Annotated in this window: 55 protein-coding genes and 5 pseudogenes; 30 read left to right on the forward strand and 30 right to left on the reverse strand. The window is 59.3% G+C overall.

Translation table 11 applies throughout. The annotated features are described in order from the left end of the window. The 4 genes from C6558_RS27090 to C6558_RS27105 form a co-directional block, all read right to left on the reverse strand. The coding region (locus tag C6558_RS27090) for an IS110 family transposase (RefSeq protein ID WP_107027983.1) at nucleotides 1-683 on the reverse strand (683 nt) is incomplete at its 3' end. A 217-nt stretch (nucleotides 684-900) separates the two neighbouring features. Further along, nucleotides 901-1956 (reverse strand): LacI family DNA-binding transcriptional regulator, encoded by a 1056-nt coding sequence (locus C6558_RS27095; protein WP_245449223.1) that lies wholly within the window; start codon nucleotides 1954-1956, stop codon nucleotides 901-903. Further along, a complete protein-coding gene (locus C6558_RS27100; RefSeq protein WP_107027984.1) occupies nucleotides 1953-2177 on the reverse strand; it encodes a tautomerase family protein in 225 nt (74 codons plus the stop codon). Before C6558_RS27100 ends, C6558_RS27095 begins: the two co-directional genes overlap by 4 nt. Nucleotides 2178-2192: 15 nt before the next feature. Next, entirely contained in the window at nucleotides 2193-3104 is a 912-nt protein-coding gene (locus tag C6558_RS27105; RefSeq protein WP_107027985.1) for an SMP-30/gluconolactonase/LRE family protein, read from the reverse strand. Nucleotides 3105-3450: 346 nt separating this feature from the next. Between C6558_RS27105 and C6558_RS27110 the strand changes: the two genes are divergently transcribed. The 9 genes from C6558_RS27110 to C6558_RS27150 all read left to right on the forward strand — a co-directional run bounded on the left by C6558_RS27110 (nucleotide 3451) and on the right by C6558_RS27150 (nucleotide 13568). Next, a complete protein-coding gene (locus C6558_RS27110) occupies nucleotides 3451-4575 on the forward strand; it encodes a sugar ABC transporter substrate-binding protein (protein ID WP_057210211.1) in 1125 nt (374 codons plus the stop codon). Nucleotides 4576-4648: 73 nt separating this feature from the next. After that, the gene (locus C6558_RS27115) at nucleotides 4649-6190 is read left to right on the forward strand and encodes a sugar ABC transporter ATP-binding protein (protein ID WP_107027986.1); all 1542 of its coding nucleotides are present in this window, start codon (nucleotides 4649-4651) and stop codon (nucleotides 6188-6190) included. Continuing rightward, nucleotides 6187-7167, forward strand: coding sequence for an ABC transporter permease (locus C6558_RS27120; RefSeq protein ID WP_107027987.1), 981 nt, complete (start codon nucleotides 6187-6189; stop codon nucleotides 7165-7167). The genes C6558_RS27115 and C6558_RS27120 overlap by 4 nt, the downstream gene beginning before the upstream one ends. Before the next feature lie 11 nt (nucleotides 7168-7178). After that, nucleotides 7179-8150 (forward strand): ABC transporter permease, encoded by a 972-nt coding sequence (locus C6558_RS27125; protein ID WP_371412308.1) that lies wholly within the window; start codon nucleotides 7179-7181, stop codon nucleotides 8148-8150. 358 nt (nucleotides 8151-8508) lie between these two features. Continuing rightward, complete coding sequence (locus C6558_RS27130) at nucleotides 8509-9492, forward strand: PLP-dependent aspartate aminotransferase family protein (protein WP_107028021.1); 984 nt, start codon at nucleotides 8509-8511, stop codon at nucleotides 9490-9492. A 44-nt stretch (nucleotides 9493-9536) separates the two neighbouring features. Beyond that, nucleotides 9537-10562: an amino acid ABC transporter substrate-binding protein gene (locus C6558_RS27135; protein WP_057210138.1), complete on the forward strand. Its 1026-nt coding sequence runs from the start codon at nucleotides 9537-9539 to the stop codon at nucleotides 10560-10562. Between the two features lie 14 nt (nucleotides 10563-10576). Further along, nucleotides 10577-11701, forward strand: coding sequence for an amino acid ABC transporter permease (locus C6558_RS27140; protein ID WP_057225170.1), 1125 nt, complete (start codon nucleotides 10577-10579; stop codon nucleotides 11699-11701). Continuing rightward, nucleotides 11698-12807 carry an amino acid ABC transporter permease gene (locus C6558_RS27145; protein ID WP_371412309.1) on the forward strand — a complete coding sequence of 370 codons (1110 nt, stop codon included), beginning with the start codon at nucleotides 11698-11700 and terminating at the stop codon, nucleotides 12805-12807. Before C6558_RS27140 ends, C6558_RS27145 begins: the two co-directional genes overlap by 4 nt. Further along, entirely contained in the window at nucleotides 12807-13568 is a 762-nt protein-coding gene (locus C6558_RS27150; RefSeq protein ID WP_107027989.1) for an amino acid ABC transporter ATP-binding protein, read from the forward strand. Before C6558_RS27145 ends, C6558_RS27150 begins: the two co-directional genes overlap by 1 nt. A 473-nt stretch (nucleotides 13569-14041) precedes the next feature. Here C6558_RS27150 and C6558_RS27155 read toward each other — a convergent pair whose 3' ends face one another. Then, nucleotides 14042-14614 carry a pyridoxamine 5'-phosphate oxidase family protein gene (locus tag C6558_RS27155; protein WP_107027990.1) on the reverse strand — a complete coding sequence of 191 codons (573 nt, stop codon included), beginning with the start codon at nucleotides 14612-14614 and terminating at the stop codon, nucleotides 14042-14044. A gap of 35 nt (nucleotides 14615-14649) precedes the next feature. Beyond that, the gene (locus C6558_RS27160) at nucleotides 14650-15621 is read right to left on the reverse strand and encodes an MBL fold metallo-hydrolase (protein WP_057213386.1); all 972 of its coding nucleotides are present in this window, start codon (nucleotides 15619-15621) and stop codon (nucleotides 14650-14652) included. Between the two features lie 137 nt (nucleotides 15622-15758). Here C6558_RS27160 and C6558_RS27165 point away from each other — a divergent pair, with 137 nt between their 5' ends. After that, entirely contained in the window at nucleotides 15759-16655 is an 897-nt protein-coding gene (locus C6558_RS27165; protein WP_199197058.1) for a LysR family transcriptional regulator, read from the forward strand. Between the two features lie 308 nt (nucleotides 16656-16963). Then, nucleotides 16964-17698 (forward strand): phosphotransferase, encoded by a 735-nt coding sequence (locus C6558_RS27170; protein WP_057213704.1) that lies wholly within the window; start codon nucleotides 16964-16966, stop codon nucleotides 17696-17698. 189 nt (nucleotides 17699-17887) lie between these two features. Here the strand turns inward: C6558_RS27170 and C6558_RS27175 are convergent. After that, nucleotides 17888-18330: pseudogene (locus C6558_RS27175) on the reverse strand (tyrosine-type recombinase/integrase). Nucleotides 18331-18617: 287 nt separating this feature from the next. On the opposite strand from C6558_RS27175, the gene C6558_RS27180 reads away from it, so the two are divergent. The 3 genes and pseudogenes from C6558_RS27180 (at nucleotide 18618) to C6558_RS27190 (ending at nucleotide 21328) form a co-directional block, all read left to right on the forward strand. Continuing rightward, nucleotides 18618-20324: an adenylate/guanylate cyclase domain-containing protein gene (locus C6558_RS27180; RefSeq protein ID WP_107027992.1), complete on the forward strand. Its 1707-nt coding sequence runs from the start codon at nucleotides 18618-18620 to the stop codon at nucleotides 20322-20324. A gap of 116 nt (nucleotides 20325-20440) precedes the next feature. Further along, nucleotides 20441-20757, forward strand: a pseudogene (locus tag C6558_RS41030) (restriction endonuclease); the annotation flags it as partial. Nucleotides 20758-21091: 334 nt separating this feature from the next. Continuing rightward, nucleotides 21092-21328: a hypothetical protein gene (locus C6558_RS27190; RefSeq protein ID WP_107027993.1), complete on the forward strand. Its 237-nt coding sequence runs from the start codon at nucleotides 21092-21094 to the stop codon at nucleotides 21326-21328. A 513-nt stretch (nucleotides 21329-21841) separates the two neighbouring features. Here C6558_RS27190 and C6558_RS41035 read toward each other — a convergent pair. Both C6558_RS41035 and C6558_RS27200 read right to left on the reverse strand, forming a co-directional pair. Then, nucleotides 21842-22361: pseudogene (locus C6558_RS41035) on the reverse strand (alpha/beta fold hydrolase); the annotation flags it as partial. Nucleotides 22362-22365: 4 nt separating this feature from the next. Then, entirely contained in the window at nucleotides 22366-23016 is a 651-nt protein-coding gene (locus C6558_RS27200; RefSeq protein ID WP_057210146.1) for a hydrolase, read from the reverse strand. 154 nt (nucleotides 23017-23170) lie between these two features. Here C6558_RS27200 and C6558_RS27205 point away from each other — a divergent pair, with 154 nt between their 5' ends. Continuing rightward, nucleotides 23171-24064: a LysR family transcriptional regulator gene (locus C6558_RS27205; protein WP_107027994.1), complete on the forward strand. Its 894-nt coding sequence runs from the start codon at nucleotides 23171-23173 to the stop codon at nucleotides 24062-24064. Nucleotides 24065-24497: 433 nt separating this feature from the next. Here C6558_RS27205 and C6558_RS27210 read toward each other — a convergent pair whose 3' ends face one another. Further along, nucleotides 24498-24797, reverse strand: coding sequence for a hypothetical protein (locus C6558_RS27210; protein WP_107027995.1), 300 nt, complete (start codon nucleotides 24795-24797; stop codon nucleotides 24498-24500). 693 nt (nucleotides 24798-25490) lie between these two features. Here C6558_RS27210 and C6558_RS41745 point away from each other — a divergent pair. Next, nucleotides 25491-25685 carry a HAMP domain-containing sensor histidine kinase gene (locus C6558_RS41745; RefSeq protein WP_082555650.1) on the forward strand — a complete coding sequence of 65 codons (195 nt, stop codon included), beginning with the start codon at nucleotides 25491-25493 and terminating at the stop codon, nucleotides 25683-25685. A 422-nt stretch (nucleotides 25686-26107) separates the two neighbouring features. Next, nucleotides 26108-26263 carry a CsbD family protein gene (locus C6558_RS27225; protein WP_082555651.1) on the forward strand — a complete coding sequence of 52 codons (156 nt, stop codon included), beginning with the start codon at nucleotides 26108-26110 and terminating at the stop codon, nucleotides 26261-26263. A 158-nt stretch (nucleotides 26264-26421) separates the two neighbouring features. Here the strand turns inward: C6558_RS27225 and C6558_RS27230 are convergent, their stop codons facing one another. The 3 genes from C6558_RS27230 to C6558_RS27240 are packed head-to-tail and all read right to left on the reverse strand — an operon-like array spanning nucleotide 26422 to nucleotide 29965. Further along, nucleotides 26422-27681, reverse strand: coding sequence for a PHB depolymerase family esterase (locus C6558_RS27230; protein WP_057213406.1), 1260 nt, complete (start codon nucleotides 27679-27681; stop codon nucleotides 26422-26424). Between the two features lie 30 nt (nucleotides 27682-27711). Next, entirely contained in the window at nucleotides 27712-28125 is a 414-nt protein-coding gene (locus tag C6558_RS27235) for a hypothetical protein (protein ID WP_057213409.1), read from the reverse strand. Further along, complete coding sequence (locus tag C6558_RS27240) at nucleotides 28091-29965, reverse strand: TonB-dependent siderophore receptor (RefSeq protein ID WP_347376840.1); 1875 nt, start codon at nucleotides 29963-29965, stop codon at nucleotides 28091-28093. The genes C6558_RS27235 and C6558_RS27240 overlap by 35 nt, the downstream gene beginning before the upstream one ends. Between C6558_RS27240 and C6558_RS27245 the strand changes: the two genes are divergently transcribed. After that, nucleotides 29880-30545, forward strand: coding sequence for an AraC family transcriptional regulator (locus C6558_RS27245; RefSeq protein WP_245449225.1), 666 nt, complete (start codon nucleotides 29880-29882; stop codon nucleotides 30543-30545). The two genes, C6558_RS27240 and C6558_RS27245, sit on opposite strands and share 86 nt — an antisense overlap. A gap of 763 nt (nucleotides 30546-31308) precedes the next feature. On the opposite strand, the gene C6558_RS27255 is transcribed toward C6558_RS27245, so the two are convergent. Both C6558_RS27255 and C6558_RS27260 read right to left on the reverse strand, forming a co-directional pair. Further along, entirely contained in the window at nucleotides 31309-31953 is a 645-nt protein-coding gene (locus C6558_RS27255; protein ID WP_057210159.1) for a TetR family transcriptional regulator, read from the reverse strand. A gap of 22 nt (nucleotides 31954-31975) precedes the next feature. Continuing rightward, on the reverse strand, nucleotides 31976-32608 hold the full coding sequence (locus tag C6558_RS27260; RefSeq protein ID WP_371412310.1) for a GntR family transcriptional regulator: 633 nt from the start codon (nucleotides 32606-32608) through the stop codon (nucleotides 31976-31978). A 263-nt stretch (nucleotides 32609-32871) separates the two neighbouring features. On the opposite strand from C6558_RS27260, the gene dctP reads away from it, so the two are divergent. The 7 genes from dctP to C6558_RS27295 all read left to right on the forward strand — a co-directional run bounded on the left by dctP (nucleotide 32872) and on the right by C6558_RS27295 (nucleotide 37311). After that, a complete protein-coding gene (gene dctP, locus C6558_RS27265; RefSeq protein ID WP_057210162.1) occupies nucleotides 32872-33858 on the forward strand; it encodes a TRAP transporter substrate-binding protein DctP in 987 nt (328 codons plus the stop codon). A gap of 69 nt (nucleotides 33859-33927) precedes the next feature. Further along, nucleotides 33928-34446, forward strand: coding sequence for a TRAP transporter small permease (locus tag C6558_RS27270; RefSeq protein ID WP_057213422.1), 519 nt, complete (start codon nucleotides 33928-33930; stop codon nucleotides 34444-34446). Beyond that, nucleotides 34443-35744: a TRAP transporter large permease gene (locus tag C6558_RS27275; RefSeq protein WP_057213425.1), complete on the forward strand. Its 1302-nt coding sequence runs from the start codon at nucleotides 34443-34445 to the stop codon at nucleotides 35742-35744. Before C6558_RS27270 ends, C6558_RS27275 begins: the two co-directional genes overlap by 4 nt. A 14-nt stretch (nucleotides 35745-35758) precedes the next feature. Then, the gene (locus C6558_RS27280) at nucleotides 35759-36211 is read left to right on the forward strand and encodes a type II 3-dehydroquinate dehydratase (protein WP_057213428.1); all 453 of its coding nucleotides are present in this window, start codon (nucleotides 35759-35761) and stop codon (nucleotides 36209-36211) included. 99 nt (nucleotides 36212-36310) lie between these two features. After that, nucleotides 36311-36529, forward strand: a complete 219-nt coding sequence (locus C6558_RS27285) for a hypothetical protein (protein WP_199197059.1) — start codon at nucleotides 36311-36313, stop codon at nucleotides 36527-36529. Between the two features lie 239 nt (nucleotides 36530-36768). Then, nucleotides 36769-37008, forward strand: a complete 240-nt coding sequence (locus C6558_RS27290) for a hypothetical protein (protein ID WP_082557299.1) — start codon at nucleotides 36769-36771, stop codon at nucleotides 37006-37008. A gap of 99 nt (nucleotides 37009-37107) precedes the next feature. Beyond that, on the forward strand, nucleotides 37108-37311 hold the full coding sequence (locus C6558_RS27295; protein ID WP_057213437.1) for a hypothetical protein: 204 nt from the start codon (nucleotides 37108-37110) through the stop codon (nucleotides 37309-37311). Nucleotides 37312-37373: 62 nt separating this feature from the next. Here the strand turns inward: C6558_RS27295 and C6558_RS41040 are convergent. From C6558_RS41040 to C6558_RS41045, 6 genes and pseudogenes are all read right to left on the reverse strand, one after another. Beyond that, nucleotides 37374-37593, reverse strand: a pseudogene (locus C6558_RS41040) (IS1595 family transposase); the annotation flags it as partial. A 54-nt stretch (nucleotides 37594-37647) separates the two neighbouring features. Then, complete coding sequence (locus C6558_RS27300) at nucleotides 37648-38085, reverse strand: hypothetical protein (protein WP_107028023.1); 438 nt, start codon at nucleotides 38083-38085, stop codon at nucleotides 37648-37650. Nucleotides 38086-38664: 579 nt separating this feature from the next. Continuing rightward, complete coding sequence (locus C6558_RS27310; protein ID WP_057213440.1) at nucleotides 38665-39168, reverse strand: ferritin-like domain-containing protein; 504 nt, start codon at nucleotides 39166-39168, stop codon at nucleotides 38665-38667. 535 nt (nucleotides 39169-39703) lie between these two features. Then, entirely contained in the window at nucleotides 39704-40021 is a 318-nt protein-coding gene (locus C6558_RS27315; RefSeq protein ID WP_057213445.1) for a hypothetical protein, read from the reverse strand. Nucleotides 40022-40139: 118 nt separating this feature from the next. Further along, the gene (locus tag C6558_RS27320; RefSeq protein WP_057213447.1) at nucleotides 40140-40361 is read right to left on the reverse strand and encodes a hypothetical protein; all 222 of its coding nucleotides are present in this window, start codon (nucleotides 40359-40361) and stop codon (nucleotides 40140-40142) included. A gap of 216 nt (nucleotides 40362-40577) precedes the next feature. Then, entirely contained in the window at nucleotides 40578-40736 is a 159-nt protein-coding gene (locus tag C6558_RS41045; protein WP_347376841.1) for a DUF4411 family protein, read from the reverse strand. A 597-nt stretch (nucleotides 40737-41333) separates the two neighbouring features. Here C6558_RS41045 and C6558_RS27330 point away from each other — a divergent pair. After that, on the forward strand, nucleotides 41334-42962 hold the full coding sequence (locus tag C6558_RS27330; RefSeq protein ID WP_057213450.1) for a DUF1254 domain-containing protein: 1629 nt from the start codon (nucleotides 41334-41336) through the stop codon (nucleotides 42960-42962). Between the two features lie 92 nt (nucleotides 42963-43054). Beyond that, complete coding sequence (locus C6558_RS27335; RefSeq protein ID WP_057213453.1) at nucleotides 43055-43810, forward strand: hypothetical protein; 756 nt, start codon at nucleotides 43055-43057, stop codon at nucleotides 43808-43810. A 319-nt stretch (nucleotides 43811-44129) separates the two neighbouring features. Here the strand turns inward: C6558_RS27335 and rsgA are convergent, their stop codons facing one another. Genes rsgA through C6558_RS41050 form a run of 3 tightly spaced genes read right to left on the reverse strand, consistent with a single transcriptional unit; the run spans nucleotide 44130 to nucleotide 45652 of the window. Then, nucleotides 44130-45152 carry a ribosome small subunit-dependent GTPase A gene (gene rsgA, locus C6558_RS27340; RefSeq protein ID WP_057213456.1) on the reverse strand — a complete coding sequence of 341 codons (1023 nt, stop codon included), beginning with the start codon at nucleotides 45150-45152 and terminating at the stop codon, nucleotides 44130-44132. A gap of 18 nt (nucleotides 45153-45170) precedes the next feature. After that, complete coding sequence (locus C6558_RS27345) at nucleotides 45171-45356, reverse strand: hypothetical protein (RefSeq protein ID WP_057210199.1); 186 nt, start codon at nucleotides 45354-45356, stop codon at nucleotides 45171-45173. A gap of 56 nt (nucleotides 45357-45412) precedes the next feature. Beyond that, nucleotides 45413-45652, reverse strand: coding sequence for a hypothetical protein (locus tag C6558_RS41050; RefSeq protein ID WP_244494624.1), 240 nt, complete (start codon nucleotides 45650-45652; stop codon nucleotides 45413-45415). Between the two features lie 213 nt (nucleotides 45653-45865). On the opposite strand from C6558_RS41050, the gene C6558_RS27355 reads away from it, so the two are divergent. After that, on the forward strand, nucleotides 45866-46450 hold the full coding sequence (locus tag C6558_RS27355; RefSeq protein ID WP_057213459.1) for a helix-turn-helix domain-containing protein: 585 nt from the start codon (nucleotides 45866-45868) through the stop codon (nucleotides 46448-46450). Beyond that, a complete protein-coding gene (locus tag C6558_RS27360) occupies nucleotides 46443-47672 on the forward strand; it encodes a type II toxin-antitoxin system HipA family toxin (RefSeq protein ID WP_057213462.1) in 1230 nt (409 codons plus the stop codon). Before C6558_RS27355 ends, C6558_RS27360 begins: the two co-directional genes overlap by 8 nt. Before the next feature lie 271 nt (nucleotides 47673-47943). Here C6558_RS27360 and C6558_RS27365 read toward each other — a convergent pair whose 3' ends face one another. Next, nucleotides 47944-50025: a mechanosensitive ion channel family protein gene (locus C6558_RS27365; RefSeq protein WP_057213465.1), complete on the reverse strand. Its 2082-nt coding sequence runs from the start codon at nucleotides 50023-50025 to the stop codon at nucleotides 47944-47946. A 197-nt stretch (nucleotides 50026-50222) separates the two neighbouring features. Next, on the reverse strand, nucleotides 50223-50570 hold the full coding sequence (locus C6558_RS27375) for a hypothetical protein (protein ID WP_057213468.1): 348 nt from the start codon (nucleotides 50568-50570) through the stop codon (nucleotides 50223-50225). A 547-nt stretch (nucleotides 50571-51117) separates the two neighbouring features. Here C6558_RS27375 and C6558_RS41055 point away from each other — a divergent pair. Then, nucleotides 51118-51884 (forward strand): annotated as a pseudogene (locus C6558_RS41055) (pyridine nucleotide-disulfide oxidoreductase); the annotation flags it as partial. 161 nt (nucleotides 51885-52045) lie between these two features. On the opposite strand, the gene C6558_RS27385 reads toward C6558_RS41055, so the two are convergent. The 4 genes from C6558_RS27385 to C6558_RS27405 all read right to left on the reverse strand — a co-directional run bounded on the left by C6558_RS27385 (nucleotide 52046) and on the right by C6558_RS27405 (nucleotide 56218). Next, a complete protein-coding gene (locus C6558_RS27385) occupies nucleotides 52046-52345 on the reverse strand; it encodes a hypothetical protein (RefSeq protein WP_057210204.1) in 300 nt (99 codons plus the stop codon). 184 nt (nucleotides 52346-52529) lie between these two features. Continuing rightward, nucleotides 52530-53615, reverse strand: a complete 1086-nt coding sequence (locus C6558_RS27390; protein ID WP_057213474.1) for a nucleotidyltransferase family protein — start codon at nucleotides 53613-53615, stop codon at nucleotides 52530-52532. After that, entirely contained in the window at nucleotides 53602-54708 is a 1107-nt protein-coding gene (locus C6558_RS27395) for a hypothetical protein (protein WP_057213477.1), read from the reverse strand. The genes C6558_RS27390 and C6558_RS27395 overlap by 14 nt, the downstream gene beginning before the upstream one ends. A gap of 766 nt (nucleotides 54709-55474) precedes the next feature. Continuing rightward, nucleotides 55475-56218: an NYN domain-containing protein gene (locus C6558_RS27405; protein WP_057213483.1), complete on the reverse strand. Its 744-nt coding sequence runs from the start codon at nucleotides 56216-56218 to the stop codon at nucleotides 55475-55477. Nucleotides 56219-56524 lie beyond the last annotated feature (306 nt).

A 56524-nucleotide genomic window follows, 5' to 3' on the forward strand; every position in this document is an offset into this window, starting at 1 on the left:
TGGTAGGCGGCCACAACCGGGGCCATCGACCAGGATGCCGCGGTCTCCACCACCAGCTGGGTCAGCCTGTCCAGACGCACGCCGGCATCCTCGATGGCCTGGCAATATTCTGCCAACAGGATTTGGTGGGCCGGGTGATCGAAGGCCTGGCGTGTTAGCCATCTTGTATGGGCACGCGTCCAAGGCGTGCGGCCGGTATAGATCCGGCCATGACGCAACAAGAAAGACTGAAGTTGCTGACGTGCCTGCTTCAACGCGTCGTTGGCAGCCTCGCGAGCCCGTACCAGGTCGCGGATCGCCTCATGAGCTTCGTCCGGAACCCAGACCGCGGTCAGCTCGCCCGCGCGATGCAGGCGCGCCAGGCTTACGGCATCCCGGCGGTTTGTCTTCACTCGGTCGCCCGCACGCTTGGGAACCAGCGACGGTGCCACCACCACGCAGTCATGCCCCAGTTCGACAATCTGGCGATAAAGACCGTAACCCGTGGGACCGGCCTCGTAGCAAAAGTGAAGCTTGGCTCCGCGCTTTGAAAGTTTGTTGACCATCGATGCCACCGACGCCGGATCCGAGGGGATGTCGCCGAAAAACCGCACCTCGCCGTTGCGCAATCCATCCGCAACCGCCACCGAAATCTTCAGCTTGGACGTATCCAAGCCGATGAAAATTACGCTATCTTCTTTCATGGTTCGCCCTCGCTAAGCGTGGGGCTCGGCTCCGGCCTATCCAGAGCAACCCCCGAATTCAGCTTACCGCGGGGGCGGCCACCTTCACCCCACGAACATACGGTCTAGTGGCAGCGAGAGGTCTCCGCGCAGCCGATGTTGCCGCTATGCGCCTCGAAAATCGCATAATGTATCATCTGGATTGTGCGCTGCGGCCGATCCTTGAGAATGTGCCGTTTCATCGCGCCGTACTTTCGCGAACCTGAAGCTCGAAGCCCAAGTCGACGATCGGCGATTCAATTGGCCGGCCGGCAAGTCGATCCAGCACCATCTGCACCGAGCGCCGGCCGATTTCATAGCGCGGCGTGCGTACGCTGGTGAGCGACGGATAGGCGACGTGCATCATGTCGAGATCGTTGAAGCCGCAGATTGCCATGCTGTGCGGCACGGCGATACCCGCCCGCTGGCATTCGAACAGCACGCCCATGGCAAGGTCATCATTGTTGCAGAAGACCGCATCAAGATCGGCGACCTTGGCAAGCGCATCGGCCAGGAGCGGCGCACCGAGCGATACGCGTGAAGGCGTCAGCGTGGTGGTTACCAGCTTGGGATCAAAGAGCTGAGCGGTCTCCAGAGCCGCGCGGTAACCGGCGAGGCGACGCTGCGAGCGAGGATCCATTCGCGCTCCGATGAAGCCTATTCGGCGATATCCAGCCTCGATCAGATGGTTGGTCGCCGCCTTACCGCCATCGAAGTGGGAGAACCCGACCAGCATATCGACCGGATCGTCGCCATACTCCATGATCTGCACGATAGGGCAATCCGCGCTCTCGAGGAGTTTGCGGGTCGTTTCGGTCTGGTCGATGCCGGACACGATCAGCGCCGATGGCCGCTGGCTCAAAAACATCCGCATCAGCCGTTCCTCTTCCCGGGGCGAATAGTGGGTATTGCCCATCTGTATCTGCAACGGACCGTCGCCGAGCTCGTCATAGATGCCTCTCACCGTGTCGGCGAAGACGATGTTTGTCAGTGACGGCACGAGAACACCGATCACATCGGCTCGGGAGGAGGCAAGCGCGCGCGCATTGGGGTCGGGCGCATAGCCGAGCTGGACCACCGCCGTATCGATCTCCGCGCGCAGTTCGGCCGAAACCAGCGACGGATCGCGTAGCGCGCGCGACACGGTAATCGCGGCAACCCCTGCCAGCTTTGCGACGTCGGCTATGGTTGGCCTCCCACTGCCGCGTCGGCTTGCCTTCCGGCTCTGGTCTTTGGAAGTGATGTCGTCCTTCACGTCGACTCCTGCTGGCTGCGTGAGCGCAGGGTCCCGACATCGATGCGGCCGACATACCAGTTCCCTGCGCCCACCTCATCGAAGACGACGGAGATTTCGCGCTCGGATAATCCGGTTGCCTCGGCAATCGCCACAATGACCTGGCTGCTGATTGCCGCCTTCTTGGCCGCAGGATCGTCGGCGAGGGTCTCGCGCACGATGGTGATCCGCACGAACGGCATGGCTGGCCTCCTGCCTCAGTCGAGTCTTGCGCCGTTGACCATCAGTCGAACGGCATAAAGCGAGCTGGTCGCGCAGATGTAGAGGATATTTCGCTTAGGCCCGCCGAACACGCAATTGGCGGTGTTTTCCGGCACTCTCACCTTGCCGAGCAAGGTGCTGTCCGGGTGGTAGCAATGGATGCCGTCGCGGGCGCTTGTCCAGATCCGCCCTTCGTCGTCCAGGCGGAACCCGTCAAAGAGGCCTACGGTGCAATCGGCAAAGACCCGCCCGCCCGATATCGCGCCCGGCTCGTTCACATCGAAGACGCGCATATGCGCAGGAAGGTCGGGCCCATGCGTCCGGCCGGTGTCGACGACGTAGAGCTCTTTTTCGTTAAGCGAAAAGGCGAGGCCATTCGGCCGCACCATGTCGGTAATGACGGCCGCAACCGCGCCCGTCGCCGGGTCGACACGATAGACGTGGCAGGCGCCGATTTCACTTTCGGCCTTGTGGCCCTCGTAATCGGACTCGATGCCGTAGGCGGGATCGGTGAACCAGATCGACCCGTCTGATCGCACGACGACGTCGTTCGGCGAGTTGAGCCGCTTGCCGTTCCAGCGATCGGCGACAGTGGTGATGCTCCCGTCATGTTCGGTGCGGCTGACACGGCGGCCACCGTGCTCACAGGTCACCAGACGGCCATGCCGGTCGGTGGTATTGCCGTTCGCAAAGTTCGACGGTTGGCGAAAGATGCTGACATGCCCGTCGGTTTCGTCATAACGCAGCATCCGGTCATTGGGGATATCCGACCACACCAGATAGCGCCCGGCGGCGAAATAGGCCGGCCCTTCGGCCCAGCGACACCCCGTGTAGAGCTGTTCCACTCGGGCGCTGTGGTTGACCAGGCTGGCAAAGCGCTGGTCTACGATCTCGAAATCCTCGGCCATGGGTACCCTCATGCGGCAACGATCGCACTCTGACCGCGGCATGATAGCGCTAACATCACGGAAGTGAATAGCCTTCCTGCATCGGTGTCGATCGTCGCCGAAATTCAACTGAAAATTGGGAAGTTCGGTTCTCGGTAATCCGCAAATGTTACTTTACAATTTTTTGTGGTAGCGCTACCTAATTAAGAGACAGCGGTGTTTTCGGGAGGAGACCAGAGCGCCTCGTCAATGGTGAAAGCAGGCATCCAGCGTGCCGGTGCCAGAGAAGTTCGTGCCGTTCCGGGGGAAGAGTTCCCTCTCGAACCGGAGAACAAAATCAGTGGCGCGCCAATGGGAGGAAATGTCGATGGTGAAGTCACTCGCTGGCGGCATCGTTGCTGCCACTGCCTTTTTCATGTTGGGATCGGCCGCCTACGCAGAGCCGGAAGTGGTTTCAGGGCCCGCGGCGGAGCCGGAATGTTTCGCGCCCTGGTCGGCAGACACCAAATTCTTCAAGTTTCCGAAAAAGGACGGCCCATACCGCATCGCTCTTGCGAACGGCTACATTGCCAACACCTGGCGTATCCAGATGGTGCAGACAGCCAAGGCCTATGCCGCTCAGCCCGACGTCGCGGCCAAGCTGAAGGAGTTCAAGGTCGTATCGACGGGTGAGGACGTGCCCGCCCAAATCTCGGCGATCAACAACTTCATCGATTCCGGCTATGACGCCATCGTCGTCAACGCCCAGAACCCGACGGCATTCGCGCCCGTCATCAAGCGGGCGAAGGAAGCCGGCGTGGTGCTGGTTGCCTTCGATAACATCCTCGACACCGAGGACGCGATCAACGTGAACGTCGACCAGAAGGGGCTCGGCGGACTGTGGGGCGAATGGCTCGTCAAACATCTGCCGAATGGCGGCAAGGTACTCGAGGTGCGCGGTGTGGCCGGAACTTCGGTCGACACCGACCGGCACGATGGGATCCATGAGAAACTCCAGGCATCGGGCAAGAAATTCGAAGTCGTCGAGGTCATGGGAAAGTGGGATGACGCGGTGGCCCAAAAGGTGACGGCGGATGCGATCGCCACCAGCGGTCCCTTTGACGGCATTACCGGTCAGGGTGGCGATACCGGCATCGTCCAGGCGATGATCGACGCCAAACATCCGTTCGTGCCGTTTGGCGGCGAAACCGAAAACGGGTTTCGCAAGTTCTGCGCAGCACATGCCGCCGACGGCCTGAAATGCTCGTCGGCTGGAACCGGCCCCGCACAGGTGGCCGTTGCCATCAAGACGGCGATCGCCGCGCTCGAGGGACAGGTGGTGCCGCAGTCGGTCAAGTTGCCGTTGGCCATTGTCGAAGATCCAAATTTCAAGGAGGGCCAGGATTACTTCCAGTCCGAATCCGACAATTTCTTCGTCGGTAATTCCTTCCCTACCTGCGGCATTAATTTCTCCGCCCAGGAGATCATGAAGCAGAGCAAGGAAAACAAGTAGGTCGATCAGGAACGGGCACCGCACAGTCAGCCGTGTGGTGCCCGTCGTCCGTAACGGTTTCCCGGAGAGCGCAATGGAAAATGGCGGACCGCTCTTTTGCATGGAGGGGATATCGAAGCGCTATGGTGGGGTTCGCGCGCTTGAAAATGCCGCGCTGTCGGTCAGGGCAGGGGCCATCCACGCCGTACTCGGCGAGAACGGCGCCGGAAAGTCGACGCTCATCAAGATCATGGCCGGCGTCGTGGCTGCGGACGAGGGCCAGATGACGCTCGATGGACAGTCGGTGAAATTCGCTTCGCCGGCTGCCGCCAACGCCGCCGGGATCGTCTGCGTTTTCCAGGAGTTGTCGTTGATCCCAGAACTCAGCGTTGCCGACAATATCGTCATTTCCAATCCGCCGACGCGGTTCGGCATGATCGACCGCAAGGCCCAGAGGCGCCTGGCAGAGGAGGCGCTGGCGCGCGCCGGTGCCGTCGACATCCATCCTCTGGCTCTGGTCAAGGATCTGCCGCTGTCGCGCAAGCAGATCGTCGAGATTGCCAAGGCGCTAGCCCGCAAGCCGCGCATCCTCATCCTCGACGAGGCGACATCGGCGCTGACTGCGGCCGACGTTTCGAAGGTTTTTGCAGTGCTGAAGCGATTGCGTGCGGAAGGGCTGGCGCTTGTCTACATCTCGCATCGAATGAACGAGATTGCGGAACTTGCGGACGACTGCACGGTGTTTCGCAACGGCAGCAAGGTCGCGAGCTACGCGGCGGGCTCCAAGAGTGACGGCGAAGTAATCGAGATGATGATCGGCCGTGAGTATCACAGCGTCTACCCTCCTAAACCGGGCCGGCTTGCACAAACTGCGCCAGTGCTTGAAACACGAAATCTGTCCTGGGTGGACCGGCTCCACGACATCTCGTTTTCGCTCCGCTCGGGCGAAATCGTCGGTCTTGGCGGGTTGGACGGGCAGGGGCAGCGTGATCTCCTTCTAGCGCTGTTCGGGGTCCTGCGCGGGCTGCGCGGCACGGTCCTCGTCGACGGCAGCCCGATCAGCATCAGCAGCCCCGCGCAGGCGCGCCGGCACGGTATCGGCATGGCGCTCATCCCGGAGGACCGTAAGACCGAGGGGCTGATGCTGCCGATGACGGTGCGCGACAATCTCTCGCTTGCGTCGCTCGACCGGCTGACGCGCGGCGGGATCATCGACAGCGCGAAAGAGGAGAGCGCCATCAATCAGATGATGACGCTGCTCGCCATCAAGGCGGGGAATATTGATGCGCCCGTTGGAGCACTTTCGGGCGGCAACCAGCAGAAGGTCGTCATCGCGAAATGGCTGATGCGGCAGCCACGCATCGTCCTCCTCAACGATCCGACACGCGGCATCGACGTTGGAACCAAGCAGGAGATCTATCTGCTCTTGCGGCGCCTGGCTGACGCGGGCGCGGGCATCCTGTTCTATTCGACCGACTATGCCGAGCTCATCGGCTGCTGCGACCGGGTCCTCGTGCTTTATGACGGGGCGGTGAAGCGGGAACTGGTGGGAGCTGAGATAACGGAGCGCGCCCTGATCGCGAGCGCGCTTAACATCCCGTCCGCGGAACCATTCCATCAGGAGCCCGCGCTATGAACGACTGGCAGTATCGACTGGCCGAGCACCGGGGCACGCTGACTGCGGTTGCGATCTTCGTGGTGATGTTCATCATCTACACGGCGAACCATCCGGCTGGTTTCACAGCCAACGTTATTCAGACGGCTGCCAACAAGGGGGTGCTGCTCGCCTTTGTCGCGATGGCCCAAACCATGGTGGTGATAACCGCGGGCATTGACCTCTCCGTCGGCATGATCTTCCTTCTCACCAACTGCCTGGCCTCATGGTTGGTCGTGGGCTCGCCGCTCGAAACGACCTTCGGCGTCGTTATCGTCCTGGCCGTCGGGGCTGTGTGCGGCGCGATCAATGGAGCCATCGTCATATATGGGCGGCTGCAGCCGATCGTGGCGACGATTGCGACGGGGGCGATCTATTTCGGTGTCGCCCTGTTGCTGCGACCTTTTCCGGGAGGTTCAGTTAACGAGGGTCTGGCGGACGCCCTGACGGGACGGATATTCGGAGCCGTCCCGGCGAGCCTCGCGGCACTCGCGGCGGTGGTTGCGCTGATATGGGTGCCCTTCAGCCGGTCGGTCTATGGCCGGGCGGCCTATGCTGTCGGTTCATCCGAAACGGCGGCCTACATGTCTGGCATGCCGATCCGGCGCGGCAAGCTGCTTGCCTATACGCTTTCGGGCCTGGTGGCCGCCCTCGGCGGGCTGTTTCTCACTTTTTTCACGTATACCGGTGACGCGGCTTTCGCCAGCGGTAACGCCTACACGCTGTTCTCGATTGCCGCAGTGGTGCTGGGGGGCGTTTCGCTGTTCGGCGGCAAGGGCAGCGCCATCGGTGCCGTCTTTGGTGCGCTGGCGTTCCGCACGATCGGCGACCTTTTGTTCGTTTTCGATCTCGACCCGCTCTGGCAACCGCTTTTCCAGGGACTGATTTTGCTTGCGGCCATCAGCCTCGGCGCTCTGGCCCTTTTCCGGGTGCGCAATAGATTGGAGTGGTTCCTGTGAGCGAGACGGCGATGACGCACGTAAACGGACGCAAGCCGAACTTCCTGCGCAAACTCGATCCGGCGGTGGTCACCGCGTTCGGCTGCATCCTGCTGCTGCTTGTCCTTGGCAGCTTCTATTCGCGCAGTTTCCTGTCACCGGAGTATCTGCTGCAGCAATTGAAGGTGGCATCCTTCCTGGGCATCATCGCCACCGGCATGATGCTTGTCATCCTGCTCGGGCAGATCGACCTTTCCGTACCGTGGACCGTTGCAACGGGCGCCATGATGGCCTGCGCGGCTGCCGCCTACGGTCCGGTCGGCACTGCCCTTGCCATCCCTTTCGGAATCCTTTGCGGGATCGGCATCGGGCTCGTCAACGGCGTCGGGGTGGCATATCTGCGCATACCCTCGATGATCGTGACGCTGGCGACGAATGCCGTCGCTCAAGGGGTGATGGTGGTCTACACAGGCGGGTTCTCGCCGCAGGATTCCGCCACCGCGGCCATGCGCTATCTCTCCACCGGCGCCTTGATCCCCGGCATCCCGAATGTCGTCTTCATCTGGGGGCTGGTCGGCACGGCGATGGTCTTCCTGCTGCGCCGGACGGGCTTCGGGCGGGCCGTCTACGGCATAGGCAATCGCGAACGGGCGGCCTATCTTTCAGGGATCAATACCCGCCGCATCGTGATGATCGCCTTCGCCGCCTCGGGCGGGCTCTCGGCCTTCGGCGGCGTCCTGCTGGCAGGCTATGCTTCCAAGGCCTCGCAATCGATGGGCGATGCCTATCTGCTTCCTGCCATAGCGGCTGTTGTTCTTGGCGGAACCTCGATCCTGGGCGGCCGGGGATCCTATCTCGGCACTGTCGCCGGCGTAATCCTCATCACACTCCTGCAGTCAATCCTCTCCGTCATGCAGATGCCAGAGGCCGGGCGCCAGATCATCTACGGCGTGATGATCATACTCATGCTCCTGCTCTATGGTCGTGCGCCAGCCAGCCGTTAAGCTTGCTGAGAACAGAGGAAGCGCCACACGCATCCATCTGGCTTCTCGCCAGGACGGCAGTCGATCCGGCAATGGGCTCGAAAGGCCAACCCGCGGGTTGGATGATACATGGGCCGTCAAGGCCTATCGCCAGCCCTCACCTCGCTCTAGTTCGGATCCTACGGACCTGCCGTCCGCCAGGCGCTCGCGGCAGAAACGTCACGGAAGGATCTACCCTCGGCGATCTGTCCCCGTGGGTCGTGCCGCAAACGATTGACACGCGCGACGACGGGTACCCGTTGGAAGAGCAACTGTGAAGGCCGCAGAACGATGGAGGCGCTGTCGCTGGTCTCGGCCGGTCTTGGCATCGGCGCTCGAGATGGGCGTGCGAACGTTCCTGGTCCCATCCGGTCAAGCTTCGAACTCGGTCGCCATGCTGTCGTTCTTGAGTACTGGCGATAAGATCCTGATTGCCGACAACTCTTATCCTCCGGTTCGCGATTTTGCCAACCGCGACCTCGCACGCTTCGGAATTGAGGTCGCCTACTATGATCCGGTGGCGATCGACGATCTCGAGCGGCAAATCGATGGCCGCACCAAGATTGTCTGGTGCGAGTCACCTGGCTCCACGACGATGGAAATCCAGGACCTTCCGAGGATCGCCCAAATTGCCCATCGCCATGGCGCACTCGTCGGCTGCGACAATACCTGGGCAACGCCGCTCAACTACAAACCCCTCACGCTCGGCGCCGACATCGTCACCGAGGCCCTAACCAAATACGTCTCCGGCCACTCCGATGTGTTGATGGGCTCGATTACGGTGCGCGCAGAGGAGCACATCGTTCCCCTTCGCGCGACTCTCGGTCGCCTCGGCATCGGTGTTTCGCCCGATGATGCAACGCTTGTATTGCGAGGAATGGAAACACTTGGGGTGCGCCTCAGGCATGCCGCGGAAGGAGCTGCCGAGATCATTGCCCTGATTCAGCATCATCCCTTGGTCGAACAGGTACTTTACCCCTCGCTGCTGGATTTTCCGGGGCATGACATCTGGAAGCGTGACTTCCTCGGCGTGAGCGGGGTCTTCAGCGTGGTGCTGAAGCCTGAAGCGAGCAAACACGCTGCTGCGGCCCTCGACGTCCTGCGCACCTTTGCCATTGGTGCGTCATGGGGAGGAACGCGCAGCCTCATCGCACCCATGCCGGTCAAACAGAATCGTAGTGCCAGCCAATGGCATGGGGAGGATCTGGTTCTGAGGGTCAGCATCGGCTTGGAAGATCTGGATGACCTCAAAGCCGACATCGAAGCATTCCTCGCCGATATCGCCGATCGATCTGCGCCAGCGAAGGTCTCCAAGGCAAGTTGAAGACGTCTTCCAAGATTCTCACAACCAAAAAAATGGGGAATCAAATGATACTGAAACTAATGAGCATGACCGCGATCTTCGTCTCTAGTCTAATCGTCGGGTCACCTTCGGCGTCCGCGCAAACGACACTTGCCAGCGTCAAGGCGCGCGGCTTTCTGAAATGCGCCGCTAGCCAAGGTACTGTTGGCTTCGGAGCTCCCGATGAAAAGGGTTATTGGCGCGGCCTTGACGTTGACACCTGCAGAGCGGTGGCGGTCGCAGTCTTCAACGACAAGGACAAGGTGGAGTTCGTGCCCCTGAGTGGCCAGCAACGGGTGCCTGCTCTGCAAACCGGGGAAATCGACATCCTTCCGCGGACGTTTACCTGGACTCTGCGCCGCGATGCGAACGGACTCAACTTCACGACCCCGAACTACTATGAGTTCACCGGCTTCATGATGCCGAAGTCGCTCGGGGTGACGAAAGTCGAGGAGATGGAGGGCGCCTCGGTGTGCGTCCAGACCGGATCGACGACAGAGGTCGTCGCAAACGACGTCTCGAAAGAGCACAATCTTGGGCTTACGCCGGTCGTGTTCGAAAACAGTTCCGCATTGAGCCAAGCCTTCTTCTCCGGCAGGTGTGACGCGCTTATTACCGATGCCGCAGCGCTCGCATCGATCAGAGCCACAAAGGCCGAAAATGCCGACGACTATGTAATCTTTCCCGCTACCAAGTTCATGGACGCGCTCACGCCGGCGGTTCGTCACGGCGACGACCAGTGGCTCGACATTGTCAATTGGTCGATCCAGGCCCTGATCACCGGTGAACAGCTTGGGATCACGCAGAAAAATGTCGCTGAGATGGAAAAGTCGGAAGATCCGCGCGTCAAACGCTTCCTCGGGGTCGAGCCCGGAAATGGCGCCGCAATCGGTCTCGACGAAAAGTTCGCCGGCAACATCATCGCGAAGCTGGGCAACTACGGGGAGATGTTCGATCGCAACCTCGGCAAGGACAGTCCGCTGAAGCTGGATCGCGGTGCCAACCGGCTCTTTAGCGATGGCGGGTTGATGTTCCCGTTGGCGTTCCAGTAACCTTGGAGGCTGGCATGTTCTCGACACTGTTGGACAATCGCCATGCTCGGAGCACCGCTCTCCAGGTCCTGTTGCTCGTGGGCTTTGCCAGTCTTCTTTACTGGCTGTGGTCGAATACCGCGAGCAACCTGGCTGAACGCGGCATTCGCGTAGGATTCGATTACCTGCATCGGCAGGCGAACTTCCCCATCTCGGAAGGCATTCTGCCCTACGATCCATCCGACACCTTCGGCTGGGCCTACCTCGTGGGCCTGGCAAACACAGCCGCTATCGCGGTCCTTGCCATCGTCGCCTCGACCATTTTTGGTCTCTTAATTGCCCTGGTTCGCCTGGCCAACAATCCGATCTCCTCCAAAATGGCCGTCGTTTTTGTCGGTGGTGTGCGCAACATGCCGCTGATCGTTCAACTGCTGTTCTGGTACGCACTCGCGACCACGCTTCTCCCGTCCCCGAGACTTGCGTTTAATCCAATCTCGGGCATCTACCTGTCGCTGCGCGGACTTTACCTCCCGTCGCTTTCTCTCGGACGGCACGGCGTCGCTTTGGTCCTCGCCTTCGCGGCAATCACGATGGTTCTCTGGTGTTTGATGAGGGGCCGTTCCCCGCTCGAGAGAAGAATCTCACTTGGCGGCGTTCTCGTGGCAGCGATCATATTCGGGACAATCGCCATAGAGCCCTCGGTCAGCTTTCCGGAACTCAAGGGTTTCAACTTCGTCGGCGGTATGCGGCTCTCGCCGGAATTTGCGGCGCTGATGGTCGGCCTCGTCATTTACACATCAGTCTTCATCAGCGAGGTAATCCGCGGTGGGATCGAGGCCGTCTCCCGCGGTCAATGGGAGGCCGGCCGAGCCTTGGGTTTGTCAGAGCGGCAGACGGTGTTCCGGATCATCATTCCCCAGGCGCTCCGCATCATCATCCCCCCGATGACCTCTCAGTACCTCTCGACCGTAAAAAACACGACGCTGGCACTCGCCGTTGGGTATCCGGAACTCGGCCTCGTGGTGGGGACCGTGATCAATCAGACGGGCCAGGCCATCGAAAGCATCGCCATCCTGTTGGCCGTCTTCCTCACGATCAGCATCGCAGTATCGCTGTTCATGAATTGGTACAACACACATGTAGCATTGGTGACCCGATGACGAGCCTTGCGACAATGAACTACGCCATGGCTGCGACCGAGCTGATGGCGCCGCAGAAAGCACCGCCTGCCAAGCGCATGCCGATCCTGAAGCTTCTGTTTGGCGACATGATGAGCGCCCTCCTTTCACTCGGCGCGATCGGGGTGATCGTTTCGCTGCTTCCGGCCTTCCGATGGGCCGTAACCGATGCCATCTGGGCGACCGATGATCCTTCCGTCTGCAGGTCGGGCGGAGCCTGCTGGGCGTTCATTGGCGCGAAACTTCGCTTCATCATGTTCGGTCTTTATCCACCCGATCAACAGTGGCGACCTGTCGTGGTGATGTCACTCATCCTTCTCATGATCCTCGTCTCGCTTACTCCTGCGCTCTGGGGAAGAAAGCTCGCACTGGCCTGGACAGGCGCCGTCTGTGCGATGCTTGCTCTCATGTGGGGTGGCTTTGCAGGGCTTCCGCACGTCTCCACCGCCAATTGGGGCGGGCTGCCGGTGACGCTTCTTCTTGCACTGCTGTCTCTCGGGCTTGGCTTTCCCTTTGCGATCTTCCTGGCATTGGGGCGCCGATCGACGCTGGCGATCCCGCGCCTTCTTTCGATTGGCCTGATAGAAACGGTACGCGGACTTCCGTTAGTCGGTCTCCTGTTCGTCGCTTCGATCCTGCTGCCTCTGCTCCTACCTCCGGGCTTCGACATCGACAAGCTTGGCCGGACGCTCGCTGCCCTTACGATATTCTCCGCCGCCTATCTTGCGGAGGTCATCCGGGGAGGACTGCAGGCAATCCCGCCTGGGCAGAAAGAAGCCGCCAAGGCGCTTGGGATCCCGCATTGGAAGGCGATCCAGCACATAGTCCTGCCGCAGGCGATCCAAAAGGTCATCCCGCCGTTGACCAATACCGCCATCGTCATGGTGAAAAACACCAGCCTCGTCATGATTGTCGGTGTGTTCGATATGCTAAGTGCGGGCCGCTCGGCGGCCATGGATCCGGTTTGGCCGGCTCCCTACACTGAGGTCTATCTGTTCGTCGGCCTGATCTACTTCGCGATCTGCGTCGGTATCTCCTATTACGCCCGTTGGCTCGAGATCCGGGTAAAGGCAAAGGATTATCGCTAATGTCTATCCATGAAGAGCGGGACGTCGATCAACCCGCGATCGTCATTCGAAACTTGGACAAGTGGTACGGAAACTACCATGTCCTGCGCAACGTAGACCTCTTTGTCAAGCCGCGCGAACGGATCGTGATCTGCGGTCCATCTGGGTCTGGAAAATCTACTCTTATCCGCTGCGTCAACCATCTTGAGGAGCATCAGCGGGGCGAAATCATCGTCAATGGTACCGCGCTCAACGAGAGTTTGAAGAACATCGACACGATCCGGCGCGATGTCGGAATGGTGTTCCAGCACTTCAACCTGTTTCCGCACTTGTCGGTCCTGGAAAATTGCGCACTCCCGCAGATACTGTCGCGCCGGACGCCCCGCAAGGATGCGGAAGAGCGCGCGATGCAGTTCCTGGAACGCGTGCGCATTCCGGAGCAGGCACGTAAATTTCCAGGTCAGCTCTCAGGTGGTCAGCAGCAACGCGTGGCGATCGCCCGCGCACTGTGCATGGCGCCCAAGGTAATGTTGTTCGACGAACCGACATCGGCGCTTGATCCGGAAATGGTCAAGGAGGTGCTCGACACCATGGTGTCTCTCGCCGAAGAAGGCATGACTATGATCGTGGTGACTCACGAAATGGGTTTCGCTCGGCGGGTGGCTAATCGAGTGGTGTTCATGGACCAGGGGATGATTGTCGAAAGCAACGTGCCGGATGCCTTCTTCGATGCGCCGGCAAACGAGAGGACGAGACGCTTTCTCCAGCAGATTGTCCATTAACCTCCACGTTTGCTTGCTGAAGTAGAGGCCCTTGTCGCGACGAGCGACGAGGGCAGGCGGGAGACACATAGAACGCGCTCGGCTTCAGACGTGATTTAAGATCGTGTGGCGAATTTCCTCGAAGGTCTTGATCCACTCCATAGGGAATAAGTCCTTTCAGGCGGTCCTCCGCATCGCTACGGAGCAGAGATTTCCACTATGCGGAATGTGTTATCGGCGGCCACTGGGTGGTTTCACGGTCAGTTGAAGTGACTTTCCGCACAAGACCACGATGTCGGTTCGATTCCGTTCAAGGCGAGGGATTGGAGACATCGGGCCTGGGCGGCATATTGCCGGGGCTGCAAGCGGACAAGCGGCTTTCGTGCTGCAACGCTTTTAAGCCGCCAATCCGGCATGTATCCATTGCCGAGGGGTCATGACCATCCGGCTGGTCAACGGCCTGGAAGCCTTTACCGAGGAAAAACAACTTCTGGTTACTCCAATCGCCAACGCTCCAGCTCAGCCAGAGTGAAGCGCGGCGTGATGTGCTGCGGGCAGTTCCAGTCGAACGCCTCCACCGCGATGAGGACGAGACGCTCCACCCGTGCGGGATAGTCGGGCACGGTCAGCTTTTTCGCCAGCACCGGATCGTCTTCTGCATCGATGACGCGCATGTGACCATAGATTTTCAGGCGCCGCCGTTGCGCGTAGTCCATCAGAAACAGTGAGACGCGGTCATTGGCGCTGACATTGCCTGTTGTGATGTATTGGCGGTTACCGCGAAAATCCGCAAAGCCCAGCATCAATGCGTCAACCGTGGTGAGAAAGCCTGCAGGCCCACCACGGTACTGGACGTAGGGCCAGCCGGTCTCCGAGACACTGGCAAGATAAAAACCGTCGCGCGCGCCGATGAAGGCCGTTTCTGCCGGACCGAGGCGCTGGCTCTGCGCAGTTTCGTCTGCGTGAGCGCGCGCGCCGATCCGCGCCCACTGCCCCGCGCTGCCATAGTGCTCCTGTGCGGCCGCTACCGAGGGCGTCGTGGCGATACTGAGATATTTGCTGCTCATTCCGTTCCTAACCTTCTAGCCCGCCGGAGCTAACTTCAATCCTGCAAGGCCCAGTCCGCCACCTCCCAGCGCATCTGCCCACGGTCGGCGACGACACGGCCGAGCCCTGGGAAGGGCATGTGCGTGGCGGCAATCAGCGCGCCTTCCGAGGCTGCGCGGGGGAAAAAGCGGTCGCGCATCGCTTTGGCTGCTGCACGGTCCTGCTCGAACAGGAAGAACACATCGGTCGCTCCCGGATGCACGACCGGAAAGATCATGTCCGACACCATGATGAGGCTCTTCCCTTCATCTTCAACCCGCACGCCGATATGGCCGGGTGTATGACCGGTCAGGTCGACGATCGAGACGCCGCGCACAATTTCACGCTCTCCGTCAATCGCCTGGAGTTTCGGGTAGAGGCGCACCACCTCCTGCGCCATCTTAAAGCTGGTCTGCAGATAATCGGGCGCGCCGCTGCGCTTGGCCGGGTCGGTCCAATGCTTGACGTCGCGACGATCGATGTAGAGCTCCGCCTTGGGGTAGTTGTTCTTGCCTCCGGCGATCAGACCGCCCATGTGGTCCTGATGCATATGCGTCACGATCACCGCGTCGATCTGGTCAAGCTGCAGGCCAAGCGCACCGAGCGCCTGCGGCAGCTTGCCGGTCTGCCCGATCGAGCCCGCTGCACCGGCATCGATCAGGATGCGGCGCTCGCCATCATCGATGAGATACTGGTTGAAGAGGAACCGCACCCCACTCGGCCGGGCGGTGAACTGAGCGACTGCCGCCTGCTCCACCGCGGCCGGGGCGCGTCCCGGAAAATAGTCGAAGGGCATATCGGCATACCCGTCTGTCAGTGCCGTCACCGTGAAGCGACCGATGCGGATCTGCGCCAGTGGCGTAATGCTGACCGGCGTTTTGGTGGTATTCTGCGCTGCGGCAAGGGCCGGTGCGCCACTGATCAGTCCTCCCCCGAGGAAGCCGAGAGGAAGAGCGCTGGCAAAGGCACGACGTGAGAGTTGAGGCATGACGTCTTTCTCCTGATCATTGGCAATACGGGGAGCCGGCCGGCGCCCCCTGGAACGCCACAAAAGCTAGGATGTCCGAAACCAATAGGGTATCCTGCCATTTCAGGAACTTTCCTCTCAATTTCCGGAAGGATACGATGGATCGGTTTGAAGCGATGTCGGTGCTGCTGGCGGTGGTGGACGCCGGCAGCCTCTCGGCTGGAGCGCGGCGATTGCATGCACCGCTCGCCACGGTCAGCCGCAGAGTCGCGGATCTGGAAAAGCACCTTGGCGTGCGCCTGGTCCGGCGCACCCGCCGCGGCCTCACCTTGACGGATGAGGGCCGCAGCTTCGTCGCCGCGTCACGTCGTATTCTGGAGGAACTGGACGCGGCAGAACGGCAGGCCAGCGGCGACTATGGCGCGCTGCGTGGAGGGCTGCACGTGACCGCACCGATTGCCTTCGGCGAGCGCCATCTGCTGCCAATAGCTCTGGAGTTCCTGAAGGAGCAACCCGATATCAACCTGCGCCTGACCCTCGCCGATCGGCAGCTAAGTCTGGCAGATGAGCACGTCGACGTGGCCCTGCGGATCGGACACTTGGCCGACAGCGCGCTTATCGCAACGCGCGTCGGCGCCGTACGACGGGTGATCTGCGCGAGCCCCGACTATCTTGCCCGACAAGGCGTTCCGCGTCAGCCGGAAGACCTCAGCCAGCATGACGGAATAAGCTTTCAGGGATTTGCGACCGCGCCGGAATGGCGCTACCGCCGGGACGGCGCGGCCTTTACCATCGAGCCGCGCCCCAAATTCGCGGTTAATACGACGGAGGCTGCCATTCAGGCCGCAATAGCCGGTATAGGCATTATCCGCGTGCTGTCTTACCAGATCTCCGATCAGTTGCGCTCCGGTACTCTGCACGAATTGCTGACGGACTTTGCACCGGAACCGCTACCTGTGAACGTTATCCATGGACCAGTGGATCCTCTGCCGCTGAAGGTGCGGTGCTTCCTCGACTGGATCGTCCCAAGCCTACGCACGCAGCTGGCCTACTAGCGTCCCGCTCACGCGCACCACCGTTGATGGCAGTGGGGCGCACCGGTGCGAATGCTGCAAGATGCGGTTGTCCTTCCCTAAGCGCCTAACATGTCGTCTTCCCGGAAAGAGCCAAAGCTATCTCTAAGACTGAAATGGGGGCGCAATGCTACCGGGCCAATTCGGACGCTGGTGACCCGGGCTGCCGTTCGATCCGCGACTAGTGCGCACAAGCTTAACAGCGTTATCGTAGCCGAGCTGATCCACGTTGTCCCGTTCCTGCGCTTGGTTTACCCAGGTCTCAATCGGGTTGATCAAGGATGCTGTGAGTGGGATGGGAAGCATTAGAGCTGTGGGGGAAAGACGCGGTTCGCATAGAACGGCTCGCTGGCGGGGTTGCCAATGACGTCTGGAGCGTGCACATCCACGGGCAACTTGCAGTCGGTCGTCTGGGTACCAGGAGCAACGCTGATCTGGCGTGGGAGGTTGAACTCCTCCGGCACCTTGACAGTGAAGGTCTGAGCGTGCCGGTGCCGATCCCGGCGGACGACGGCCGGCTATTCGCGGATGGCCTGATGGTTATGAAATACATGCATGGCGGACCACCCGAGACTGAGGGCGACTGGCGTCGCGTAGCCGAGACCCTGCGCGAACTGCATCGTTTGACGCAAGGCTGGCCGCAGCGCCCAGGGTGGCAATCCTCGACTGACCTCCTGCATGCCGAGACGGGGACGAGGATCGATCTTGCCGCGATGCCGCCAGATGGCGTCGCTCGATGCCGCGCGGCATGGGCACGGCTTATCGGACGTAAGACAAGCGTCGTCCACGGCAATCCCAACAACCCTGCCAACATCCGCATGACCACGGACCGCGTCGCACTGATCGACTGGGATGAGTCGCATATCGACGTCCCCGACCTTGACCTCGTCCTGCCCCATAATGCTGCCAATCTGGAAACCGGGGCGTATGACATCGCCGCGCAAGCATCGGCCGCATGGGAAGCCGCCGTCTGTTGGGATGACGAATACGCGAAACAGCGACTTGCCGAAGTTGGAGCGATCTAAGCGACGATCGCTCATGGCGCATTGACGCCGTCAAAGCTTGGCTTGATCGACGTCTGCTTTCGGGAAGACGCCACCGCGGGCCCTACGACCGAAATGGGCGCGCGTAGTAGCCCGTTGAAACGTCACGATTGTGGCATGTCAGTCCGCAAATGCGGCCACGCTCACAGCGGAGCCCCACGCTTCTTAGATTTAGGTGTGCTCCGCCAATTCCAGCGCATCTTCGATGTCCACACCCAAATACCTGACGGTATTTTCGATCTTGGTATGGCCCAATAGGATTTGAATAGCGCGAAGATTGCCTGTCGCTTTGTAGATCATTGCGGCCTTCGTGCGCCGGAGCGAATGCGTGCCGTAGTCTTCGCATCGCAACCCGATCGCGGTCACCCATTCATCTACCAATCGAGCGTACTGGCGAGTACACAGATGATCGGTATGGTCAACCCGACTGGGAAAGGCGTAGTCGTCTACTGTTCCGCCTCGCCGCTCAAGCCACGCAAGCAAACTTGCCCTCACGTCCGCCGTGATTTCGAACTGAACCGGACGGCCGGTCTTTTGCTGAACGACCATAGCGCGGGTTCGAATCTCTCGACCTGACTGTCGATTGCGAGATCAAACAGCGCGCGATCTCTCATACGCTCCTCCCGGTCCAGGAAGAAGCGGATTGCCCAAATCTGACGCTGTTTCAGAGACTTCTTGACGCCGACCTTTCGGCCGACGTTCCATGCCGGTCGGCCCAAAGCGGCAGGATCGTCGCTTTCCGTGGATACTCATTTCCGTGTAGCCCACTTCGACGCCGTCAGTCACAAAGAAGGATGACGGCTCGATGGAGGTGGAGATCGCCTGGACATTAGCTGCCACTTGTTGACTCACCCGCGGTTGAACAATAACTTGCGAACTCGGTCGTTAGGCTTGTCCTCACATGACGGATCAATCTCTTCAGCGTCGCCTTGCCGCCATCGTCGTTGCCGATGTGGTGGGATATTCACGCCTGATGGAGGCTGATGAAGTCGCAACGCTGGCGAAACTCAGGGAACTCCGTTCTGGCGTTATCGAGCCGGCTGTGATGCGCCACAACGGTCGCATCTTCAAGGTCATGGGCGACGGATTCTTAATCGAATTCGGTAGCGCGGTGGACGCGGTCGCAGCAGCGTTGGAAATGCAACGGGCCACCACTGCTGTTGAGGCTTCCGGAGACCGGCGCCTGCTTTTGCGTGTAGGCGTCAATCTGGGAGATGTCATTGACGACGGTTCAGACGTCCTCGGCGACGGCGTCAATGTCGCGGCGCGCCTCGAGACGCAGGCCGCACCGGGAGGTATCTGCATTTCAGCCAAAGTTCACGGCGAGATCGTCGGCAAGATCGGCGACCGGTTCTTTGATGCAGGCGAACGCTACCTGAAGAACCTGACGCGCCCGGTCCACGTGTGGCATTGGCCGGATGCGCTGCAGAGCATCTTGCCGCTGCCGGAATGTCCCTCGATCGCTGTATTGCCGTTCACAAATATGAGTGGGGATGAAGCGGACGCGCCCTTCGTCGACGGCTTGACCGAAGACCTGATCACCGACCTTTCCCGTACGGCTGGCCTGTTCGTCATCGCGCGCAATTCCGTGTACGGCTACAAGGGCAAGCCGGTCGACGTACGGCTGGTCGCCCAGGAACTCGGAGTCCGCTACGTCCTCGAGGGGAGCGCCAGACGCGCAATGGGCCGTGTCCGCATCAATGCCCAATTGATCGACGCGCTTGGCGGCCAGCACTTGTGGGCCGACCGGTTTGACAGGACCGTGGAAGATGTTTTCGAATTACAGGATGAAGTTAACGCCAAGATTGTTGAAGCCCTCGTCGGCCGGCTGACCATCCCGACGCAACGCAATCGGCCGAAGAACTTTGAGGCGTACGATCTGTGTGTGCGCGCCCGCCTCCTGACGGAAGAGTCGCCACAAACTGAGCGTGAGGCCTATATGCTGCTCCAACGCGCGGTTAAGCTTGAGCCGTCATATGCCGAGGCGCACGGTCTGCTCGCCTATAACCGTTGGCTTGCCTGGACTCATTTCGGCGAGCCCGAAGACCCTAACCGTCGGATGGCGGCGACGTTCGCGCAGAAGGCGGTCGACCTAGATCCCAACGATGCCGGCTGCCGTTACGTTCTGGGGACCATTTTGGCTTATGAGCGGCGGTGGGAGGAATCGGAGGCCGCCTTCGCCAAGGCCCTGGAGCTGGACCCCAACCACGCCGACACCTGGGCCGCCATGTCGGACATGTCCGTGCTGGACGGCAGGGTTGCCGACGGACTAGCGCAGATCGAAAAAGCTCTGCGGCTCAATCCCTATCCAACCTGCTGGTATCTATGTCATCTTGGGCAGGCGCAATACGCCGCGCGTGACTATGAGGCGGCAACCGCTACACTCCGCAGGAAAGACACGTATCGTACCAACTCACGCAAATTCCTGGCTGCTGCACTTGCGCAGTTGGGCCAGCGTGAGGAGGCGCGGCGAGAAGCAGAATTGTTCCTGATTGCCCACCCTCATTTCACGATCGGCCATTGGCTCAGCTCCCAGCCGCTGCGCGATGCATCTGTACGAGACCATTTTGTCGACGGCTTCCGAAAGGCTGGCCTGCCGGAGATGTGACAGCGGGTGGGGACAATCCGGACGCGTTCGAGGACTTGATCAACGGATATGCGCTGCGCGACGGCGGTCTGGCGCCGGTCACGATCTCGGCATCAAGCTCGGCCTGTGTCTTGCGCCAGTTTCCGAGCCAAGATCTTGGACGGGTGCGTGGCCTGTAGGCGATTGGATCATCTACTACGAGCCGCGCAAGGTCGCCGCGACCCGCGGTTACTTTGGTGTTGCCAAGGTGACCGAGGTCATCCCGGACCCGAAGGCATCGAGCATGCATCTCGCACTCATCGAACCGGGTAGCTACCTCGACTTCATCAATCAGGTTCAATTCAGTGGAACAGAGGGTGAGGTCGAGAGTGGCGTTCTAAACGAAGAGGGCCGGATATCGGGCAAGGCACAGTCTGCGGTAAGGCCTATTTGGAGCGCGGACTTCAATCGCATCAATTATTCTCGCTCAGGTTAGCGGACCACCACCACCGAGCGAGGCCAAGTTGGGGACGTTGAGCGTCGACGGCCAACGGAAGGCGATGGGTTGGAACCTTCCGGTCCGCATGCGAAGACATATGGCACTGGACGCAGACCAGCGCGACCCGCCCCGGTTTGCGGTCACTGGCGCTGTCCCGAGGGAGGCGCCCGGGGGCAGAGGGACCCCAACGGGAATCCGATGCACTAAACGGTGCTGAAGCGGCGCGACGGCCTTCGCCTTGACGTGGGCATTTTTCCCCAACATAGGATCAAGCAAGAAAACGTGGTAAGCGCCAGCCAAAGGGAAAATAATCGTGAGTGAGCCGACCGTAGCAGATGCAACAAACCGCATTTATGAATCGCTCCAGGCGGACAATGCCGACATCGATGTGCATATCGCGACCCTCAAGGAAGCGTTGGTGCGGGCAGGTTTGAAAGAGGCCGTGTTCGACCCTGCTAAGCTCATGCAAAATAATCGTTCTGGCAGGAAGTTTATGCAGGCCTACTTTCGCCAGCGCGGCGTGACGGTGAAGTTCTCGGCTTCATGAAGCTTCCATTGACGCCAGACAGGTCGCATTTGGACGGCCGGATCACCTTCAATGGCCTTACACCCTAATTTTGACCCCGCCGCCGTTCCGGGCGGGCTGCCCAAGCAATTGGGTAGCGATCGGCCATAAATCAGTCATTCCAGCCCGGCCAAGTTCATATCTTGCCCAATGAACGTGTAATAGAGGGAAATGGTAAAAAACTGGGTCATTGGTTCTGATCCCATCAAGGCGAGGGACGCACCCGGACGGGGCGATATGTTGCCGGCTTCCGGCCGACTAAGTCGGGTGGAGTGCATTCGCGTTACTGCCTTTGCTCTGAACGCCGAGGAAGCGTTAGGAGCGTAGTCTTGGCCAGCGTGATCCCTGCGTCTCAATTGGGGCCGACGGCAGACCGTCTGGTTTCGGTCCCAGTAATAAGATTAGCTGACAAACGCGCAGCGAGGCCACTATGAGCGCAGCGCTTCTGTCGTGCGAGATGGAGTTCTTGTGCTCTACCGACGCACGCACACCTTTTTAAGCATCGACTCGAACTACGGGACGGGGCCGGGAGCCGCGCCCCCAGCCCCTGCTGTTCTTGCTGAACTCCAGAAGGTCGGCGTTCAGCACAACAGCGTTCACTGTCAGCATCCCGTGCGAGACACCGGGATAGGTCTTCAACGAACCGTTCGGCGGCGATCGGAACGACCGGGTCGTGCTCACCGTGCCGCACCAGCGTCGGCACGGTGATCGCCTTGAGGTCATCGGTCTGGTCGGTTTCCGAGAAGGACTTGATGCCATCGTAGTGCGCCTTGGCGCTCCCATCATGCCCTGCCGCCACCGGTTCTGGAGCACGCCTTCATGGACAGCCGCGCCCTCGCGGTTGAAGCCGTAGAACGGGCCTGACGGGACGTCGCGGAAGTAGACTGTGAACGGTTGCAGGCCAGTGCCGTCCGGAAGCCGTCGAAGACCTCCATGGGCGGCCTTCGGGCTTGTCGTCGGTCTTCAGCATCAGCGGCGGAATGGCGGCGACGAGGACGGCTTTGGCTACCCGGCCCGGGTCAGCCTTCGCTCGGCACCGGCGTGTTGAGAAGCTGCTGCTCCCAAAGATACGCGATGCCGCTGCCGCCGAAGTGCTGGATGAGAATCTCGGTCAGCTCCTCGACATGCTCGGTGCGCGCCCAATCGCGTTGCCATTCGCCAGCGAGCGCCATCACGGTCATCACGTTCGCGCCGGCCGCGATCATTCGCTGGATGGCGACTTCGTGAGACTCCTTCGAAATCCCGCCCGACGCGTCGGTGATCACGGTGACGTCCCAGCCTTCGCCGGCGGCGTGGATGACAGGCATGGCAACGCAGACCTCGGTCCACAGTCCGGCGATGATCAGTTGCTTGCGGCCGGTCGCCTTGACGACGTTCACCACATTCTCGTCCTGCCAGGTGTTCACCCAGGTGCGATCGATGACTTCCTGTCCAGGGAACACGTCGGTGATCTGCTTAAAGAGAAGTCCACCGCGCGCCGCGATCACGCTGGTGAGAATGGTCGGAACATTGAAGGCTCTTGCCAGCTTCGCCAGCGCGGTCGTGTTGTTGACCACCATATGCGGATCGTGGCTGTTCAGGTTCGCGAGTTGATAAGGTTGGTGATCGATCAGAACGAGGACGGAATCTTCGGGACGAAGAAGCGAATCGAGGCCGTTACGAGGGGGCATCAAGACTTCCTTTCTCTGCCGCTATGGACGGCGATGGGTTCACGGGAGACATGCGCCAGCGGGTGACGTTGCCTGGACGCAATTTGCTGTTCCTTTTGGTGGTGCGGTAGTGCCATAGTCGGGCAAGCTGTGTCGCGAAATAAGGAACGCCGGAATGGACATCGAAGACCTACAGACATTCGTCGCAGTGGCCGATGCCGGGGGCGTATCGGCCGCCGCGCGCCGGCTTGGCGTCTCCAAATCGATCGTCAGCCGGCGACTTTTCCGGGTCGAAGCGGAGCTTGGCGTCCAGCTTCTTGCACGAACGACCCGCGGCGCCGCGCTCACGGAAGCGGGAATCACGTTCAGGGACCATGCGGCCAGAGCCAGCGCCGAGATCGACACCGCCAAGGAAACAATCCTCCCCACCGGTGAGTTGCGCGGCCGCCTGAGGGTTGCCATGCCGCTTACGTTCGGCCCGACCCACTTCGCCCCCGTGCTTGCGGACATGGCGCGCCAGCACCCGCAGCTTCACATCCATACCTCCTACAGCGATCGCTTCGTCGATCTCATCGCAGAAGGTTTTGATTGCGCGATTCGGAGTGCCTACCTCCAAGACTCAAACCTGATCGCGAAGCGCGTTGGGCCGATCCATGGCAAGCTTGTCGCCAGCCCGGATTACATCAAAGCGCACGGGTCACCCGAGACCCTGGACGAACTCGTCACCCATCAGGCCCTCATGCAGGGAACGGAAGCCTGGCAGTTCATGGATGGCGACAAGATCGTCACGGTTCAGCCGCAGGGCAGGTTCAAGGCCGACAGCGCCACGGCGCTTGCCGCTGCGGCGGCGGCAGGTCTGGGCATCGCCTGGCTCCCCGATTGCATCACATATGGATATGTGGCCTCCGGCGCTCTGGTCCCGATCATGACCCGCTATCCGGTCCCTCCGGGGGCGGCGTATGTCGTCCGCCCGCCGGGTCAGCATCCCACGCGGAAAGTGCGTGTGCTTACCGAAATGCTGACCGAGTACTTCAAACGGAACCCGGACGTTTGGGGTCTCGACCGTTAAAACACGGGGCGAAGCCTTATCAATGAATTGCGTTCGACGGTCGCTCTACTGCGAGCCGCCGAGCGTGACGACATTGCCCACACGTTCCACTTACTGACCCAGCTTTCGCTGGGCTCCGGAGCCTGGGGCTGCCTTGGTTGATTATGCAATGGTTGACTGGCTGTTTTCGGGGCGAAGCCCAATCGACCTCAACGATTAGCTTGGGCGCGCAAAGCGGCCATCCGCTATGCCGCTGGCGACAGTCAAAAGCGATCAGGAATCCCGTTCAGGCTTTGCGGCGGAAAGGCAGGAAAGGGCCAGCGGATCTGTTCTCACAAGCCCTGTGCGCCACGCCGATGCCCACGCCCAGGAGGTTCAATAGAAACTGGGTAGATGTAACCCAGACGACAGACGCGGACTGGCAAGTGGGCGACAGCGTTGATCTTGGTGAATATCACAGGCGTGTCATCGACACCGCGCGGACGACGATCTCGTCTTGCTTGAAGCGGTGCTCGAGTTCCTTGCGGTAGTCGGCCCACCAATTCTGGTCCAGCTCGACGGCCATCACCTCCGCAATTATAATAACGTCCTTTTCCACCGCCCCTTCGTCTTCCCACAAACCCTCCGCAGGGGCGTTACGGTAGAGCGTGGCTCCGCCAAAACGAGTTGTCAGCTGGTCGCGGACCTCCGCGAATCTCTTCGAAGAATCGCGTTTGTTGCCGACAAGCGGCAAAAATATCTGGATCAAATGCATCGCCTTTTCCTCCGACCCGATGTCCCAGGTTTTCCAAGGCGGACCATCACCCGCCTCGGCGACGCGCGGTGCAATTAGCCTTCGGCGTTTGGGTTCGGCATGGGTCCGTTCGATCCGAAGTTGCTCCCGTCGTTCGTACGATTGTCTTCAACTTCGAACCTCCCTCGACATGGCTGTCCGCTCAGTGAATCCTCGAGACCTGATAAAGTTCCGGTCCGCGACCTATCAGGCGAGAACATGACGCGATGGAAGTAATGGGTTCACATGGTCGCTGTGCACTGGCCAAAAGGGTTATGGTCGGTTCAGGAGCGGCTGGCCTGCGCTTGGCGAGCCTGCGGACATGCGCCCTTCACTCTATACCGCGCGGGTTTGAAGCTGGGCAGGATCGTTCCGAACGTCGAATGGGAAGCGGCCTTCCAATATCGCGGAGGAGGGAGGACAAGCTTCGTCTTTATCTGGAGCAGGTAGTCGCAGAACTGTCGAGCGTTAGCGGAAAGCACATCGACGTCGCGATCGATCTGCCGCCTGAGCCATTGTTCGTGGATGCCGGGCGTGTTGGACAGTTGGTCTCCAATCTGCTCGGAAACGCCCTGTCTCATGGAGCGGAAGACAAGCCCGTTGAGCTATCTGCGCAAGTGGTCGAAGAATCCGTGATTATTTCCGTCTCAAAAGGTTGCGTTCCCATTCCGCCCGATCTTCCAACCCTTCTTCCATGGCGAAGACCCCGGGGGACGTCACGAGCAGGGGTTGGGTCTTGGACTGGACATCGCTTCCGAGATCGCAAAAGCCCACGGCGGAACGGTTACAGTCTCGTCGTTGAACGAGAAAACCACTTTCGAGGTCAGGATGCCCGTCAGTTCGCAAGCCGAAGAGCCAGGAGCGGAATAATCCGTCAGGTGAAGTGTACCTGAAAACACTCGCGTGAGACGTTTGGAATTGGGTGGAATGCTGCCAGTGGCACTACAGCCCCCACAGTGATGTGTGGCAATAAAGTGCGGCGTGGCTCCACCTTGAATTCTGCGGGTCGCGTTGGGCCGCTGGCGTGGGCCCGTGGTCAAGCCTTCGGATTGCCATGGCAGAAAGGAATAGGCCGACCCGTCGGAATGAGTAGACCTCGTTCCGCAATGTCAGAATGCGGCGTTCAGCGCCTTTTCCTCATCAGTTCACTTGATGAGCCGCGCCGGCTCGGACACTCAAGACGCTGTCGTTGATATGGTCGCCTACGACGAGCAATGAAGGCCAGAGCCTTGCCGGTCCGCCCGTTCGAACAACTGGGGCGCAAGTCGCGTCCTCCAAATCGGGAGACCCGCATGGACAGTGCAAAGGACAAAGTTGGGGGCAAGGCCAATAAGCTCGGTGGTAAGGCCAAGCAAGCCGCAGGCGCGGCACAAGAGGCAAGGCGCGGTGCCCAGCAAGCCAAAGGAAAGCTAAAGGACGCAGTTAAAGTTGCCGTAGACGAGGCTTAAAGCATTGAAGCTGCCGTGCGAACCTGTTCTTGCGCCTGCCGAACAGTATCTCTTGCCGCCCGTTGCGGGCACGGAACATACCATTGGTCCTCGCAAGCGCTTATGACTGACGGACCAGCATGCCGGCACGTGTGCATTCCTCCGGCGGCCGAGTGCCTTCATTCCTTCCCATCGAGGAAGAAGCGCACCATTTGACAAGAGGCATCCGGACCATGCGGGTCCGTATACGTTCCCGAGGGATTGCCGCCGGACCAGGCATGACCGGCGCCCTCTACCAGCCAGTATTCGACCGCCGGGCTTCCACCGGAATCTGCTACGATGGTTCTTGTATAGATCCGCCCGCTCGCGGAGCGGCCGGATTCCTTACGGACCGCGCATCGCGCGTCGGTAGGCGCTGCCTCGGCGACGATCCGATCGGCGTTGGAGGGATGGACCGTCCGATCAGCACCTCCCTGGAAGACGATCGTCCGGAGACGGTGACCATTAGCGAGCCGCTTCGGATCGGATGCAAGACCGCCGTCGCCGCGCATCGCGGAGAAGGCTGAAATGACGTCGTTGGCCGATCCGTAGGCCAGGCCGGAATGGATCCCCGCGGCCGAATAGAGATCGGGATAGGTCTCGCCCATGACCGCCGCCATTGCTCCCCCTGCCGATAAGCCTGCCACGAAGACCCGGCTGCGATCGAGGCCGAATTCCGACATGATCTCCTTGGTGATTCCGGCAATGATCGAGGGTTCTCCCCCGTCGCGCATTTGGTCGGTGGGCCTGAACCAATTCCAGCAGGACGACGCATTGTCAGCACCGCTTTGACGGGGATACGCGACCATGAGACCGTGCGCCTCGGCAACCGCGTTCATGTCCGTTCCTGCAGCAAAATCTTCGGGATCCTGCTTACAGCCATGGAGCATGACGACAAGGCCGCGCGGCCGATCGGGTGCGGACGCGGGAACGTAGAGCCTGTAGCTTCGCGAACCCGCGGGGCAGGTGAAGGATCGTGCCAAGAACTGTGCCCCATCCGAGATGACGGGTTCTCGGACCTGTCTTGCCGTGCCCGGCAGGCCGACGTCGTGTAGCGATCCGAAGACGCCCCGCGCCAGCCGACTCTCGCTCAAAATCCGTACCGTTTCTCGCAAGGGCTTCCGCAACCTCGGCGACGAGGTGCCATTGCCAACCTTTTGGGCGGGCTCTTCGGCATCAGACCGTGTCGGTGGCTCGATGATCTCGGCATCCGGATCGACCGGGAAGGGGGCGGAACGCTGAATTGGCCGCGGTGGCGTGATGTCCGATGACGAGATGCGAGTATCGGAGACCGATCGGCCGGCCAGCGCATCCTGGATCACGCGTGTCGCCTCGGCGACGTTCAAGGCGCGCGTGGACCGTAGCGCACGGCGCATGGCCGTTTCAAAATCGTCATTCATGGCGTTGTCCTTCTTGGTCGGGCCGCAGTTTTACCGGATGCGTTCGGCCAGCGCTAATTTCAACTCGGTGCTGGCCTGGAGGGCGCCGAGCACGGTGATGGATTCAATTGTTGCCAGAGCAAGTTCTGGTGTGACGTCGGACGCGATGCGGGCAAGCCCGACCACCCTGATGTGAACTCTTTCGCCGGCCGCCTTCAACGATTCCAATTCCGCTCTGCTGTAATCGCGCAAACCCAGTTCCAGCCTGTGCCGAACGATCGACTGCTTGACGGCCTCGGCCTCGGCCGTGAGCTGGTTGCGGATCGCTGTTCGGATGAAATCGCTGCGATTGGAATAGCATCCTTCCTGCACGAGAACGTCGATGCGACCGAGATCGACATAACCGAGATTTATGGTGATCTTCTCAGATTCACCACCTCTGTCGCGTAAGAAATTGTCTTTCATGCCATCCACTCGCCATCCAGCTGGATGGTATATGGATGTACTCGCAGTCTGTTGCAAGAGCTGGTGCTAGAAGGAAGCGCGGTTCCGGCCAGGACGATCTGGCCGAACTCTCCCGGCGAGGTCTCATTGGGATAAGAGCCGAGTTGGAAGCGATCGCGCTGTCGCAGTGTTCGGCCCGTTGTGCCTCAAAGGGCATTCCGGATCGGCTGGCACCCAGGGCCGGCAAGAAGGCGGTGGAATAGCTGACGTAGGGAGCGATACCGTTGTCGAAGAGATAGGAGAGGCCGGCCCGCCACGTCACTTCGCGATCATCGTTGGAGACGGTCGGCCGACCCGGAGCCAGGCGGTTTTGGGTATCAATGTCCGAGAGATCGTAGCGCAGGCCGACCGTCCCTACCCAGTTGTCGTAGCGGATCTGGTCCTGGGCATAGAAGCCGACCTGCCGTTGCTTCTGCAGGCCAGAGCGCTGGATGGCCGGGACTGGTATCGGTGCGGTGCCGTAGACCGGGTCGAGATAGTCGAGGGGCGGTACTCCGACAGTGCCGTTGCCGAAATTGGTCGACGAATCGGCCCGGAGGACGTCGATGCCGAAGAGAGCCGTGTGATCGAGGGCACCGGTATCGAAACGGGCTTCCAGTTGGGTGTCGACGTTGAAGCTTGTCAGCCAATCATCCGACACTGCCGAAGCCCGATTGAGGGTATGGCCGTCGGGCCGATAGGCGAAGGCCGGGTTGACGAGGGCGAGGAACATGTTCTGGCTCGCGCGGCCGTAGCGCAGGTTCTGACGCACGCTCCAGGTGTCGTTGAACTCGTGGGAAAATTCGTATCCGAGCGTATAGAAATCGCGTTCAAAGATGCTGGCGTTGGGATCGCCGAGATAGAGCTCCCGTGGGATCTGTCCGAATGAATTGTCGATCAGTGTCCCGATCGCCGGGTAGAAACGAGGGTTGAAGTCCTTCGGGCGATCCTTCTGATAGTAGCCATAAAGAGTGAGTTGTGTCTGGTCGGTCGGTGCCCAGGTCAGGCTCGGCGCAAGCATGAGCTGGCGTTCTTGCTCTCGATCGATCTGGCTGCCCATGTTCTTTCCGAGTCCGGTAAGCCTGTAGGTCCAGTCGCTTCCTTCGCTGACCGGTCCTGTGAAGTCGAACATCCCTTCGATGCCACCGAAAGACGAGGTCTGGATGCCTACCTCGTTATGGCGCTCCGGTTGCGGCCGCTTGCTGACCTGGTTGACGAGCCCCCCTGGGACCGCCCGGCCGTAGAGAACCGACGCCGGCCCCTTGATGACGTCGATGCGCTCAAGTGCGTAGGGGTTCACGGCCGGAGTGGCATAGTTGTTGGGGTCGCCCGGAAGCACCAGTCCGTCGAGCCACATCGTACCGTAGGTGTTGAAGCCGCGGATATAGAGCCAGTCGTAACGGATGTCGTAGCCGTTGCTCTCAGTCAACACACCCGGAGTGTATCGCAGCGCCTCCGAAACGGTGTTCACCCCTTGCTCCTCCATCTGGGCACGCGTGACGACGCTGATGGCCTGTGGCGTCTCGAGGAGAGAAGTATCGGTCTTTGACGCGCTGAGGCTTCGCTTGGCGACAATCCCATTGTCCGGCCCCCTTGGGTTGTCCTTAGAAGCAGTTACGGTGATCGCCGCGAGCCGGGTTCCCGGGGCCGCATCCTGTGCCAACACAGGTGCCGCGAGACCGATGACGCCAGCAAATGTCGAGGCAAAAAGGGTCTCTTTGCCGTGCGCAGCGAACGTGCGTGCACGCTCTTTCGCGTCGCGTCTTTTGCCAGCGACGCCGGAATGGCTGCATCTCGACGCGCTCGATGAAGTCGCCGACACCAAGGGCGGCGAAAGGCTTCTCCGCGAACACCTCTTCGAACATCGCTGGACCGTCACTCCTCGCCTGATAGAGATCGTTCGCCAGATCTTCGCGCCCCCACCGCTTTTGCCCGCAATGCGCGACCTCTATCTCGAAAGCCGCGCCGTGGAACTCGTGGCAGAAACGATGGCAGCGGCATTGCAGGCGAGCCGGCGTGATCCGACCGGCATGATTCTGACGCGGCAGGACGCCATTTGCCTCGATCGCGCCAAGAATTACGTCGCAGCGCGATGGGCCGACCCGCTCAATGTTGAAGTGATCTCGCGTGCCGCCGGTATCAGCGCGAGCGGCCTGCAGCGTCTTTTCCGAATCGCGGAGAACCAGAGCGTGTTCGAATATGTGCGCAAACTGAGACTGGCACAGGCCTTCGCGACCTTGAGCAACGGCGAAGCCACTGTCCTGGAGGCCAGTCTTGTTGCGGGCTATTCTTCCGCGGCCAACTTCGCGACGGCCTTCCGCCGGCAGTTCGGCATCACGCCAAGTCACCTGATGCGACGGTCCGAAAGCCGCCATTGGCCGAAGTCTTCGCAAGCAGTGTAGTTTACATCATCATCGAAAAAGAACCTCTCGGGCCGGCTTGCCGTGCTTGCGCGCATCTGCCAGCCCCGCAACCGGAGAGTTTGGCTACCTAGTTATGGGAAGGCGGCCGCTCGTTCCGTTCTGGCGATCGGCTATCCCCTCGTCATGGTGATGGCGGCGATACCCGCACTGGTGATGGTATCCGGCCGATACGATGGTCGTCATGATGAAGCCTTGACTGCCGAACCTTGCGCTGGTCGTTCTCGCTGGAACTGGCCGAACACTGGTCGGCGATCTCACTCTGAACAGCAAACAAGTCTTTGACGGGCCGCTCCCAGCGCTCCGACCAGACGCGGATCCCTGAAGTTGCACAAGCCGCGCGTATACGCGAATGCGCGGGCCTTGGCGTTGGATTGAACCTAAAGAACATAGCCAACTTTCAGGTCCCGCCCGATTTGTCGAATGTCAGCCTTGCCTTGTTAGGGCTCATCGGCCGCTCTAAGACGAGTGAGCAAGCCAGTAATCGCGATGGGCGGAACCGGAGGGAAAAGAGGCGGCACAAACGCCTGTCTAGTTCGCCATCTAGGGCGGTTTCCACGAAGCGACCTAGTCGCCCGTTGGTGTTGGGGTCTTTGTTGACCATGGCTTCCCAAGTCGATTGTTGTGCTGAAGTTAAACAGCACTACGTCTTAATAAGCGAAACGGCATTTTTGTTAATTAACGCATTCGCTTAATTAGCGATAGAGCAATAGAAGCTGGTTCGAATCCGTTCGAGAGCGATAATTTATATTGCTAGACGCAGGTAAGTGATTACAGCGTCCGCTATCATTTTCTTATGCCGTTCGTACGTGGCAGTTTCCGAAAGATTGCGCTGGAAAATCGTACTGAAGGTATGGGCGTTGGAGACCCGGAAGAAGCAGAAGGCGCTGATCAGCAAATGCAGATCGATTGCGTCGATCTCACGCTGAAAACTTCCATCCGCTTTGCCGCGCTCCAGAATGTCCGTCAGCGTTCGAATGATCGAGACGTTGAGGTCGGCAATCTCGGTGGAGCGACGCATGTGCGCGGCCAGGAGAATGTTCTCGCCGCTCACCAGTCTGACGAAGTCCGGATGGTTTTCGTCGTAGTCGAAGGTGTTTGAGATCAGCGTCCGCAGCGCCGCGACTGGCTGCATTTCGGTAAGCTGGAGATCGGCCTCGCGTGAGCGGATCTTGCGGTAGGCCTTCTCAAGGACAGCGAGATAGAGGTCTTCCTTGCTGATGAAATAGTAGTAGATCATGCGCTTGGATGTGCGCGTTCGCTCCGCGATCGCGTCGACCCGGGCGCCTGCTAACCCATGAGCGGCGAATTCCTCCGTCGCGACGGCCAGAATGTTCTCTCGCGTTCTTTCGGGGTCATTTTTGCGCGATACCTGTTCTCGCTTTTCCAATCTCCCGTCTCCGTTGAAGCATTCAGTCAAACCGACCGGTGCGTAGCACGTGATCGATGCCGTGCTCCACGTGTTGGCGCAGCATAGACCTTGCGCCTTCCACGTCGCGGGCCATGGCAAGGTCGAAGAGTTTGCGATGATCGTCCGCAACCGGTTTCCCCCGGAAGCTGCGCGCAAGCAAGTGGTAGCGTAGAAATCGATCGAACGTCGTTGCCAGCGTTTCCATCAGCACCGTAGAGCCGCAAGCCGACGCGAGCGCCTGATGGAACTCCCAGTCGTAGCGCACCCAATCCGGCGTTCGGTCGACGTCGCCGGTTAGCAAACGCTGCTCCACCGCGGCAAGCTTGTGTCTGGCTGCAACAACGCGCGCTTCCCATTCAAGGTCACCCGCGGCGAGAGACAGAGCAAGAGCATGACTCTCGAGCAGAAGGCGCATGTCACCGAGATCCCGCAGCTCCTTCGCGGAAACCGGTGCGACATGGAAGCCGCGCTGCCCTTCGGCAATCACAAGGTTTTCGGTGGCAAGCCGCGATAAGGTTTCTCTGAGGGTGGAGATGCTTACTGAGTATCGATCACGTAGGTCGTCGAGTTTCAGCTTCTGACGCGGAGATAATGTGCCCGCGATGATATCGCTCCGGATTTGGCGAAACGCCATCTCGCTCGCAGTTTCCGATGGTATATTTTGGACGATCATGTTTCCTCCCTTGCTCGAATTATATCCTATGAAATGAAAAAGCTATGATAAAAATTATTTGACATGAGATATTGAACATCAGAAACTCCGGCTATAGCTGGCCGCTTGTCCGCGCCTTTTTTAACTAACTGGTCCGTGCATGAACAGGTGCTCTTCCGAGGAGGGAAGAGTGAAAGTGGGAAAGAGACCGGCCACTCGACGGTCGGCTAACGGGAGGAAAATCAATGGTTTTTGAAATCGACCGACGCCGCTTTCTTGGCGTTTCCGCGGCGGCGACCGCGGCTTTTGCTTTCCCAGCATTTGCACAGGACAAACCCGTGCTGAAGTTTTCGGCGGTGTTCTCCGAGCAGGACATCCGCGCCGAGATGATGAAATCCTTCAAGGATGCCATCAAGGACAGCTTCACGCTGGAGCCGTTTTATGGCGGAACGCTCTTCAAGCAGGGCACGGAACTGGTAGCTCTCCAGCGCGGCAACCTGCAGATGGGCAATATCGCCCCACAGGATATCTCAAACCAGATTCCCGAATGGTCGGTGCTGACCTCAGCCTATCTGTTCCGCGATGCCGCCCATCTCAAGGCGTTCTTCGACAGCGATACCGGCGCGGAATTCAAGAAAATGGCGGAAGATCAGCTCGGCGTGCATATTCTGGGTCCGACCTATTTCGGTGCACGTCAGGTGGGACTTAAACCGGAAAAGAAGATTGCAACACCTGCCGACATGGCCGGTATCAAGCTTCGGATGCCGGGTGGCGACGCCTGGCAGTTCCTGGGGGCTGCGCTCGGCGCAAATCCGACCCCTATGGCCTATGCCGAAGTCTATACCGGTCTGCAGACCGGCGCGATCGACGGACAGGACAATCCGCTTCCGAACGTCAAGAACATGAAGTTCTATGAAGTGATGTCGCAGATCGTGCTGACCTCGCATCTGATCGGTTACGATCTGCTGACTGTATCCAGCAAGGTGTGGGCCGACATGTCGCCGGAACAGCAGACAGCGTTCCAGGCGGCGGCGGATAGGGCGATGGCCTGGAGCCAGGAACAGCACCTGGCGCAGGAAAAGGCTCTGGTCGACGAGTTCAAGGCAGCCGGCCTCAAAATCTATGAACCGGACATTGCCGCATTCCGGAAGCATGCACAGGAGAAGTATCTCTCCTCTGATCTCGCAAAATCGTGGCCCGAAGGCATCCTCGAGAAGATAGCAGCCCTGTAGTCGTATCAGCGACAAGAAGATGTCGGCCGGGTTCGACCCGGCCGATTGGGTGAGGTGAGGAGGAATTTCGTGTCCGAGAGACTGCTTGCCTTTGGCCGGTGGCTGCGCCGGCGGGCTGAAAACATTTTGGCCCTCATGCTGTTGGGCATGTTCGTCGTGTTTCTGTTGCAGATCCTGTTCCGCTATGTCCTCAATCTCTCCATTGGCTGGACGCACGAAGTCAGCGTTGCTCTCTGGATCTGGATTGTGCTCTTCGGGTCCGCTTTCGTGATCGGCGAGAGTGAAGAGATCCGGTTCGATTTCTTCTGGGCCAGCGCGTCCGACCGTGCCCGCCGCATCATGACGCTGATTTTTGCCGTGGCTCTTGTCGTCGCCTTCGGCGTCTCGCTGCCGGCCGTCATAGACTACGTCATGTTCATGAAGGTCGAGAAGACAGCCTATCTCAAGATCCGCTTCGACTATCTCTACTCGATCTACGTCGTCTTTGCGGTAGCAATGATCGTGCGCTACATCTGGCTTGCATGGCAGGCAGCCTTCGGCAAGGCGCCGGACGCTTTCGATCCCACGAAAGCGAGCTCCGGCGTATGAATTTCACCAGTCCTTTTTCGCTTACCATTGTCCTCATCACGGCTCTTGCCTTTTTGGGCTTGCCGATAGGGCTGTCGATGATCGTTGGTTCGATCCTGTACCTGTTTCTTGTCGGAGCCGACATGGGAACGGTGGCCGAGCAATTTCTGAACGGCATGTATTCCAACTATATCATTCTTGCAGTGCCGCTGTTTGTGCTCGCTGCCGAATTCATGAACATCGGCTCGATGACGGAGCGGCTTCTCAACTTCTGTAATGTTCTCGTTGGTCGGTTCCGCGGCGGCCTTGCGCAGGTGAACGTGGTGCAGAGCATCGTATTTGCGGGCATGTCCGGCTCTGCGATCGCGGATGCGGCGGGCAGCGGGCGCATGATGCAAAACATGATGACCCGAGACGGGCGTTATACGCCAAGCTATGCCGCCGCGCTAACGGCGGTGACCTCCGTCATCGGCCCGATCATTCCTCCTTCCATTCCAATGGTAATCTACGCGCTCGTTTCGGACGCATCGATCGGCTATCTCTTTATCGGCGGCATGATCCCTGGACTGTTGATGGCACTTCTGCAGATGGTGCAGGTTGCAATCACCGCGCGGCGCAAGAACTTTCCGGTGGAGGACCCCGTACCGCTTCGCAAGATCCCGAAGATCACCTGGCAGGCGCTTCCGGCGCTCATGATGCCGGTTGTTCTGCTTGGCTGCATCTATTCCGGCATCACGACACCGACTGAGGCTGCAGCTCTTGCGGCGGCCTACGCGCTGGCCATTTCCGTCGTGATCTATCGCAGTATTTCCTTGGTGGCCTTCTACGACGCATTGAAGACCAGCTCCAAGACAACAGCATCGATCGGCATGCTGATCGCCGGCTCGCTGGTCTTCAACTACGTTGTCACGATCGAGAACATCCCGGAGACACTGCGTGTGCTTTTGACGGGTTGGGATCTGTCACCAATTGGCTTCCTGATCCTCGTCAACGTCCTTCTGCTCCTGCTAGGCTGCGTGCTGGAGGGGACAGCAATCCTGCTGATTATCGTTCCCGTATTCATCCCGACCGCGCAAGCGCTTGGTATAGATATGGTGCATTTCGGGGTCATGGTGGTCGTCAACATCATGTTGGGGCTGGTTACGCCACCCTACGGGCTGTTGCTTTTTATCATGACCAACATTTCCGGTGCGCCGGTGCGCGACATCATTCGCGACGCGTTGCCGTTTCTTGGCTGGATGGTGCTCTGCCTGGCGCTCATCACCTTCTTTCCCGACCTCGTACTCTGGTTGCCGCGCCTCACGGGCTACCAGGGGTAACCGGTGAAGCGATCATGACAGACCCCAAACCCCTCTTCATTCTCAACGGACCAAACCTCAACCGGCTTGGAAAACGCGAGCCTGAGATTTACGGCTACACGACAATCGGCGAAATCGAAACGTGGTGCAGGCAGGCGGCTGGAAAGCGGCCGGTGGAATTTCGCCAGACGAACAGCGAGGAACGGCTTATCGAATGGGTGCACGAAGCGATTGATGAGGATGCTGCAGGCATCATCATCAATCCAGCCGCGTTCACCTTCACGTCGCTTGCTTTGCTGGATGCGTTAAAGATGTTTCCCGGTCCGATAATCGAATTTCACATCAGCAATGTTCACCGGCGTGAACCGATCTATCACCGCTCCTACGTCTCGATGCGTGCTACTGCGGTAATGGCGGGTCTGGGCGCTACAGGCTATCCCACAGCGGTTCACGCCATTGAAGCGCTCATTGAGCAAAACAAGGTCTGATGGTGCTCGCAAGGTCTTGCGCGAGGCTGAAAAGGTCAGCCAGCAGAAGAAACACCGGTCATGGTGATGGTGCGGGCATCCCAAAGGGGAATAGGCGCATTGTTCACTGCCGTCTGCGGCCGGGAAATAGCCGATGGAAGGCTCGTGCCGATCCTCCCATCCTATGAATTCAGGCAAGTGGAAGTCCATGCCATCTATCCGCCGGGGCCGCGCTCGGCTGCCAAAACGAAAGCTTTTGTTACATTGCTTGGCGAGCAAGTAGGCGTGCTTTTTGGTCAGGACAAAGGGCTGGTGTCATCTTCCATCGAGCAGAACTGAGTTCCGCATCCATTCTAAAAAGGCGGACAGATTCCTTTCGTGTCATGACGCCTTCCTGACGAGTGGATGGGTGGATGGCAAGCAGCTCCTCGTGACAGCCAAACGCTGCCTATCCGGCGAGGAATAACGAGGACCCCTTGGCACGGACACGTCCAAATCGGCAGGGAACTGACCCCGTCTACGGCTTTCCTATATAAACCTTGTTGAATCCTACAATGGCCGAATCCCATGGATATGCCTTGACCAAAGACGAGATTCCGGCATTCATAGCCGAGCTGATGTCAATCGGGTGCGAGCCAGTCGCGCTGGCTAACTATGATGGTTGGTTAATCGGTGACGCCGATCTTCCTGAGTGCGAACAGGTCCAAAAGCCTTTGAAAGAGATTTGCGACCGCTACGGACCACGCGACCACCTTCATCACGAGATCGTAGCCTACCTACGCGATATTGGCCGCATTCCCGACTTCCAGAAACATTGAGCCGTCCGAAGGTGCGGTTGATCACGTGTTCCGCGATGGCCTCGGACTCCTCGCTATCACGCCGCATCCGCCTACTTCGGAAGGAAATCAAGGTCTACGGTGTTTTCACCGAGCGCGGTCGAGCTTGTCGGGTTTGACCATCTCGGGGATCTGATCCTCGTGCACCAACTTCCATTCCCGCCTGTAGCCGACGATGTCGCGCCAGATCGTTCGGCCGATCCGCTGACCGAGACCGGGGATCGTGTCGACGCTGATCGAAAGTGCCGTTTTCGCTTCCAGCGGAAGACGAGTTCGCTGGCGTAGGTATCAACGTGCTTGTCGCGGACACCATGGTATGTTCCGTAGCTTGATCGCTTGAAGTAGCGCAGCGGAAGCCTGTCCGGGCCCACCATCGCCCGGCGGATCTTGTGGAGCAGGAGCCAGGCGGTTTTGTAACTGCCAAGGCTTTGGCTTCGGCTAGAGCTGAACGGCGGACATTCCATTGGAATCGGTGGCAAGGAGGTCGGCGCCTAGAAACCAGATGCGCAGCGGCAGTTGCGTGCTGTGCATCACCGTGCCAGCAATGAGCGATGTCTGGTGGCGGCAGCCGGTGGTCGTCCGCGTCCCGCCATCATCGACAATAACACCCACTCGCCGGTATCATCCAACGATCATTGCCCGCAGCCGGGCCAATAAGCCATCCGGCCGGTCAACATATCTTACCCGGATGTACCGAGCGGTCTTTTCCGCGCTAACTGTCGTGCCGAAATGACAGTAGCAGACGATTTTGTGCAATTGACCGTCCGAGAGTTCGAAGAACCGTTTCGCTTCTCCGTAGGTGTCGTTTTCAAGCCCGGCGGCCCGAAGGACCGGATCGTTGAAGGCGACCGAGATCGCTGAGTTGTCACAGCGCAAGGCAGCGCGCACAGCACGCGGTTGAAATTCAGTTTCAAGTAGCGTCGAAAGGATCCGCTGCGGATCCGCTTCGAGGAGTTCCACCCAACGTTGAAGACGCTTATCGCGCGGCATGGCTCGATGGGGAAAGTCCTGGTCGATCCTGGCAAAACTTTGCAGTTGGTCGAATTCATGGTGCTTCATGTCGCCCTCCATTGAACGAGTGATGCTCAGCCCCATGACAGAAGTGTGAACCGTCCAAATGCCCAAGTCCAGTCACCCATGCGAGGTAAGAAGCGCCCGAGGGGTTCTGTCCGATATCGGACGCTTGGCGCTGATTTCCGACGTGACCGTGTTCCTTGAGCCGCTTCCCACACGAAAGTTGTCCCGGAACAAGGAGGAACGACGATGGTAAGCTCTGATCTGAGTCGGGCCATCTCCGCGTGGGGGGCGTCGGAACGCTTAAGTGACGGCGGCGCGTGCCAAACACGAGAGGCCCGATCGAGTTCGGCAGTTAGAGCCTGCTCGAAGATCTGCCTGACACCACTGTGGTCTCCTTCCCGACAAATGCAATCGATAACCGCGTGATTTGGCCACAGTGTCGCGCGCCGGGGCGGGACATAATCGTCGGCCGAGACTGCCTTTGCCCGGCTTGATAGGATCAAGCCGGGGCCGATATTCACGTAGAGCGTTCCCGGTTGAGTCAGAGCCGCGGAAGCGCTCTATCTCTTTTTTTACGCATGTCCTAACGGAAAACCGCTTCGCACTTTTACTGGAAATGCTTCAGGCCGCTTTTTCTGCGGTCTGATTCACGACCTTGGTGGCGATCGCGGTCAGAGCTATGTCTGTTGCCTGCTCTTCGTCGAGCGTCGTCTGGAGCAGCTTGGCGGCATCTTTCATGCCCAGTTCCAGGGCCCACGTCCGCAAGGTGCCATAGCGTGACATTTCGTAGTGTTCGACAGCCTGCGCAGCCGCGAGCAATCCGGCGTCGAGCGCGGGCGAGCCTTCATACTCGTCCATGATCGAGGCGCCTTCCTGGGTGATGCCCATGATCGCGTCACATGTCTTCTTTTCCGGCTTCTTGCCGATCATCTTGAAGACCTGGTCCAGTCGCTCGACATGAACCTTTGTCTCGCCGAGATGCTTGATAAATGCATCCTTGAGCTGCTTGCTCTTGGCGGCATCGCGCATCTTCGGCAGTGTGTCGACGATCTTGTTTTCGGCGAAATAGACGTCCTTCAATGTATCGTGAAAAAGCACGTCCAGCGTTTTGATTTCCTTGGCCATGATGGCTCCTGTGGTTAGAGGACTCTCTGTCATGCTCCAGGCGACGCGCCTGGTCGTGCTGGCTGCCCATGAGGGGCGGCCAGGTATTTGACGTCAGAGGGTTGGCGGACGTAGCTGTCGGATGGGGTGAGATGGCTAGCGAGCGACTCGATCGTGAGGATCGCCGGTTTTGGGTACTTGGCCGGAATCCCGACCCTCGCGCGTTCTTGCTGTTCGTATGTCAACGATAGAATGGTTCTTCGCTTTGGGCGGAGTACGTCGCGTCTCGTGCCATAGAGCACATTCCAAAAGGGACGCTTCATCCGTGTTGCCGAACCGGAATTCATCCAGGATGAACCTCGCCAGGCGATCGGCCTGTATGCCGCGCTCCAGGAGCCGTGTCTTCAAACAGGTCGCCTCAAAAACCCTGCGCACTGCTGAAAGATCGCGGGGGCTGAGATGGTGGCCTGTCAGGCTGGGCAGTGTGTGCATCGAATTCTCCCGTTTGGAACATAAGAAGGGCTGACGGCCGATCGGTAGCCGTTCAAGCCGGCGGTCAAGCAGGAGACTTCGCGGTGACGCTTGAGATAGCGCCGCCTTCGTCATCCCATCGATCAATCGCCTCGGCTTTCGTCTGCTGAGGCGTCTGATGTTCTCCGCTTGAAGCATCGCCACGTTCGACAAGGGCTGCGGTAAGCCTTTCGCGGCTATTGATACCGTTTTCGAGCGCCGTCATCAGGAAACGCGTGGCAGCAAGCCGTCCACTTGGATCTGCCTTGGCTGTCGTTCCGTAGAAACCCGCAGCGGTAAGCACCTCGACCAATAGGCTGAGGTCGTCGGCATCAAGATAGTGTTCTGGGTGGCTGGAAGACATGATGTCCTCCTTTGGTTGGGGCACAGGTACATGACGACCCGTTCGCGACAGCGCCCGCTTCAATCGCTGTCGACGAAGTATCCTGCGCGCAATATTGCACTGAGGCAACAGACTTCCGTCAAGCGCCAGACATAAGTGCATTACCGACTAATGTGCCTTGCTGCAACTTTCGTGCATCCATGGCATTTGCTAGATCGAGCCTGCGGGGGCCGGCTTTTGCAAAGATTTCGCGCGCGGCAAGCGGTGCCAAACGATAGGCCCGAATGAATTCTTCTAGATCGTAGACTGCATCCCAGCCGCGAAGCAGGGCCTCTCTTTCATACTTGAAATGCCTGGTCATCGAAACGCTCCCGGGTGTCGGATCTCGGCGCAAAAACGGCCATTTGCCAGGCGGCGGAGGAAGCGTCAGATGGGGTATGTGTACTGCTAAACGGCGTGGGGCGCACAAAGTTCCCAAATAGGGCGTCTGCACAAGATACGTTTCGGTAACCGCGGCACGCGTGCTAGAGAACCGGATTTCCGCATCGGTTCGAGCATGGCATGCCGCAGGTCTTCGTTAAGGCGACCAAACGAACTTCGCGGAGAATTGGCGGAGCCCTTCGAATGTGTTCACGAATAGAACGTCGAAGACCAGGCAGAAATCCGGGATCAGGACGCGCTTCTTCAGTTTATGCGTGACCACGGTGGCGCCGATCGAACGCGCCTTGGCGATCAGTAGTGAATCTGCGCTGTCGAGGAATTTCGCAACTGCCGGCTATAGTGGGCTGTTGCCATGTGCAGGACGATTTCGGCGAAATTGCCCTGCGTGTCGACGTCTCGACGCCAGGAACCACTCGGGCTCTGATCACGTTCGTGAGTAGCCGCGTAACATCAGCTTCGATCCTCATGCAGTCGCAATCCAGTTGGGTCACGTGGCGGGATTTCTGTCCTTCAACCGCATGCACCTGATCCCTCTGAGCAACCGCAAACAAAGCGGCGCCTCGCGTTCGAGGCTTAGTAAACTACACACTCGTTACAGTAATTTACGTTGCTCTGAGCCCGGAAGCGACGCAGCGTAAGTAGTGCATTGAAGAAATCTATTTCACAGATCCAACGCAATTTTACAGGTTCGGCCATGAGAGCAAAGACACGTACGACGAAACTCCTTTGCGCCGACATCGGCGGTCTGACAACTTCCCCAAAGGACAATATCATCAAGGCTTCCTTAGGATTACCGATGAGTCAGCTTGAGCCTACCAACTGGTCAAGGGAGGGCGCGCCGACAACTGGCAGCGCTCGCCACAACCCAAAGAACCTAGGGAGAGAACGACCAATGAAATTGATCGACAGCAGACTCAGCGGGCTGATGATGGCCCTTGCGGCATCGACTTTCCTCGCCTGCACGATTGGAGCAAGCGCCCAAACGGCAACCCCGCCTGCATCTATCCTGACGCCGGACAAGGTCGAGACTCGCATCGGCACACTCGACTTCAAGGACGGCATGCCGAGCAAGGAAACCATCGAAAAGATCTATGACAATCTGGACTTCACGCACGGGTTCGAGGCGTTCGTGAACACTTTCCAGGGTGTCAGCATAGCGGCGCTTCACAAAGGCTTTCAGAGCGTCGGGGTGAAAGACAATGAAGTCCTCATTTTCTCCGATCTGATGGATTCCAAGTCTCTATTCCTGACGGCTAACGCGGACACGATCTATTCCTTGGGAATGCTCGATCTCTCCAAGGGACCGATGGTGCTTGAGGTGGGACCCAAGATGTTGGGCGCTATCGACGACCAGTGGTTCCGCTGGGTTATTGATTTGGGCGCGCCCGGGGCTGATCGCGGTGAAGGCGGCAAGTATCTCATCCTGCCACCTGGCTACGAGGGTAACGTTCCCGAAGGGGGCTACTTTGTGGCCCGCGCCCGCACCAACTTCGTTATCTGGTTCGCTCGCGCGTTCATGGAGAACAACGATCCAAAGCCGGTGGTCGAACAGATCAAGAAAACACTTAAGGTCTATCCGTACCAAGCCGGCGGCTACGGCACGCCCGTTTCCGAATTCCTTGACGGTAAAACCAAACTCGGGCCGATCACCCCGCCGCCACCGACTGTTTTCCACGAAGGCAGTGGTGTGGTGATGAACACGATACCGCCCAACGACTACTCGTATTACGAGTGGCTCAACGAAATCGTGCAACAGGAGCCTGCAACGGCGCTCGACGCCGAGTTGATGGGCCCGATCGCAGCCATCGGCATCGTCAAAGGCAAACCCTTCGCGCCGGATGCGCGGATGAAGAAGATCCTCACCGAAGCCGTGGCGCTAGCCAACGCCACGTCGCGCACCTTGTTCATGGCTCCTCGCGCTGAGGACTGGTACTATTACCCCGGTTCGAGTTGGGTGAACCAGTTGTTTGTCAGCGGCTACGAGTTCGAAACGCCGATTCCAGAAATTACGCCAGAGGGCGCCAAGCCCTACCCGGCGACGGGATACCGCTTGCTGGACTCCAGAACGTCCTTCTTCTACGGCGTCACCGGCATTACGCCAGGGATGGCCATGCGCGTGCCGGGCATTGGTTCGCAGTACCTGTGGACGATCGTGGATGCAGACAAGCAGCCCTTCGACGGTGCCAAGACCTACAAGGTGACGCTGCCGAAGGACATTCCTTACGCCAATTTCTGGTCCTTTATTGCCTACGACAACCAGACGCGTTCGATGCTCGATACCCCCCAGCGCTACCCGCGCGCCGGCAGCCAGAGCTATCCTTCGCCCGCGGCCGAGGCAGCTGCCGACGGCACGACGACGGTCTGGTTCTCGCCGCAACAACCTGAAGGCGTCGCTCGAGGTAACTGGATCCAGACCGTGCCCAGTAAGGGGTTTATCCCGTGCCTGCGTCTCTACGGACCGCTCGAACCATTTTTCACGAAGGAATGGAGGCCAAGCGAGGTTGAACTGGTGACCAAGTGACGGGACGCAGATCTCCAGTAGAGAGCTGAAGGATACCAGCTCTGCAGCAGTGGTGAAGGAAGCTTGCTCTCATTTCTAAGGAGAATTTCAATATGAACATCAATCGCTTCGCAACCGTAGTAGCCTTTGCGGGAGGCCTTGCCATCGCGACGGGTGCGATCGCGCAAGACGTCGCCAAGAAACCACACGTCCCGCTGGAAAAAACCATCGGCCATGTCACGCCGACTGGTCCGGTCCCATCGCTGGCGGTGATCAATTCGGATGGCGCTACGCTTGACGGTAGCAAATTGGTGCTGACGGGTGTGTCGAAGAACTCGATCGTGTTCGCCGACCGGCCCGTTCGCGCTGCAGGTCATGTAACCACCCAGCAGTTCATCATGCAGTGGGATGAAGGCAAGGACAACTTCGCAATCGACCCGCCAAATGCGACGGTTTCAATTCTTGGCGGCGACGGCTCGGATGTGAACGACGCCGTGGTTACGCTCAAGTCGCCGAAGCTGGAAGGAAATACGCTCACGTTCGACGTTGCCGTCCTGGAAGGCAGCCTGAACAATGCGAGCGGTCCAGCAGCTCTTTTCATTGACGCCTTCGCGTTTCGCGGACCGGGCGGCGGTGGATTCGCCCATGTGGGTGGCTACGGTGGCGCGGTTTGGCACGGTGGTGGATACGGCTACCACGGTGGCGCTTACTGGCACGCCCCGGTCTATCACGGCGCGTGGTATGGCGCTGGCGCCGTCGCGGGGGCAGCTGTTGCCGGGGCTGCTGTTGGCGCAGCCGTAGGTGCTGCTGCTACGCCCTATTACCCACCCCCGGCGTGCGGCTACTATCCCTATCCGCCCTGCTACTGATGCAATTGGCCCATTCATGAAGCCCTGCGCCGCCGAACCGCCGACGGCACAGGGTCTCCCTCCAACGTCCGATCGCATACGCACACTTTCCGAGGCCGATTGGAAAAAACACATCGAGACCACAATCACATCAGGGAGCTGCCTCCGCCTCGGAGCAAGCCCAATTACCATGCCGCTGCATCGCAGCGCCTCTCGGTGCCGCGATCGTGCTTGGAAATCGCCGTCACACCAAAAGTCCTTGCCAAGCGAAAGCCATCCATAAATGCGCCCCAGAGGGCGGACGAGTGATGGGTCGGCGGTTCGAATCCTAATTAAGGCGTCAGTACTTCTTTTTGCGAACGATCTTGTTGCCGCGTGGTCCGCTGACGACAGGTGTTCTGTCACGGTTTTCAGAAACAAGACTTCGCCAGCGTTCAAGGCGGTCGGCGGCCAAAGTGCCGCTTTTGACAGCTGCCTGAACTGCGCAGCCCGGTTCATGCGCATGGGTACAATCGCGAAATCGGCAAGCCGGTGCCAGTTCCTTTATGTCGGAAAAAAGCGTGTCGATCCCGTCGGTGATATCGCTGACGTAAAGTGTTCTTATTCCGGGCGTGTCTATGACCCAGCCGCCGCCTGGAATAGGATGCAGCGAGCGCGCGGTCGTGGTGTGACGGCCTTGCGCGTCATGTTCGCGAATAGTCCCGGTTTTCTGCTTTGCGTCAGATGCAGGTCTGGTCAGCGTGTTTACCAACGTCGACTTTCCTACTCCGGACGATCCCACCAGGGCGATCGTTTGGCCAACGCCGCACCAGGAACTCAAAAAGAAGCTTGCATCGGCAGAGCGCCCATTCAGGGCGACCACAGGTAGGTCACGCTGTAAAGCCTCGGCTTTGGCCTGAAATATGCCAACGTCGTCCGCGGTGTCAGCCTTGGTCAACACAATGACCGGTTTGCTGCCCGCCTCGTTGGCCATGATTAGGTAACGTTCTAGCCGGTCAATATTGAAATCGGCGTTGCACGACGTCACGATCAACAGTGTGTCGATGTTGGCAGCAACAAGTTGTTGGCCACGTCCGACTTCCGGGCGTCGCTTAAACACGGTTTTCCGGTCAAGCCGGCGGACAAGCATGTGGGACCGGGGATCGGCAAGCACCCAGTCGCCCACCGCGAAGTCAGCCGTATTGGCGTGGGCTGGTAGCTCTAGCCTGTCTGACCCCGTGGCGCCCATCGCTTCGATGCGTGCCCGGTGCACCGACGCGACGCGCTTGGGTACGAGGTCAGCTTCAGTGGGCTTTACCTGATCCGCAAAAAAGTCAGACCAACCAAGCAATTCCAACGCTGAGCGGAGGCAGGAGTTCGTCAAATTTTGCTTCGCCTTTGATTATGCAAGCTTCTTGTGCTGATGATCTCGCTTTGGCAAAGAATTTGCGTAAGCAGCAGCCTCGCCCGAGTAGGGGAAATGGTCGCCTAACTGACGGTCACCGTCATAAACTTTGAAGGTTGGCCCATCGACTTCGACGATTTTATACCCATTCACGTATTCAAACTTTGGCGTTTTCCAACCCATAAATGCTCTCCAGTGTCGGTCCAGCGTTTCCAAACGCTGAAAATGATGTCCGGCTGTCATACTTCGCAATCTATTGCAATATCACATGCCTGCACAAAAGACGAACTAGCCAACGCTGGTTCGTATCCCATCCAGAGCGTGCCGCCATCACATATGTCGCGGTGCATTTCCCGAACGCCACCGACGTCACCCCCGCGCGAAGGACTGACTGTTTGTTGATAGCGGCGGTGCACCAAGGCGGCGCTATCCTTTACCGAAGGTTCAATGCGGGCGCGTACATATGCGTTTGCAGCCATTTTTGCCTCCTTTTCGAGTCGATATGTATGTAGCCCAACTGAGCGTGATGAGGCCGCGCGTGTGATCGGCAGGTCGAAACCGCTGTAAGCTGATATATAATTACATATAAGCTAGTTTCTTTGATACGGCTTTGTATATCGGCATTGCATCGTTCTGACCACTCTATATATATTATCCTGTATTATTTCCATCGTGCGATACAGGATAATGATATGGCATATAAGACGGAGCATATAACGCAGCAGCTGCGCGCTGCGCGCGAAGCGCAGAAAATGAGCCAGCGCGAGCTGAGCGCACGATCAGGCCTGACGCAAAGCCATATTTCTCAGATAGAACGGGGCACAATGGAGCCCGGACTTGGGAGCCTGGTGGATGTGGCGCGCGCGCTCGACCTCGAGATCGTCCTTACCCCGAAAAAGCTGATGCCGGCGGTACGCAATATCCTCGATAGGACATCGAGTGATCTCCTGACATCCGACCAGCGCAAACTGGTGGGGCGCCTTGAGCGGTGGTTTGCGCAGAACAGGGGCGGGTTCGGTAGTGCTTCCGAGGCAGATTCCTTCAAAGATAGCCTCGCGCTCTTACGGCATCTTCCACTGTCGGCCGAGGAGATGGACACATTCAAAGAGGCGACTGCACGCCTCGACCGGTGGCAGGCCGATCCACCGTCCCGTCAGGAACTGAGCAGGATCGCACATGCCGTAAGACACCTACGCAACGCCGCGGTGCACCGCGACCGTGACGACGCGGTCCCTCGCTCGGCCTATGCGCTGAATGAGGAAGACGATAATGCCTAAGGTCACGGTACTCGATGTCAGGCTATATGGGGAACCAGTTGCGACCCTGACAAATCTGCAGGACGGGCGCACCGTCTTCGCGTTCAACGATGCTTATATCGAGGACGAAAAGCGGCCGACGCTTAGCCTGTCCCAGAAAGACCCGTTCGGGGCGCTCATCACGAAGTTCAGGCCGTACAACATGGTGGTCCCGCCCTTCTTCTCGAACCTACTGCCGGAAGGACCGCTGCGCAAATACCTCGCTTATCGTGCGGGTGTGAAGCCGTCGCGGGAATTCTTCCTGCTCTGGATGCTCGGCCGCGACCTGCCTGGGGCTGTGACGGTGCATCCCTCCGAAGGGGATGACGCGCCTCCGGATGACGAACAGGCTATCGTCGAAGCGCGGCCGAACGCACTGCGCTTTTCGCTGGCGGGTGTGCAGCTGAAGTTCTCGGCCTTTCAGAACGACAAAAAGGGCGGCGGCTTGACCATTCCAGCCGAGGGCACGGGTGGCTCGTGGATCGTGAAGCTGCCGTCTCAGCAATATAGCGGCGTGTCCGAGAACGAGTTCGCGATGATGACCATCGCCCGCATGATAGGTATGAACGTGCCTGAGATCCAGCTGGTTGATCTCGACGCCGTGAGCGGCCTGCCGCAGGGGGTGGGTGAACTGCACGGGCAGGCGCTGGCGATCAAGCGTTTTGACCGCACGCCGGAAGGAGCGGTGCATATCGAGGATTTTGCGCAAGTCTTCGGCGTCTTTCCCGACCACAAATACGATAAGGGCAATTACCGGATGATCGGCCGCGTGCTGGGGATCGAAACCAGCACGGCCGACGTGGCGGAATTCATCCGGCGTCTAGTCTTCAGCACGCTAATCGGCAATGGCGACATGCACCTGAAGAACTGGTCGCTAATCTATCCTGATCGCCGCACCCCTGCGCTCTCGCCAGCGTATGACTTGTTGTCGACTATCCCTTACATCGAGGGGGAAGATACGGCGGCGCTCAATTTCTCCCGCACAAAAAAGATGGCGGCACTGTCAAAGGACGAGCTGGCGCATCTGGCTGCGAAAGCGGAGCTTTCCGAAAAGCTGGTGATCGACACGTCGCGCGAGACGGTTGAACGTTTTAGGGCGGTATGGAAGGCGGAAAAGAAGAACCTGCCGATGGCCGCCAAGGTCGCCGACGCAATCGATAGGCACGCTCCGACGGTCGAGCTGTATCGTGAGTTCGCGAAGTAGTGCCTTGCGGCTCGGCATTCAACTTGTCAAGCCTTGCTGTATATTCAAGGCTTTGTCACCCGTAGACCTCCAGATCCAGTGTTGATCGCACTTGCGCTACCGCCGTGCCATTCGGCCGCCCGGCGCGTGAGTGCGGCAGTTGAACTTTGAGAGAAGGGTGGAAAATGGCCTCCAATTCCGCCTCGATCAGCTTTCGTGGGCGACGACAAGCACGTCAGGGTCTTCTGGCGCTGCCTGCCGATGCATCGCCAGTTCCGGAACCGGTGATTTATTAGGGGCCGACAGGTGCCTTGGCCGCCAGCTCGGCGGCTTTGCTCATGTTGAGCGCTTGCTGCGCACCGGCGGCTTCATCGCTTCCCCCCGTAACATGGACGGTTGGAACCGCGATCTTGATGCCGTTCTCATCGAAAGCCTTCTTGATCATCATGAAAGCGCGTCGCTTTATGGTGAACTGCGCACCCGGTTTGGTCATCAGCTTCATTCTGAGCACGATCGCGAAGTCGCCGAAGCTGTCGACGCCCTGCATCTTCAAAGGCTGAAGCGTGTCGGCAGCGAACTCAGGATCCGCAGCCAGCTCCTGACCGACCTTCTTGATGAGCCTACGAGCGAGATCTACGTCGGAATCGTAGGTGACATTGAGAGTCATCTTGTCGATCACCCAGTCGCGGCTCATGTTCTGAACGGCTCCCAGCTCGCCGAACGGCACTGTGAAGATTGGGCCGCGGTGATGCCGCAGCCTGACCGACCGCAAGCTGAACGATTCGACGGTGCCCTTGTAGCTGCCGCTCTGGATGTATTCACCGACACGGAAGGCATCGTCGAGCATATAGAAAACGCCACTCAGGACGTCCTTAACCAGCGTCTGCGAACCGAAACCGATGGCGACGCCGAAAATGCCCGCGCCGGCGATCAACGGTGCGATCTGCACGCCCAGTCCGGACAGGATCGTCAGTACGGTGACGACGCCGATGAAGACAGCGAGCACGTTGCGGAATATTGGCAGCAGCGTGCGCAGCCGCGCGCCGCGGGCGAGTTCATCGGCATTGGAACCGTCCTTTGGCCCAAGCTCCATCCGATATGCGATCAACGCCTTTGACAGCTGCCAAAGCAGGTCGGCGACCAGGAGAATGATGATGCCGTTGGACAGTCCGGATATCACGATCGCGCCAGTTTCGCTGCCGGCGAGGGCCGCAGCTCTGATCCGCCAGACATAGGCGAGCCATGCGACCGCCGCGGCAATCACCACTGCCCTGGCGCCCCTGACGATGAGCACGTTCAGCATGACGCCGACGGCCCCGGTACGCGTGATCCTGTTTGCGAAGGCTTGCGCCACATCGCCCACACCGCGCACCAGGGCCGGCAAGAGCAGCGAATAGATGCCTAGCCACATTAGTCCCAGCAATCCCGCTACCCAAGCCGACCAAAGCACGACGAGGTAGAGGGTGAGCAGTGACTTGGCGACGAGTGAAGCCGGCTTGCCGGGTCGCCGCCAGACGACTTCGACTGCCGTCGCCAGAATGCCAAGCCCGATCAGAAAGGCGGCGAGCCGGGTCACCTCGATGGAGAAGCCCAGGTCGGGCATGAGGCTGACGAAGGTCCAGCCGAACAGCAGAAAGCCGGCAATGAGGCTGACCCGCCAAAGCCAGAAACGAGCAGCCGCATCGCTTTCAAAAGCTGCCGTCGGCTGATCGGCCTTGGCGCTGGCGCCGCCCAAGGTAAACAGCAACTTGGGGATTGCCCGAACGACCCGAAACACGATGAAGGCTAGAAGCAGTGTAAGGATGATCTTACGCAGCAAGGGCGGCCATTCGAACGCCAGGAACGAGCCGACGCTGGCCAGGGCAAACGTCAGCAACGCAGCGATCTCCTCCAGGATCTGCTGTCCGGCGTCCTCTCCTGCGCCGGGTTTGTGTGCCTGGGCAAAGGCCCTCCGTATCAGCCACTCGGCGCCGAAGCCAACGGCAATCAGCACGGCCAATATGCCGACCACCAGCCCGGGCCTGTCCGAGTTCACGTCGCGCGAGACAACAGCGGCCGCGCTTGCCAGTTCCTCCGGTATCCGGGGGACTGCCTCCAAAAGCCCACCGATGCGAGCGCGGACGGCGGCCTCCCAGCTCGAAATGCCCTCGACGAGCGACCTGGAAGGCGTCTCCGCGGCAGTCGCAGGGATCTTTCCCTCGAGCCATGTCTTCACCTGCGGATCAGAGAGCAGTTCGAGGAACTGTTGTGCCTTTTCGGGTGGCACGCCCACGGGAACCTGCTGTGCCCAGCAGGTTCCAAGCAGCATCCAAAAGAGGATCGGAGCGACGGCAAACAGCAGAAAACCGATTCGAGTGGGTAGTGCGGTAGTCATGGCGCGCTCCGGATTAATTCCTGGCGGACAGCGCGACCAGATTTACACGCCATCAAACCAACCGTTTAGGCTCGACCGCGCGGCGAACTCTGCGCTCTATCCGTCTACCTATTGGGACGGTATCATAAAGTTGGGGAAGGCCGGGCCGCACCCACTCCGGCCCTTCCTCGATCAGGGCCGCGTCATCCGTGATGGTTTCAGTCGCCATCACGGTCGTCATCGTGGGGGTCGTCGTCATCGTCGAACTTGTCATGAGAAGGATCGATGACGGGGACCAGGAAGACATGCCGACCCTCGTCATCCGACTCCTCACCTGACGGAATAGCTGCCGCTCGCCTTGTCTGCCAGATCTCTGTCTCCTCAGGGGTAGCCATCCGCACATGGATCTCCGAGACACCATCCCAGAGCGCACGACCCTTATTCTGCAGGACAATCAGGTCCCGCAGGAATCCCCGGTCTGCCAGCTGTGCTTTCGCTTCAATGTCGTTGGCGGCGTCAAAAGCGGCGATGCCGCGTCCTGAAATCTCGGCGACGTATACGGTCATTTCGGACCCCCCTTATTCTCACACCGGCATCCCGACGTTCTCCTGGATATCTTGAACTCATCCGTGTAGTGTGTTGACGGCACAAGCCAACTGAATAGCGTACACACGCGTTGTTCCGATTGTCAATCGGCCGCGATTGGGACCTGGATCGGCCTTCTCGCCGATAACCACATCTTCGATTTATATACCTCACAGATAGAAAATTGGGCGCCTCGTCCCTATTTCACTCCAGACCAAATCTTGCTGAGGTTCAGCTTGCGTTGAGAGGCCCGGACATGGGAGGCCGAAAGGGGAGACGAGTTGGTGGATGCAAGAAATCCGGAACCGTGGGGCACCTTGGTGATTGCGGATGGCGTATGCGGGCCTAGCTTCTTGACGGCGCTTTCATCCGATATGTGCCAGAACGCGATCTCGCTGCCCATATCCTTCTCAAGTCTCGATGATTGCGGCCTCCTGGTCCCTTGCAACCAACTGGCTGCGCGCTGAGCTCTAATGCCATCGGGTCGACGCCGGATTGGAGCACCTAAAACCGCGCAGGTCGATGTGCGGGCATTCGGTGGTCTCGCTGGGCGACGATGGTGTCTTGAACGTTGCGTCTGACAAGGGCGTTGCCACATTTGCGGGCCCGCCGCATCCTGGTTTCTACCGGCGCGCGTGAGACGCCGCGCTCGGCGAGGCTAGTATCCGGCGATCGGCCAGTGGGTATCGTCACAACAGGCACCCTGCGGTCCTATGTCACCTTCTATGGCCTCATGCCGTTCAGTCGCCCATTGATCGTCGGCTCAGAATTGGTGTCGCTGTTTCCTGCGATGGAATCCTGTTTACCGGGCGCTTCACGCCGGAGGCCGCGCTTTTCCTGCAGTCTTCGATCGGAGTTGCTGCGGGTAGTGCCGGGCCGGCCGTTGACCAGGACGGTCGCACGGACAACCCCCTCTACTTCGCCAGCGGCAACGTATTGCGCGCCGTGGAGACTTGCAGTTGGGCTTTCCGCGAAGGGACAGTCGTGGGGGCGGCGATTGCGCTAGACCTGGACAGGGGAGGGGAGGCCGGACCACCGTTGCTCTCACCTTCGATCCGCCGGCGAAGCTGGTGGTGCCGCAGATCTCGCGACGCGTCGAGTTGAACGTGTCCGCCTTCCGTCAATTCAAGCTACGCTTCAATCGACGCTGTCGCGGTGTCCTGTCACTCGAACTCGATGGCCGCCAGGTGTCGCGAAAGGCCCAGCTTTGGATGCCGGAACGACGGGTCCCAGTACCTATTCCGGACGCTGCACGCCAAGCGCAGGCAGTCCATTTTCGCTTTCGGGAGGATTAGGGAATGTTGTAAAAATGCAGTTGGCGTGCTTCGCCGCCGTGCTGACCACAAGGCATCGGGTCGATGTCGTGCCCTGGTCTATGGCCGCAACGCGCATAAACATGCAAATTGAAGTCACCGCGCCACGTCTTACGAGAATCCCTGACCACTCAAGGCCTGAACTACCGGACCCCGTTTTGCTTGGTGCTGCTCTGCGACTTGCCCGCACCCGGGCCGCCTTTCGACACACCGCCCCCGTGGCTGCTTCCTGGATTTGTCGGATCCGGTCCATTGCCCCAACCATTGTTGCCCTTAGTACTGCCACCTCCGCCGGATGCCGCAATCGCCTTCGACGTCAGGCTGGTGGACAGAAGCATCGTCACGACAGGCGGGGTTACGACTGCAAAGCGGCCGCAGTCCTTCAGGAATTCGCGCCGGTCTTCGTTGCTTCGAGACTGCGAGCCGTCAACTTTTTCGGACATACGTGTTCCCCCCGCGCCTAATGTGATCAATAGTACATTAGTAAATTGAGTTATTCCAGCAAAGTCTTTGGCCTAGATCTGGGCCTTTAAGCTGGTCGGATGTGACTTTCATCCAAAATGTGCACTCCGGCTTGTCACTTCGCCTACCTCAACCAAAGCGCGCTCTAACAGTTTCGAAACAGCCCTACAGTTTACCAAGCGGCTTCGGGCGAAAAATGCGTCGCAACTCGCGAACCTTTCGCTCAATTTCCTGGCGCCAGGAAGGATAGGGCTCGCCACCGAAGCGATCCCAGGAACGGTAGTGGGCAAGTTCCGAGATAAGTGTCAGGAGCGTGAGCGGGCCCGCAAGATACTCGCGGCCGAGCTGAAAATGCCGCCGGGCAAACTGGATCCTGGCCATCCATCCCACCCCGCTAGTAGCCGGCCGGTCTAGCCCGAGCAGCGCGTCGGCCGTCACGATTTGCGTATCCACAGCGTTTCTCTCATAACCGCTCGCGAAGAGCCCTCTCAACTCATTCCAGTCGATCGGTGATGTGCGGGAGAGCTTCGCGATGTCCAGAAGGTGGCGCAGGTCCATCAGCCCACGCCAGTAATCCCCGTCCTGAAACTGATCGTGCAGAAGCAAGAGGACGATCTGCGCAAGGGGCGTGGGTAGGCGCACGCGACTACCGGCAATATCTAGCGCGCGGCTGTGACGGTGGAGCCATTCTGCGTTACCGAAGGAGGACGGCCCCCTCGGTCGGCACTGAAGGTCAATGCTCCCGACATACGTTGGACGGACCAGAACGACCGGGAGATGATATTTTGTGTTTCCTGGCCAGGAACCTTCGCCGGCTGAAAGCTCGATCTCGTATCCGACATGGCGCAATGTTTCTATTGCGGCGGCCATGTTCTCCGGACGGACAAGAATATCCAAATCGGTCAGAATGCGGGCGCCGAACTCTTCAGGGTCTGCACTCACGAGAACCGCTGTTCCCTTCATAACGACCGGTTCTATGCCAATGTCGTTGAGACGGGCGCTCGCCTCGATCAGTTGCGCCTTCAGTCTGCAATTCCGCTCCGCGTTGCGCGCGTAGATCATTGCCAGGTAATTGCTCACGTCTTCAGGCAAGTCCTGCGTTTCGGACTTCTTAGCCGCCGCTGCGAGAGAGGTGATCGTCAGGCTCCTGTTCGCAAGAGCTATGATCGCGTCCCAGTTCGCGTCTTTTGGTATCTGCCCATTGAGGCAGCAGGCAAGCGTAAGGAGGTCGCGTCTGCTATTGCCTGTCATGAAGGCGGCTCAAGGTTTCTACGGCCTCGTCGAGGGCAGAGTACGTAAGTTCGACGGCGCGCGCCCCTGAAACCATCTGCAGGAGTCGCTGAAACTGCGGCAAAGCGAGGCGGCGCCCAGGCGTGAAAGCACCGGCCACCAGTTCAGAAAGCACTTTTAGGGCCTCAACGTCTGTAACCACGACCGGTCCGTTTCGCCGACGGCGGAGCAGTACGATGGCTTCAAGCGGAACCCGTTCCTGTGTGGCATAGCAAAGCCCTTTCGGATAGCGGACGCGTTTATTGTCAAGCCGCCGGTGGATAGGTGCCGCCAGAATGGCATCCGTCATTTGGTCGAGCAGACCCCAAGAACCCTGCTTGAGTGCCGGCGAGAAGGGCACGCCCACAAGTAGGCCATCTTCGTCCAAAAGTGCGATGTCATCCCCGCCGCAGGCGAAACCTGCTGCAAGCAGCGCCATGGCGAGCGTGGTCTTGCCAGCCCCCGGCGCGCCACAGATTAACAGGCCTCTGGCGTTCCTGACGAGCAATGCTGCGTGTAGGGCGATGTTCGCTCCAAGATTCGCAAGAACGTCGTCTGTTATTAGCGCCTTAAGCGCGGGGGCAGCTTCCGAGCCGGCGACGATCATTCCTGAGGTACGATTTCGGCTGATGCATACGCGATCGCCAAGCCGCGCCACGTCGTAGACAGCCGTGTGTAACGTATCGGCGTTCGTCCTGTTGTGGGCGAAAACGGGTAGAATGAGATCGCGAAGATCTTGATCGTAAAAGGCTATCGAAACGGTGGTACCGGCGAAAACGAACTTTCGGGTATCTAGTAACTGGCCCTCCTCCTCATCGAAAATGATCTCCAGTAGATTGCGTCGTGACCAATAGGCCAGGTAATTTTGCACCGACGCATGAGCCCGGGCCCGGCTGGCGCCACGCGCCATGACCGCGGTTTCCAATTCATGAGGCGACGTGGGGTCGGTGAGAAGGCAGGTAAGATAAGCGCTCAGCTCATCGAGCTGAAGAATCTGCTGCGACGCCTCGTCAAATATTGTCTTTCGCTCGCCCAGCAGGAAAAAACTTGCACCGGCGGAGAGGCGGAACTTCATTCCTATCCCATTTGTGTTCGCCACGGACAGTCCATCCACATTAACGATCGAAAGAACGGTTGCAAGGGTGTCCGGTTCTCGGGAGTCGGTCGGGAGCTGACGCGGGCTCGGGCGACCGGGCCAGCCGGAGCCCCTCCCTGATCAGCGCCGCCCGCACCATACGGAATGTCGCGACAGCGGAAGGCAAGAAGGTGCGAGCCTCAGAGCGTGGCCAAAGCAGGGTAAAGAAGAGATCGACGGCGTCGCTGTCGGGACTGTTGAAATCTATCGGATGCGCTAGTCGCGTACGATGCTACAGGCGACGAGCTCGATCGCAGCAACGCGTGCGGAACGGCGATGCCACGACCGATGGCAGTCGAGCGGAGACTTTCGCGCCCGCCAAACGCCCCGGAGAACCACCCGATCATCAAGCCCGGTTCTCCGCGCAATTTTTACGGCGATTTTGGAGGGCGCCGAGTGCTTTCCCATTGTCGCAAGGTACGCGACAGTTCGTACGAACAGCTATTGGCCGCTGGAATTCCGCGCCCTCGGCTTTGAAGGGAAAAGGTTATCCCCGATGGTCGCGTGCCAGCCGATTGAGCGCGTGCTGCAGATTGTTCTGCTTCATTCTTCTGACCCCATGGTGGGAGGCCTGCAAGGCCGATCCCGGAGAGAAGCAAGGCCCCGCGATGGATTTCTTTATGACGGAGAAGGAGCTCGAAGATGGCTTGACCTCGAGCCGCCGAATGGAGAATGTGAGGGGATTGCTCGCGTCCCTGCCGAGCACTCAGGCCTTCCTTTTGGATGCTTGTTGTTTAACGCGGATCCGTAGTGGCTTGCCCTCCACATGCTCGATATCGAAAGCGTTTGTCTTGCGCACGAGATCGCTGAGCTTGCGAAAGCCGTAGGTTCGCGGATCGAAGTCCGATGCCAGGTTCGCCAATTGCGTGCCGATGGCCCCAAGCGGGACCCATCCGTCTTCGCTTTCCATCTGGGAGATGACCTTCTTGATAACGGGGGCCGCGGCGTTCGGTTGCTGGAGCGGAGTGGGCGTCTGAGCCGATTCCGCACCATTTGACGCGGCGATCGGTAGGAGGTTTTCCGTGTAGATGAACCTGCGGCATGCTTGACGGAAGCTTTCCGGCGTCTTTTGCTCACCGAAGCCGAAAACATCAGTGCCTTGCTCGCGGATCCGCGACGCCAGGCGTGTGAAATCACTATCGGACGAGACCAGACAGAAGCCATCGAAGCGACCGCTGTGCAACAGATCCATCGCGTCGATCACGAGGGTGATGTCAGACGCGTTCTTACCGGTCGTGTACGCAAACTGCTGCTGCGGTATGATTGCGTGACGCGACAGCACTTCGATCCATGCTCTCGATCGTGCACTGGCAAAATCCCCGTAGATGCGCCTGACGCTGGCCTCTCCGATCTTGGCGATTTCCTCAAACAGGCCATCGACAATTTTTGCCGATGCATTGTCGGCATCGATCAGGACGGCGAGGCGCGGAGATCGTGCTTCACCAGACATTGAACTCTCCTTTCACTTCCGCGGCGGCTCGAATGTGTTCCCAGCTCTTCGATATTTCGGCGTCATTGCGAACCAAAGGTTGGACCAAACTCCTTTCGACGGCATGACCGGCCAAATTCCAATGCCGATCTTCTCCTTCCATTAGGGCTCCTCTCGGATCGAAGCGACCTCAACGCGCCAACGAAAAGGCTAGACGCGGTTGTCGGTTTTTCTCCTTTGCCCCATTGCGAGGCGGCAGCCACGTTGACTGTGGGCGGCAGGATGGGTTTTGGCTCCGGCAATTTGTGTGGCAGTGCCATATACACC

This window comes from Ensifer sp. NM-2 (assembly GCF_003024455.1).
Classification (GTDB): domain Bacteria; phylum Pseudomonadota; class Alphaproteobacteria; order Rhizobiales; family Rhizobiaceae; genus Ensifer; species Ensifer canadensis.

Coding starts and splice junctions, on each gene's coding strand:
- C6558_RS27100 (WP_107027984.1), bottom strand. CDS start 2,177: ATGCCGTTCGTGCGGATCACCATCGTGCGCGAGACCCTCGCCGACGAT.
- C6558_RS27105 (WP_107027985.1), bottom strand. CDS start 3,104: ATGGCCGAGGATTTCGAGATCGTAGACCAGCGCTTTGCCAGCCTGGTC.
- C6558_RS27110 (WP_057210211.1), top strand. CDS start 3,451: ATGGTGAAGTCACTCGCTGGCGGCATCGTTGCTGCCACTGCCTTTTTC.
- C6558_RS27115 (WP_107027986.1), top strand. CDS start 4,649: ATGGAAAATGGCGGACCGCTCTTTTGCATGGAGGGGATATCGAAGCGC.
- C6558_RS27120 (WP_107027987.1), top strand. CDS start 6,187: ATGAACGACTGGCAGTATCGACTGGCCGAGCACCGGGGCACGCTGACT.
- C6558_RS27125 (WP_371412308.1), top strand. CDS start 7,179: ATGACGCACGTAAACGGACGCAAGCCGAACTTCCTGCGCAAACTCGAT.
- C6558_RS27130 (WP_107028021.1), top strand. CDS start 8,509: ATGGGCGTGCGAACGTTCCTGGTCCCATCCGGTCAAGCTTCGAACTCG.
- C6558_RS27135 (WP_057210138.1), top strand. CDS start 9,537: ATGATACTGAAACTAATGAGCATGACCGCGATCTTCGTCTCTAGTCTA.
- C6558_RS27140 (WP_057225170.1), top strand. CDS start 10,577: ATGTTCTCGACACTGTTGGACAATCGCCATGCTCGGAGCACCGCTCTC.
- C6558_RS27145 (WP_371412309.1), top strand. CDS start 11,698: ATGACGAGCCTTGCGACAATGAACTACGCCATGGCTGCGACCGAGCTG.
- C6558_RS27150 (WP_107027989.1), top strand. CDS start 12,807: ATGTCTATCCATGAAGAGCGGGACGTCGATCAACCCGCGATCGTCATT.
- C6558_RS27155 (WP_107027990.1), bottom strand. CDS start 14,614: ATGAGCAGCAAATATCTCAGTATCGCCACGACGCCCTCGGTAGCGGCC.
- C6558_RS27160 (WP_057213386.1), bottom strand. CDS start 15,621: ATGCCTCAACTCTCACGTCGTGCCTTTGCCAGCGCTCTTCCTCTCGGC.
- C6558_RS27165 (WP_199197058.1), top strand. CDS start 15,759: ATGGATCGGTTTGAAGCGATGTCGGTGCTGCTGGCGGTGGTGGACGCC.
- C6558_RS27180 (WP_107027992.1), top strand. CDS start 18,618: ATGACGGATCAATCTCTTCAGCGTCGCCTTGCCGCCATCGTCGTTGCC.
- C6558_RS27200 (WP_057210146.1), bottom strand. CDS start 23,016: ATGCCCCCTCGTAACGGCCTCGATTCGCTTCTTCGTCCCGAAGATTCC.
- C6558_RS27205 (WP_107027994.1), top strand. CDS start 23,171: ATGGACATCGAAGACCTACAGACATTCGTCGCAGTGGCCGATGCCGGG.
- C6558_RS27210 (WP_107027995.1), bottom strand. CDS start 24,797: ATGCATTTGATCCAGATATTTTTGCCGCTTGTCGGCAACAAACGCGAT.
- C6558_RS27225 (WP_082555651.1), top strand. CDS start 26,108: ATGGACAGTGCAAAGGACAAAGTTGGGGGCAAGGCCAATAAGCTCGGT.
- C6558_RS27230 (WP_057213406.1), bottom strand. CDS start 27,681: ATGAATGACGATTTTGAAACGGCCATGCGCCGTGCGCTACGGTCCACG.
- C6558_RS27235 (WP_057213409.1), bottom strand. CDS start 28,125: ATGAAAGACAATTTCTTACGCGACAGAGGTGGTGAATCTGAGAAGATC.
- C6558_RS27260 (WP_371412310.1), bottom strand. CDS start 32,608: ATGGCGTTTCGCCAAATCCGGAGCGATATCATCGCGGGCACATTATCT.
- dctP (WP_057210162.1), top strand. CDS start 32,872: ATGGTTTTTGAAATCGACCGACGCCGCTTTCTTGGCGTTTCCGCGGCG.
- C6558_RS27275 (WP_057213425.1), top strand. CDS start 34,443: ATGAATTTCACCAGTCCTTTTTCGCTTACCATTGTCCTCATCACGGCT.
- C6558_RS27280 (WP_057213428.1), top strand. CDS start 35,759: ATGACAGACCCCAAACCCCTCTTCATTCTCAACGGACCAAACCTCAAC.
- C6558_RS27300 (WP_107028023.1), bottom strand. CDS start 38,085: ATGAAGCACCATGAATTCGACCAACTGCAAAGTTTTGCCAGGATCGAC.
- C6558_RS27310 (WP_057213440.1), bottom strand. CDS start 39,168: ATGGCCAAGGAAATCAAAACGCTGGACGTGCTTTTTCACGATACATTG.
- C6558_RS27315 (WP_057213445.1), bottom strand. CDS start 40,021: ATGTCTTCCAGCCACCCAGAACACTATCTTGATGCCGACGACCTCAGC.
- C6558_RS27320 (WP_057213447.1), bottom strand. CDS start 40,361: ATGACCAGGCATTTCAAGTATGAAAGAGAGGCCCTGCTTCGCGGCTGG.
- C6558_RS27330 (WP_057213450.1), top strand. CDS start 41,334: ATGAAATTGATCGACAGCAGACTCAGCGGGCTGATGATGGCCCTTGCG.
- C6558_RS27335 (WP_057213453.1), top strand. CDS start 43,055: ATGAACATCAATCGCTTCGCAACCGTAGTAGCCTTTGCGGGAGGCCTT.
- C6558_RS27345 (WP_057210199.1), bottom strand. CDS start 45,356: ATGGGTTGGAAAACGCCAAAGTTTGAATACGTGAATGGGTATAAAATC.
- C6558_RS41050 (WP_244494624.1), bottom strand. CDS start 45,652: ATGGCTGCAAACGCATATGTACGCGCCCGCATTGAACCTTCGGTAAAG.
- C6558_RS27355 (WP_057213459.1), top strand. CDS start 45,866: ATGGCATATAAGACGGAGCATATAACGCAGCAGCTGCGCGCTGCGCGC.
- C6558_RS27360 (WP_057213462.1), top strand. CDS start 46,443: ATGCCTAAGGTCACGGTACTCGATGTCAGGCTATATGGGGAACCAGTT.
- C6558_RS27365 (WP_057213465.1), bottom strand. CDS start 50,025: ATGACTACCGCACTACCCACTCGAATCGGTTTTCTGCTGTTTGCCGTC.
- C6558_RS27375 (WP_057213468.1), bottom strand. CDS start 50,570: ATGACCGTATACGTCGCCGAGATTTCAGGACGCGGCATCGCCGCTTTT.
- C6558_RS27385 (WP_057210204.1), bottom strand. CDS start 52,345: ATGTCCGAAAAAGTTGACGGCTCGCAGTCTCGAAGCAACGAAGACCGG.
- C6558_RS27390 (WP_057213474.1), bottom strand. CDS start 53,615: ATGACAGGCAATAGCAGACGCGACCTCCTTACGCTTGCCTGCTGCCTC.
- C6558_RS27395 (WP_057213477.1), bottom strand. CDS start 54,708: ATGAAGTTCCGCCTCTCCGCCGGTGCAAGTTTTTTCCTGCTGGGCGAG.
- C6558_RS27405 (WP_057213483.1), bottom strand. CDS start 56,218: ATGTCTGGTGAAGCACGATCTCCGCGCCTCGCCGTCCTGATCGATGCC.